The organism is Saccharopolyspora sp. ASAGF58 (assembly GCF_012277335.1).
Classification (GTDB): domain Bacteria; phylum Actinomycetota; class Actinomycetes; order Mycobacteriales; family Pseudonocardiaceae; genus Saccharopolyspora; species Saccharopolyspora hattusasensis.
This window is the reverse complement of the sequence record NZ_CP040605.1, coordinates 4,927,046-4,984,716: the sequence shown is the minus strand read 5'-3', so window position 1 is coordinate 4,984,716 and position 57,671 is coordinate 4,927,046. Positions and strand designations below refer to the sequence as shown.

Sequence of the window (57,671 nt, the reverse complement as noted above, 5' to 3'; positions counted from 1 at the left end):
CCGAGGGCGACGGCCGCGACGAGAACCGCCGCCGCGCCTACCACGGCCTGCCTGATGCCGTACGCCCTGGATTTCTCCGAACGAACCTGCCGGAAGGTGCGCTGCAACAGCAGGTCTGCGTCGGCCGGAGGTCCGTCCAGGAACAACTCCGGCGGAACCTCGCCCAGCACGGCACGCATCTGCTCCAAGTCCTCCAGTTCCCCACGGCAGTGTCCGCAGGACGCCAGGTGCTCGTCGAGCGCGCTGTGTTCCGGTTCGTCGAGTGCGCCCAACACGTAGGCACCCAGATCGACCTTGTGATCCTGGCTGCTCATCCGGCCACCTCTTTCCATACGAACGCTGCGCCGCCCAACGCTTCACGAAGTGCCCGCAAGGCGTAGTACGACCGTGATTTCACGGTTCCCGGCGGTATTGCCAGTTCAGCGGCCGCCTCAGCCACGCTGAGTCCTCGGAAGTAGATTCGCACCAACACGTCGCGGTGGTCTTCCGAAAGCCTATCCAGCGCCTCGGTGACGACCATCGAGTCGACCACGGAGTCGGCGTGGTCGCGCACCGCCGGCGGCGCTGTCGGCGTGGTCGCGACCTCCTGTGGACGAGCAGCCTTCGCGCGGCTGCGGTCGATGACGATGTTGCGCGCCACGGTCAGCAACCACCCGCGAACGGAACCCTTCCCGTTCACCAGAGCACCGGGATTTCGCCACGCTCGTACCAGCGTCTCCTGCACGACATCCTCGGCCGCCGCTCGATCACCGGTCAGTCGCGTCGAGTAAGCGAGCAGGGCACGACCGTGCTCCTCGAACAGCGACCGGATCAGCGCATCATCGCCAGCGGTTTTCCTCCGACGAGACAATAAGCTCGCCATCTACCACTCCTTCCGCCCTGCAGCACCGGTGGACGGGGCTCCGATCAGGGTATTGGTAGCCACACGTAATCCAGGCCGCAACGGTTCAACGGTCGCGGCACCCTGGTACCGGACTCCGTCGTGGTCGTCGTGCCGAACCTTCGCACGCTGGAGAGGCACGGGCTGGCGACAACCCGACCGCTAATGGGGAGGCGCGAATGAATCGCTGTGTAAGGACACGTACCCGACATCAGCGCGCACTGATACCACTCGATCAGCGACCTCGCGGCGAGCATCCTGACCTAGTCGCAGAGCCCTCATCACCGTCGTGACGCAGGCGATCGTCCTGGTGTTCGTGGCGAACATTCGCGGTCAACTATGCGGTTCACACACCCACCAGAGATGTCCGTTATAGAAGGCGAAGACCGTCGAACGTAAGCGGACATTGCACGCGCCGAAAACCGTATCCATGCGGGTCACGCTGCACGGTGGTACTCGTGGAGGAGGCCACCCAGCCGGTCGTGTCGACGCATGCCGACGGGCTCGATCTGCTCTGGATCCGTGACCGGCATCGGCAAAGGACATAGTGAGCGGACGTTCGCGATGGCCTGGTGCGGCCCAGACGCTGGGTGAGCATGCCGAACGGGACGGTGCGTTCCACCGCGCGGCGAGTGCGACTGCGGGCCTCACCGACGCCGGTGAGGTGTTTGGCATCGGCGAACACGACCCCCGATCGCCCACCGGGACGCGTACCGCTGAATGATCTCCACATCCGGCGTGGCAAGGTCGGTGGTGACCAGCGCCAGAGCGAGCCAGCGGGGTTCTCGACCCACGAGCACGCGGAGGGGTTGGGAGCGACACGCCACACCAGAGGCAGCGGCGTTCGTGCACCGTCACGGTGGCGATGTGGCCATAGCGCGTCACCGGGAGGCTCTGCGCTGACGTGGCCGCAGTGAGCTGATCGGGTGATGCCCGACCCCGATCGGCTCGATCACCGGCGCGGACGTCGGCGAACCTGACTGGGGCTCGATGTCCCGTGACCTCTGCCTCGCTGGTATCGCTGGCGCACGGCACGAACGACGCGCAGAAAACGATGGGCGTGATCACACTGACGTTGATCACAGCCGGCGCACTGCCCATGGATTCGCGTCCGCCGATGTGGGTGATTCTCATCGCCGGGCTGTCCCTAGCGGTGGGAACCTACTTCGGTGGGTAGCGAATCATCCACACCGTGGGCAAGCGCATCACCGAGATCGAGCCCCCGCAGGGTTTCGCCGGCGGAGGGCCGGCAGCACCGCCGCGCTGATCCTTTCCAGTTCGCATGTCGGTTTCCCGCTGTCCACCACGCACGTCGCCTCGGGCAGCGTCGTCGGAGCGGGCGTCGGCAAGAAACTGGCCGAGGTGCGCTGGGGGGTGGCCGGGCAGATGGTGGTTGCGTGGGTCCTGACCTTGCCCGCCGCGGCCGCGATCGGTGCAGTCGCCGGCGGGGTCGCCTCGCAAGGCGTCGGCGGCACGGTGCTCGTCGCCGTGGTCGCCCTCGCGCTCGCGGCGGGCGCCTATTGGGTGTCGCGACGAAATCCGATCAACGCGAAGAACGTCAACGAACTTCCCGTGAGCTGATGAGCTGAGAGCGGCAGGAGCAACGATGCACATCAGTTGGGGCGGACTCGGCAGCGTCTTCGTGGTCTCGCTGGCCGTTGGCGTCGTCGTGGTGCTGTTCAGCCTGGGCATCGTGGCCATGGAGAAACGCACGGCCGCGTTCGAGCGACACACGTCGTTGCTAGGACCCACCGTGACAGCGGCATGTGCTTGTCCTCTACGGTCTCTACCTCATCATCGCAGGCTGACCCGGCTGGTCGGCTCACAACAACTCGACGAGTTGCACCAGCACCCGGGTCTTGACCAAGATCGCTGCGCCTATCGCGATGAAGACCGAGAGCGCCCGCCATTTGCCCAGATGTGGCGCCCTCGCCGGGGAGACGCAGCGTGGCGGAGTTTTCAGGTGTTCAGGACCACACCAGGTCCCGCGGCTGGGCCGCCTGGCGTGCGGTGCTTCGGGAGAACCGGGCCACTACAGGTTGTGCGAGAGCAGCCGGCTCAGCGCCTCGTCGAAGCTCATCCACCGGTGTTCGTCACCGGGTGCGACCGCGTCGTAGGTGTCGTTCAAGAACTCCGCAAGCTGATCGGCATTCACTTCGAAGGCGGCCTGCCCTGACGGCGAGCTCAACTCGATCACGACCAACCCCGGATCGTCCAGTCGAGGGCGGATTCGCACGTCGCCTTCGCCTGCCTCGGCGACCAGCCCGTCGGCCAGCAGGTCGCGGGCGATCACCCAATCCACCTGACCGGCCTTGCCCACGTTGAGCTTCATGCAGATCTCGTACGGGTTGCGGCTGTCGTACCCCAGTTCCACGCCAACCGGCGCGATCACACCCGCCGGGGCTACCAGGTTGAAGACCATGGTGGCGAGCACCGTGCCGTGATCGTTTGCCATCATGTCCGCACTCCCAAGCATCGGCTTCCCATACCTTCGTAACGAAGCATGCCCAACGCGGGTTCATGTCTTCTTCACGATGTCTTCAGATCCCTGGCGGCAATCCACCCCCGGGCTCCCAACGAGGAACCTTGACCGGCCCCGCCCCTTCATAGATGACCGGCCCGGGCCCGGTCCAGCAGGCGATCGAGCGCTGCGCACTCGCCGCCCCGGCCACGCAAACCCGGCTCGCAGGCTGGTGGACATAGCCATGACCGATGGTCGAGACCGCGGCCACTCGACGCGCAACTACGAATGCAGGCGGCCCGCCGTGTAGTCCAGGCGCTCGACCTCGGCCGCTGCCTCCGGCGGCAGGCCCCCTTCGACGTAGCGCACGCCGTTCGTGCTGGGGCCGATGGGTATCGCGGTCTCGCTCACCGATGATCTCCTCGTTTGGTGTGGAGAGTCCGGCTATCACAGCGATCGAGCCACCGCAGCGCGTCCGTTCACCGACGCATCACGCGTTCTCGCGACGCGCCGGCGCATTCCTCATATTGATCGGGAACTTATAGGTGTGATCTTCGTTGTTCTGGCATGATCGCTGGTGTGCGGGACGCGCGGAGGTTGTCGCCTGAGAGACTGTTGGGTAACTGGGGCGACACTGAGCGTGGCGTGATGTTGATCACGGCCGGCGTGTCGAACGCGACCACGGTTCCCCTTGTTCGCATGAAAACGCCTGCGTCAGATGCCCCCTCCTTAGGGTTGACCCAGCACAGATGCCGCGCTTGGAGGAGATCCACGCCAATCTCGTGGACCGACTCGCCGAAGCGAAGGAGCAGGGCTGGCTGGGCGAAGTCGCCGCGATCGAGACCACCATGGCGGCCGCGGCTCAGAAACTCGATGCCATGCGCGCCGCACGGAGCGGGACTGTCCTGCTCGGCATGCCCGACGTCAGATCTTCCATTGGACGATCGAGCACCGGCTGACCGCCGCGAAGGGTGTCCCCGGCCGACACGCCCGGGGACACCGGCCACTGAAATACCGCCAGTCACAGTCCGTGAACATTGCGCGGACCAACGACGGAACCAGCGAGTCAAGATCATTTCGGTTAAGCAGGAGTGTTCATGGATGCAGGGCGTGTTGTAGGTTCTCTAGCCAGTTTGGCGCTGTTGGTCGACTGGTGTGATATGGACGCTGACCAGCAGGTTGGGTTGCAGCCAGCATCAACAGTGGATCTCGCGGCTGTGTCGGGTTCGGTCGAGTGGCGTAACAGTTGCGCGGTGTTCGATGGCCTGATCCCGCAGCGCCTGGTTTTCGAGGGTGAGTTCGTTGATGGCGGTGGCATAGAGGGCTAGGAGTTTCTCGAGGCCCTGGCAGTGCTTCCGCAGCTTGTCGTGTTCCTGCTGGAGTTGTGTGTGTGCGTCGACCGGGCGTGACTCGGGTGCGAGTTTCCCGGCTTCGCACGCGAGGTTCTGGAAGTGATCACGAAGGTCAGTGTGTTTCTGGGCGACGACCCAGTACTTGACCTCGGCCTCGATGGCGAGTTGGACGACCGACAATCGGCCAGTGGAGCGGCGAGGCATCCCGGCCAGGAGGCGATCAGCGGCCTCAAGCAACGCCTGGCGTTGTGAGTCGGTCTCGGTGCGCGGCCAGGTGCTGGTGGCAGGTCCCATGATCTGGTGTCACTTCCCGTACTTGTGACGGCGAATGATCTCCTCGATGCGGTCCAGCTCGTGCCAGTCACGCGCTTTCCTGAGCGAGGGGGCCAGCGGGTCGGCGACGATCTCCTTCAGCCGGTCGGCGCGGGTCTGGAGTTCGGTGATGTTGCTGTCGGTGAACGTCAGGTTCTGGCATTGCGGTCGGCAGTCGTCTTTGTCCGGGGTGCGGCGAATGCCGTTCTCGGCGCCGAAGAGCTGGCAGAGGGCCTTGTTGGGATCCAGAACGCAGGTCATCCCCCGGCCGGGGAAGATCTGAAGCAGCGGATTGTCCAACAGGTCGTGGGCCTGTTTGGCGGTGGTGACGACGCGGCCGGCGAACTTGGTATGTGCGGTGTGAATGCGGTGTCGGTAGGTGTCGGCGGCCGGACCGCTAACATGTTCCCCGGCGACCAGGCGCTCCTCGCGCTCCTCCAGCTGCTCCAGACGGAACAGCCAGTCCTCGAAGGCGTAGTCGTCGAGGAACCCGGATTCGTAGGTTCCCGCATATCCAAGAGTAATTCTCGTATACAAGTGTCCATATTGGATTGCGCCTGCGATCAGGCCGCGAGGCCGGCGGCAAATATGCCAGGCCAACGTCCTGCGGAACCGGGACAGCGAGATCCTGCCTTGCGGGTCGCCAGGGATGTGCTCGTCGTGCAGGCCGTGCTGGTGGCAATAGTCGTTGACCCAGGCGATCAACCATTCGATGGATTGGGCGGCGTAGGTGGTGTTCCAGCCTTTGAGCTGCTGCCGTCCTGACCGTCGTGGGCCGAGGTTCTGGCCGTGAGCGCGAAGTTGGGAGGGGAACAGGATCGGGTGCGGGTGCAGCCGTTCCATCACGGCAACCGCGCGGGCGACGACCTGAATGGTGGTCCACGGGTCGGACCGTGGCGCGCCCTCGGGGAGTTTCTCCCCGTTGCCGTCGACTGCTCCCTTCCACTGCTGTCCTGTGATTTCCCAGAGCTTGGTGGCCGGGTCGTAGGCGACGCAGCCGCGTTTGAGGTTGAGCATCTCCCCGGGTCTCATCCCGGACAAATACAAGATCACCACCGCAGCGGCGGCGGACAGTAGCCGTGCCAGCCGGGGCGCCTCGGTGTAGGAAATGGGCGTGTCGCGCCATGAGCGGCCGTGCAGTTGCGCGGTGATCGGGGTGTCCAGCCAGGCCGTCGGCGCGATGGGCAGACCTGAATTGACGATGAGGTCATAGACACGCTGGCCAGGCGTGAACGAGCGCGAGCCGCTGTCGAAGACTCGGGTGAGGTGGCTCCAGTTGACCTCCCGTGACCCGTCCGGTCGTTCCCAGCCGGGCAGCGCTGCCTCGCGCTGACGAAGCGTGGTCAGCCAGTCCTCGACGACGGGAGTCAGCCAGCCATGGCTGCCGGGCGAGTCGCGTTGGCCGGCGGGTGTTCGGCGTTGTGACCTGGAGCCGCGGCTCATCAACCGCTGGTATTCGGTGAACGCCGGGACGATGTCCTCGGCGAAGTCAAGGAACCGCAACGACCACATCAGCAACGGTTGCAGGGTGTCCGGATGGATGCGCGGGGTGGCGTTCTCCCGCTCGATCCGCCGGGTGCCGAGCAGGTCGACGGTGTCCTCGCCGCCCCAGAGTGGTTCTGGCGGCAGGCGCAGCGACTCGGGCAGCAGGCCGCGATAGGACCACAGCCGACGCACTTCGGTGAGGACGTCCTGTTTGTGGCCGATGGTGTTTTCGGCCTCGCGGAGGTCGTCAAGGAACTGGTCAAGGTGCGCGTGGGTGATGTGGTCGAAGCGGGGGATGCCACGGCTGGCCAGCCAGGTGAGGAACACCGTGAAGCGGCGCAGCATGCCACTGAATGAGACGAGGGCTGCTCGGTTGTTGTTGGCGCGGCGTAGTGGTGTGGGGGCCCGGTGGTTGACCAGGTGCCAGAAGTAGATCTTGGTCGCCTCCTTGAAGGCGGCAGGCCGAGGAGTGAAGTTCACGCTGGCCGATTTGTTGTGCGCCTCGAACACCCCCGGGGTGAGGTCCCAGATGTCGTCGCCGACAACCGACAAGGTCTTCGGATCCGTGCCGGGGACCAGCTTGCGGTGCAGCAGGACGGGCGTGGTGGCGGCAGGTTGGGTGCAGTCGCAGCCCGCGAGGACGCGGGCGGAAGGTCGTGGTGAGGTCATGACAGGTCCAGTTCTCGGTTGAGGAATCGCTCGACCGATTCGTGTTGATCAGCGGTGATGGCGCGGCGAGCATCGGCCACGGCTGTCTGGCCGGCGCGCTCCAGCAAATCGGCCAACTGCGCGTGGGGCAGGGCGAAACGCTGCGCCCATCGCAGCGGCGCCATGGCGTCCTGTTTGGCCAGTACCGCGTCGTGGACGGCGACCTGGACCGGCAGGTGGTGCGGCAGGGCTCGGGCGTTAGGACAGGACAGGCAGAGCATGAACGAGGCCCGACATGGTATGCCCGGTGGCGAGTGGGGGCTGTTGGTGTTGTCGCCGCAGGCGGCCATCACCGTGTCTAGTTCACCGGCCAGCATCCGCCGCAATGTCGCCGAATCCAGGCCGTGCCGCTCGGCGACCTCGGCGGCCTTATCAGGGGCAGCCCGGACTTGCTCGACCTCGGCCGGGCTCAGCACGCGCAATGCGGAACGGGTGTGGGCTTTGCGGGCTTCCTGCTCCAGGACGTCGGCGACAAGCTGTTGGTATTCGGTGAGGTTGCCGCGCTCGCCAAGCAGGTAGGTGTTGGCGAGCGTCCGCGTCGTGTGCGCTGTCGGTTTCTGGTGCAGTTCCAGGTAAGTGCGGCGAAGCCGCTCCAGCGTCACCGTCAGCTGCGCGGGCGAGTCCTCATCCTGCACGCTGTGCTGCTCATCGGGTTTTGGTGCAGGTGCCGTGGTGGAGGGGTCGGCAGGCAGGTCACGACCTTGGGCCCAGCGCTTGATGATGTCGCTGTGGAGCTTGGTCCGCAGCCCAGCACCGACGCCGCTGCCGCCGGTCCCGGCCCACCATGCGAACAGTCGGTCACTGTCCAGGCGTCGCCGGGCGGGGTCGGCGAGGTCGTGCAAGAGCAGGTAGATCCCGAACGCCGAGTGCAGATCATCCTCGCCGTCCTCGGCCAGCAGTTCCTCGTCGGCGGGTGTGGCGACCCAGTCGGGCAGGTCGGCCAGCACGACGTCCATGTGGCGGCGGGACTGGCGGCGGGGCTTGTCCAACTCCACGATCGCCGAGGCGATCGGGCCAGCGTAGCCGTCCGGGCGATGGTGTGCCGCCGGCGCATTGGCGATCGTGCTGGGGTTCTCCCCGGTCAACCCAGTCAACAGGACCGCGAACGCCGCCACGTCATCAGTGCCCAAGTGCAGGCAGGTGAGGTGGTCGGCCACCGTGCCCAACTGGCGTACCCAATCCAACGGATTGCGCCGCCCCGTGGTGTAGCGCGGGAGGTCGATGTGGCGATCGACGTAGTCCAGCAGGCTGCCCCATCGCCACTCCCGCCGGTCGCGCTTGGGATCAAGCTCGCCGGAACGCCACCGCCCCAGCAGGTCACGGCCAGCGCGGATCCGGGCGGCTGCCCGGCGAACGTCAAACCGCGCCGCGGTAAGGATTCGCCGGAACTCGTCCCGACTGTAGATGTTGGTTGTCGGCTTGGGTTTGGGGCGTCGGTGCGACTGAGTCATCTCTGCCGCGAACTCCGCCGAGATCCCCGGAATCTTCCGCAGAGACCTCTTCAGATCACCCAACTCTTTCAACACCCCAACGCGGTCAGATCGTTGCTGGAGCCAGCCCTGGACCTGGACCGACGTCAGGTCGGTGGCCGACTGCGGTGAGCGCATCAACCCCGAGAGGTACTCGGCGAAGCTGGACAAGTGCGACCAGGCGCGTTCCGCCGAACTCGCCGCGCGCAGTCCTGCCGCCGACCCAGTCCGGGCGGCGAAGGCCCGCGCGAACCCCTCCTGCAAAGCCCGGGTCACCGGCAGCGTGGTGAAGTCATAGTCCTTGGTTTCGCCCTTGCCATCCTCGGGCACGAACCGCACCAACACGCCTTGGTCGACGCGAAGACGCTGTCGAGGCTGGAACCCCGTCGGCGGCAGGGATGCCCGCCGGCCATGGCCACCGGCGCTCACCCGGCGTCCCGCAACGGGTCAGTGCGCACTCGCGGATGCTGGGCCAGGTAGGTGGCCAGGAATCCCGGCAAGTCCGCGCCCGCCGCATGCTGCAACAGCAGCTCGATGTCCAGCGCCCGGAACGGCTCCAGATAGTGCTCCTTGGTGGTCTGCGGGTTCCGATGCCCGACCATGGTGGCCACCAGGTCCCAGGTGTCGCCGAACTGCTCGCGGAAGTCCCTGCGCTCGGCCTCGCCCAGGTGCTCCAACTTGGCTTCATAGACCAACTTGCCGATCGAGTACCAGCGCAAACAGAAGCTGTGCCGCGCCATATGGGGTGTGACCCGCAACCCCGGGAAGCCCAGGCGGTCGACGCGGGCGTTGGCGGTGTCGAAAGTGTGCTGCCAGCCATGCGGGACCCGTGGCAGGCCGTCCTCGTTCAACCACACAGCCAACGGCTCCAAGCCCTGCGCGGTCCGGCAAAACAACCGGCGCCGCATGACCGGGCTGATCGCGTCGATCGCTGGCCGGGTCTGCCGCCCGTCCGGCTCTAACACCACCAAGTGCTCGCGCTGGACGTCCAACACCAGCCGCACCCGCCCGAGCCGTTCGTAGCGGCCCGCCCGCTGGGCGCGACGCACCGCCCGTGCCCGAGCACCCTCCAGATAGGACAGCACCTCCAGCAGAGTGCGTCGCGGGATCCAGTACTTGTGGCCGTATCCACGTTTGGCACAGGCGTTGGCCAGCCAGCGGGTGGAGAAGCCCCGGGAGGGGTCGTCCTCGGGCAGCTCGCAGACCAGGATGCTGGCCCACTCGGTTAACCGCAGCCCGGTGCCATACAAGCCTTCGGCGAAGGCGACGTCGCGCTGTTCGTTGCGGGCTCCGAAAGCGGGATCGGGGCGGCCGTCGACATCCAGGCCCCGCAGGCCGAGGTCGCGCCAGCGGCGCCACCCGGCCGGGTCCAGCCACTTGATGTCCTTCTGCCGCGGCCCGTGGGGCATCAGGTCGTAGTCGTCGGCCAGCGCGACAGGGTCCGCGACGCCGTACCGGGGTGCCGCCCACTTGTAGAAGCTGCGCAACGCAACCAGGTCACCTCGGAAGGTCGAGGGAGCCACTCGCTCGGCGTTGGCGGCCTCAGTGATGCGCCACTCCTTGAAATACTCGGCATCCTCTTCGGTCGCGGTGTCCCACTCCTGGCCCAGCACGGTCAGAAAGTTCAGCCACAGCCCGAGCGAGTACGAGTACTTCCTCCAGGTCAAGGGCGACTTGCTGCCCATCTTCCGCGAGGAGAAGAACGCGTTGATCCGCACATCCGGCCGACCCGACGGCGAGATCAGGAACGGTTGTCCTTGCTTCCGCCCGCGGTCCTTCAGATCTTGCACGACCGCCACCGCCGAGTCGGACGCTCCGTCCATGGCGTCGGGCCACCCGCAGTCCAGGTCGTAGCGGAAGACCGCCCACCGACCCGGCTCCAAGCCAGTTTTCATGATCCAGAAGGTAGGACCACGGCTTTCAACAACAACAGCCAACCGGATAGAGACTGTAGGCCCGGCCGCAGTCGCCCAGGGCCAATTTCCGCCGCTGGAAGTGGCCGAGGAACTCCTCCCACTCCGCGTCGGTGGGGGCCCGGTATTCTTCGCTGGGACGTAGCTGTCGACGGCGGGCGATGAACGCCCGGTGGCCGTTGATCACTTCTTCGGGATAGACGGCCTTGTAGCCCATGGTCGTGTTGATGTCACGGTGACCGACCACCAGTTGAGCGATGTGTGGCGGCATGCCGTTCATGACGGCGTCGGTGATGAAGATCCGGCGGAAATCGTGCGGGAGGAACCGCAGCAGCTGGCCGCTGGCATCGGTGAAACCGGTTTTGGCCAGTGCGTGGTTGAGCAGTCGGCGGATGGCCGGCGGGGCGATGGGGCGGCGTTCGCCGCCGTAGTGCCGCTGAAACAGCAGTGGCATCGGCGGGTTCCAGACCTTTTCATGGTAGTCGTAGGCGGCCACCGGCGGAACCGATCCTGCTGGCTGGCGGATGCGGCAGATGATCGCTGAGAGCACGTCGGCGAGTTCAGGGCTGATGACCAGCAGGCGTTCCGCGTCGGTCTTGGACGGGGCGATGTGCAGCAAGGGAATCAGCTCACCCGTGCTGGGCAAAGTGTATTGCACGAAGCTGTGGTGGGACAGCTCGCAGAGTTCCTCGATGCGCAAACCGGTGTGCCGCAGCACTTCGACCGCTGCCCAGGCCCAAAATGACTGGTGTTCTTCAAAACTGAGGTCCCGGCGGACATCGGATGCCGGGTCCTCAGCCCAGATTCTGGCAGCACCGTCCGGACGAGCGAGCATGCGCCGCCGCAGGGTCTGCCCGGCCGCGGTGAACACCTCGCCGGGCTCGGTGGCCTGGGCAGCCTGGAGGAGTTCGGCGGCGGCGCGACGTTCGGTGTTCACCGCGGTGACCAGTCCAGGCAGCACCGGCAGACGTTCGCGGGTGCGCTGGTCCATCCGCGATTTGCGCTGCCTGTGCGCTTTTTTGCGGGACATGTCCTCATCCCGGATCGGGCAGACGGCCGCCCACGGACTCCACCGGGCCGGGTCCTCCATGGCCCACTGGGCGATGTCGAGATAGAACGCCCGGACAGTGGCCAGCGTGCCCAGGCCGGATTCGCGGTTGAGGATGCGTTGTTTCCAGCTCGTGGCGACCTCCGGGGCAAGCCGCAGCGAGTCGATACCGGGATGGTGCTGTTCCAGATCGGCCCAGAACAGTTTGCCCAGCGTGCTGGCCAAACGCTGCAGGGTCACGTAGTCCACTGTGGATTGGCGTTCGCGGAGGTAATGGACCAGCAGGTCCTGGACCGGGCGGCAGGCTCCTGGTAAAGCCGCAACCACACGAACGCATCCGGACTGGCAGGCAGCTGCTGCAACGCCCGTGAACCTTTCCGCACCACAGTGATCAACTGCTGCCCCGGATCCGTATCACCCAGGGTCGACCCAAGCAGTTCACAGGCCCTGGCACCGGTCGAGACCCACAACGCCACCAACGCCCGGTCCCGATGCGACGACAACCGCACGAACAGCTCGTTGAACCACTCATCCGGGATACTGCGCGGCATCCGCTGCACCAGCCTCGGCCGATACTGCCCCGAACGTTCACGCCGATGCGGCTCCATCGGATTGTGATGGGCATGAGTGCGACCACCCCGTCCCCGCCGGGCCAGCGGAAACGGGTTGACCATCGGCCCGCTACCGGCATCCCGATGGAAATCGTAAAAACCCCGCAAGACGCTCTCACTATGTGCTTTCGTCGCCGCCGCATACTTCCGGCCCGGCGATGTCTTGCCGGTCACCGAGTTCGGTTTCCCTTGCACCACAACGGATTCCGCCACGACAGCATCCGCCGACCGACCGGACCGATGCCCGTGCGAACCCCCCGGTTTATCGACCAACTGGATCCAGCAACAGAAATCGCGGGCCTCAACCTGGGTCGCTTGATCCCAGGACACCCCCACCGCCCATAAGAACCGGAACCACCGCAGCAAAGCCATCGCATACGACCGCTGCGTGCTCACCGCCCGCCCACACGCCCGCAGATCCTTCAGGAACTCCGCAACCGGCACCAACACCGCACCATGCGGATCAAGCAGCCGCCACGGCTCCCACACATCGCCGGTCTCCATCAACGAGCCCACCGACGGCACGACCAACCCCGCCAGATCCCTCGGCTGTCCCTCGGACACGATCATGGCGCAGGACCGTAGCAACATACCCCCTGAACTGCAAAAACACCCCCACTAGTTCAGTCAATAGATGCTGCGCAACAGTTTCCGTTATGCCTCCCGTAAGGACTGGAGCGCGATCGCCAAGGACCTCAAGCCGGTCTACACCGCACCCAGCGAGCAGGCGGCGCTGGACCGGTTCGCCGAGTTCAGCGAGAAGTGGGAGTCCCGGTACCCGGCGATCGTGCGGCTGTGGACCAACGCGTGGGCGGAGTTCGTGCCGTTTTTGCAGTTCGACACCGAGATCCGCACGATCATCTGCACGACCAACGCCATCGTTATCTGGAGGTTTCGAGTTGATCAATGCTGTGAGCTGGGCTGCTGCGTCGAGGACGGTGTTGTCGACGCAGCAGCGTGAGATTCCTAGCTCGTGGTCAGCAGGGTCCGATCGTTACCGAAGAGCGATGGGGCTTGGCGGGAGTTGGTGGCGAATCGTCGGAGTTGCGCGAATGTGGTGATCGGCGGTGCTCACCGAGTGCGCGGGCGAGTTGCCGGCGAAGGCGCTGGTTTTCTTCGGCGAGTTCGCGGTTTCGTTTGAGGGCGATGTCCAGTCGTGCCAAAGCGGATTTCTCCGAGGTGCGCTGGCTTGCGGGAATCGGTGCTGCGGGAGCGCTCCGGGTTGCCTGCCGTAGGCGTTGGATCTCGGTCCGGATGTCGGGTTGGGCGTAGAGCCAGGACCGGGAAACATGGGCTGCTGTGGCCACCGACTGGAAGGTGATCGGCACGCCGGTGCGGTCGAGTTCGCGCAGTGCCTGGAGGGCCTTGGCTCGGGTCAGTTCGCGGCGTCGCTGGGCTGCGGCGATGATCCGGGCGGTGTTGTCAGGACGCATCGGCAGCAGCCCCCGGCTGGTTAGGGTCAAACCCGTCGCACACATGGAAGACACACGCGCGGAAGCTCCAGATAACCATCGAGAGCATCAACGCGCGCATCCGCCGCGCGGTGAACGCTCGCGGCCACTTCCCCAGCGAGCAGGCTGCCTTGAAGTGCGTCTATCTCGCAATCATGAGTCTTGATCCCACCGGGACGGGCCGCAAGCGCTGGTCCAACCGCTGGAAGAAGGCCCTCAACGCCTTCGAGATCACCTTCGACGGACGCCTGTCCGCCGGACGCCGATAAAACCGAAAACAACAGTTACACCGAAAACTTGACAGCCCCTGGATCTTTCGGGCAGCAGTGAAGCAGTTGTTGGTATGTTTCGGGTTAGGGTGTCGGCATGTAAATGGTTCGTGAAATGTTCCTGTCGTCGCGAACTTTGGGCAATGGCCGTCGGCTTTCGGGCAGTTGTGGCTGTTGTTCATGTTCGCGTCTCCTGTTGTGCCGTCATACTGGAACTATTGTCTCAGTTGGACAGTGGGATGGGAAGATGATCATCTTGGGTCGGAAGAATGACGGGTAATGGGGGCTTCACCTCGCGGCAGATCCGTTGGCTGCGCACACATCTAGAAGGTTGCTTGTTCGGCGCGGAACGAGCTCTCGATGGCGCGGTGGATGATTGGGTCATCACAAGGCTGTTCGTCGGCCATACTGGCGAGCGCAGCGACGCATTCAGGCTATGCCTGACGCGGGCATCGGCCAAGACTGTAATCGGCCATCTGCCGTACCGCAGTGGAGGCATCGTGATTCCGGCCACGGCCACGGCCGCCGCGCAGAGCTTTTCCACGCGAGCCGGGAGACGCAGGACGATAAGTGAGACGCCCGATGCTGTTCTTGCCAAGCGGCGGTTTGCCGTCCTTGTTGTGAGGTGTCCCGGCGCCATTGCATGAAAGATATGTGTGTTAAGGATCTTTCATTATTGGGGTAATCTTGATTCATAGGGGGGAGTCCCGCATGGCCAAGGAAGGAGAGGCACGGTTGGTGGCGGTTGCCGACGTGTTCCAGGCCGGTCTCTGTGGCGGTGTGGGCTTGGTCGATGGCGTTGGGGCAGAGGTTCGCCGGTTCGGTGGCTTTGACGTTAGTCGTTGCTGCTGGGAGCGTGCACTATCCGTTTTCGCCTTGGAAGCAGTGTTACCGCGCTCGTGGATCACGGTGCGGGCATCCAGTGGAGTGGGAGGCCTGATTCCGGTGTCTGCTGGTGCTGTTCTGGGTTGTGGCGGCACTGGGGCCGGGTGGTTGTGATGTTTTCGTCGATCATGGTGCCGGAGGAGGTGCGGCGGCTTTTCCAGGTGTTGACCGGTGAGGATATGACGGATGCGGATGAGGGTGCGTTGTTCGCGGTGGCGGAGATGTTGGAGTCGGGTGCGGCAGGGCTGGGTGAGGTGCGGGCGTTGGTGGCGGAGTTGGTGGGGAAGGTGCGGACGGAGTTTTCAGGGAAAGCGGCGGACCGGTTCGCGGACGGGTTGGGGATTTTTGATGGGTTGTTGTCCTCGGGCCAGGCGGGGTTACTGGATTTAGCGGCGTTCGTGCGGAAGACGTCGCAGCAGGTGCGGTATCTGAAGTTGGTGACGATTTATAGCTTGCAATTGCTGTGGATAGAGATGGCGTGGGCGATGCAGTTTGCGGGGGCAACCGCTGGTGCGTCGCTGTTGTGGCTGGCGGCGCGGATGGCGGTGACGCGGTTTTTGTTGACGACGTGGTGGGGGCAGTTGTTCATGCGGTTGGCGATGATGGCGGCTGGTGGTGTGGTCTTCAACGTGCTGCCGGACGTGCCGGCCCAGCTGCAGATGCTGGGTGAGAAATCGGCTGAGAAGTGGGATAGGACGCTGACCGAGCAGGCGGCGGGGATGGGGGCGTTCTCGGCGTTGGTGGCGCTGCCGTTGTCGGCGCTGGGCGGTCTGGTCAGCAACATGTTGACGAAGGTCCTGGTGAAGGGCCTGGGCGATGACGTGGACGCGGCGATTCTGGAGGCGGCGGCGAAGAAAGCGGTGGCCGAGCACGCGGAGTTGTATCCGGTGTCGGCGATGGCGAAGTTCGCGGACGCGGTGGGCAAGAGCCTGGATAACTATGCGGGGATGTCGGTGGGGACGATGTGGCTGGCGCGGTTCGGGCATAGCGTGGGGGACGCGGTGGCTGGCTCGTTGTCGGAGCTTTTCGGGGAAGCGTTTTATCAGTTGTTGCAGGGTGGGCCGTTGACCTGGAATCCGTATTCGTTGTCGGCGGGTGGGTTCGAGACGGTGTTCAGCGGTGTGGGCACTCTGGCGGGTTTGGCGTTGCGGGGCAAGCTGCACCCGGAAGGCCCGAGCCCATACCTCGAGGGCACCGGCCGGGGTGCGGACACCACCACCGACGGTGGCGGGTCCGACGAGAAAACCCCGCTACTGGGGATAGGGTCCAGGTCGCAGACAGGGGATTTCCCTGGTTCCCCGGGCAAGGACAGCACGTCCGACTTCTCGGATGGCTCGGATGTGCATTCTGTTATCTCGGGATCGGATACCGGGTCGGTGGATTCGGCTGCTGTGCCGGTGTCTTCTGGTGATGGGCTGGTGGTCTCCGGTGCCGGTCCGGCCTTTGGTGACATGGCGGGTAAGGACGGTCGGGGAGGCACGGACCGTAAAGGGGGTGCCGAGGGCAGCATGCCGGGCGGGAAGGCCGCTCGTGGTGTCCCGGTGGTGCCCGGTTCCGGGCAGGACCGGCCAGGCGCACCGCCGCCGGCACATTCCGATGAGGTAGCGGGTTCCGGGCAGGACCAGCCGGGCGCACCGCCGCCGGCGTACCGTCCGGTTGCCGGTGGCGATCCGGTGCCCGGGGTGCATGGTGTGGATGCGCCTGGGAACCGGCCGCTTGAGGTGCCTACCTTGCCGACAGCGGACTCACCGGCCGTGACCCCACATGCTTTTGGTGCCGCCGCGGATACCACGCTGCCGGAGACTGGCAGGTCCGTGTCTGTTGTGGACTCCGACGGTGGTGTTCCCGCAGGTGCTTTGTTGGCGAAGGGGATGACCGGCCGCCATGGGAATTCCGGTGTGGACTTCCTTGCCGGGCAAATGGTTTCGCATCGCCAGGATGTTGCTGTGGTGTCGCCGGATTCGGCGACACCGTCGGCGGAGGGGTCGCCGACGGCGCCGTACCTGCCACAGAACCCGGCGGCGGTATTGCCTTCGGGCCTGCCAGCGGACACGGTGCGGGTGCCGGTGCCCACGGATGTGGTTGCTCGTGGCGGGCTGGCGGAGTTCGTGCAGGGCGGTGTCAAGGATTCCAGGGGTGGTCCTGTGGTGCTGGTGTCCCAGGGCAATCCGAATGCGGGTGCGGTGGTGTCCCCTGGTCAGGGTTCGGCTCTGGCACAGGGTATGGGGCGGAACGTTGTCGCGATGACCTCGGAACAGGGTGGGCGCGAGCCGCAGTGGACGGTATTCGGTCCGGACGGATCGGCTAGGCCGGTGGCCGGGGACGCACAGCTCGCGGCGACCACCACACGCGGTGTCGGGGCGGACACGACGCGGGGCGAGCGCACTGAAAGCCCGGGCCGCACCAGTCGGTCTGAGGAGCGAGTATCAGCGTCCAGTGTGGTGGATGACACCAAGAGTATTGATTGCGATGCGGGGACGTTCGGGCGCCCGAGTCCGGTGTCCGAGGAGCGGTTTGACTGGTGGCGGGGCGAAAGCGGCTCTGTCAGCGGTGAAGGTGCTCGGTCGTTGGACGGTGGTTGGGATGCGAGGACGTTCGGGAGCCCGAGTCCGGAACCAGGCGCCGAGCCGAGCCCTGGCACATCCGCTGCCAATGCGCATGTGTTGGATGAGGTGACCGATGACGCCGAGAGCGATTTCGCGAAGTTCGAGGAGAGCCTGACGCGGCTTCGGCGCTTGGGCGAAGACGGGCCGTCCCGGAGCCCAGTGCGTGCCGTGGAGTCCGTTGTGGACGATGATGCTGTCTCCGCTGGTGAGAACGGTCCGCGACGCAGTCAGACCTGGCCTGGTGTGGGGAGGAACCAGGATGACTCCGCTGACAATGGGGCCCGGTCGCTCTGGGTTTCGTCCGGTTCGGATACTGATAGCGGCAGTTTGGTGGATTCCGCTGATCGAACGGGGCAGAGTGATCGAACGGTCCTGACCGACCCGACCGAACCGTCGGAGCGGACGGATGGGGTCGCAGCGCCCGGTGATTCCTCCCATGACAGCAAACCGCCGGATGAGACGGCCGGTGTTCGGGAGCGGGTTGACGGTGTCGATGCCCGTCAGGACGGTTCCCGATTGCGGATTCCCCGTGATCTCCGCCGGAGCGATTGGCTGGGCACGGCGCCGCAGATCGTCCAGACGGTGGGTGCGGATCGGGTGGTCGAGGCCGTGCGGGGTTTGGTGCCTGAGGGTACCGAGCCGGTCGGCATCGACGCGGTGGAGCATGCCGTGCTCAACGAGATCCGCAGCTTGCGTCGTGGGGGCAGGAAGTTCAAGGTCGGTGGTGTGCGGGTGCTGGTGCAGGCCAAGTTCGATTGGCGAGGCAGCGAAGCGGTGGAGGGAAACGCTACCGAGCAGTCGGCCACCTGGACAGCCGATCATAAGGCGGGGGCGTCGAATGCGTTCAGTCATCGGCCGCGTTACCGGCAGATTTTCTTCATGCCCGCCGTGCCGGGCCTTTTCGCTTTGGGTGCTATGGAGCTGCCGACTGGTTTGGCTTCCCACCGCGCCACGAGCCACACCGACACGCACGGTCAGTCGGTGCGTATCGCGTTGCCGGAGCGTGCAACGCCGGGCGGTGACAGTGAATACGCCGGGGCGAGGCCGGTGTTCGTGCCGGTGACGTTCCGGGTGTCGCGGGTTGATGCGGACGGGCACAGCACTGGTCCTGTCACGATCGTCGGTGGGCGTGATCGTCCTGACGCCGGCCCGGTGGGCACCACGTTGAGCGTGCCCGAGGGTTTGCAGCCCATGACGCGTGCACGCGTTGTGCCGATGCCGGGTGAGTTGCCTGTTTCGGTGTTGGAGGGGGCGACGGTCCGGGGGTCGACACGCGGTTGGTATCGGGGCAAGCCCTTGCCGGCGAAGACGACGAGATCCGGGGAGCCGCCGGGGATCTATGATCAGGTGGCCGCCCAGCTTGGGTCGCTGGATGAGGACTCGCGGGAAGCCCTGCAGGAGTTTGTGAGCCAGGGCAATGTCGAGCGGCTGCTGCCGGAGATGCGGGTGAGCGAGCACGCGGCCGCCGCCGGCCGGGGCTGGGTGACGTTGGAGACGCCGCTGCGCTCGGGCAACTGGTTCAGGCGTTTGTTCTCCAGCCGTTCCCAGGGTGTGCAGATGCGGGCCGTGGCCAAGCGGGTCGGCTACCTGGAGACGATGGACAACGCGCGGTGGGAGTCGGCTTCCGCCGGGGGCGCTGACGCGGTGAACGTGCATGGTTCGGGGCGTGCGGGTGAGGGCTCGGGGGCCTCCGGGCCCGGTGTGGACGTCGGGATGGTCACCGCGGCGGCGGGGCCTTTTGCCGCGGCCGGTGCCGGCCGTAGCCGTGACCAGGAGTTCACGACCTCGGCGAAGGCCGACGACACCGCGTCCCGCACGGTCCAGATCGTGCGCTACCACACTGTGTACGACTTGCAGGTCCGGTTGCCGGGTCGGTCCTCCCCGATCACGTTCCATGACGCCATCGATGGCGTGCACTGGACGCCGTCGGAGTCCGCGCGGGAAGCCGGTTTGCTGGGCGAGGACGGCCAGCCAGACCCGAATGGCGTGGCCGGTATCACTCGCATGGCGCTGGCATCCAGTGGTGCGGGGGCGAAGCTGGCCAGGATCCTTCGGGACTCGGCGCATAAGGTTCCGGGGCATCACCGGTGGGCGTGGCGGGACACCGATCTCGTGATCGATTTCGGTGATCCCAAGCTGGTCAAGGGAATCCCGGGCAAGGCCCAGGAGCAGCTGGCGCGGGGCAATGAGATCGACGGTGCGCTGGCGGGCACCCATTTGTCGTCCCCGCGGGTGGTCGAGGACATGCTCACCGATCAGGCCGCGTCGATCGAGATGGTCGAGCACGGTCGGGGACACGACTATCACGTGTCACTGAAGGTGACCGCGGAGGTGGCCGAGGTCCGGGATCTGGGTGCGGTCGGCGAGACCGATACGGGGGTGCGGATCTCCGAATCGGAGTCGGCCAAGCACAGCAGGGGCGTGACGTGGCGGGCCGGGGTCGGTTTTGTGGCCCGCGTCTACACGCTGTTGGCCGGCAATTTCTCCCTGGTCACCAGCTACCACAAGTTCGGTTTCGAACGGGGCACGTCCTCGCACGTGGGGGAGGACATTTCATTGTCCTTCGGCGGTGATCGGGGGATGCAGCCGACCGCGACCGGTGGAATGGGTGCGCAACCCCGCAAGCGGCTGGCCTACCGGGTGCGGTACACGGTGTCGGGGACGCACTGGCAGGAATGGAACCAACTGGTCAAGGGCGTGACGATCGGCAGGCCGGGGATGTACACGCCGACGGTTGAGAAGTTGCCGATTGTGGATGCCTCGGCCCTGGAGGAGGGCCGGGGTGCTGGTGTGGTGGAGACCGACATCGTCGTGGAACTGCCTGCGTGGCAGGCCGACCAGTTCAAAGCCCAGTTGGAGCAGTTGCGTTCCGCTGCCGTCACACCCGTTGAGCACACCGTGGTGTCCTATGACGAGGAGACGATGCGGCAGGGCCTGTCCCGGGTTTTCGATGGTATGCCGGTGGTGTCCTTGCATGGTCTGAAACATCTTCGGGAATCGGCGTATCGGCAGCTCCGGGCTCTTTCCGGGCATTCGGTGTGGGAACTGGGCGGTAATGGGAACCTGATCGATCGCGGGATCTCGCTTCACGCGGTGCGGGCGACCGCGCGTGCTTTCAGTAAGAAGTTCCGGGTGGATGGGCTGTCGGTGGAGAAACGCCGCCAGGATCAGCATGGTGTGGTCGAGTTTTCGTTCATGATGAAAAACCCCGTGCCGGTGCTGGATGGTGACGGTAATCCGGTCAAGATCTGGGAGCAGCCGACTCGGTCGGTGACCGGAGGACGCACCACCGGCAGCAGCAAGTCCGGCACCTTCTCCTGGATGAACTCCATCGAGCCCGCGATGGCCGCGGTGGATGATCACACCGGCGTCATATCCGGTGTGCTCATGCAAGAGTTGTCCCCGGGGTCGGGTAGCTACCGGCGGGAACGGGGACATACGACCGACAGCGGCCGCACCCGGTCGGAGACGGGCAAACCGCGGGAACTCCACCTGGTCACGGTGGACCTCGAGGCCACCGTCGGCGCCGAGGTCAAGACCGTCGGCAAGATCGACAAAATCGGGTTGTTCAAGGGCAAGCCGCCCGCCCGCTCCGCTGAGCGGTTCACGCTGCCTGAATCGGCGACGGTGTTGGTGGACGACCGTCAGCTGCAGGAGATCAAGACCAGGCAGGCCGAGCTTCAGGCGCAGCGAGCACACGAAGCCGGCAAGGAACCGGTGGTGACGTCCACCGGATTGCTGGAGGCGCCTAAGGATGTGGCGAAGGTTCCCGCCGGATTGCTGGAGGCGCCTAAGGATGTGGCGAAGGTTCCCGCCGGGCACACGCTGGCCACCCCGTCCTGGAGCCGGGGGGTCACCGAACCGGTGGATCTAAGTGACCGGATTCCGTTGCTGCGCGAGCAGATTTCCCAGCGACTGGGTCGTGAGGCGGCCGAGGGGCTGCTGCCGGTTTTCCCGCAGGACACCCCTCTAGGCAACGACCGCACGGCCGGGCATTTCCTGTCCAACGTGCAGGCCAAGCTCGGCGATCTCGACAACGGGGGGGCGGGCACCCAATTGCGGTGGGAAGGCCGCTGGCGGGGCCACACCTACGAACTGCACGTGGGGGCCGAACTTCTGGGTGAGCCGGAGGCCGACGGGATCAAGCACGGCGGGCTTGCGACGGCCAGCGTGGCGTCCATCACCGCAAGCAAGATCCGCAGTGCCAGCAGGGTCCTCCTCGAAGTCATGACGGGCGCGATCCCGGGTGTCCTGCTGCGCGGGACAGATTCCCCGGGGACAGCCGGGCCGGCGGGCAGCGAATCGATCCCGCAGCACGGGCCGGGATTCGGCAGGCTGGGCCTGGGAATCCTCCACGTCGCTGAATGGCTGAAGCAGGTCCGTAGCCGCACGCAGACCCCGACAACGAGTTACACGAGTTCCGAGACGGTCTCCGGTGCGCTGGCTTCGCACCGCGCCGAGGTGATCTTCGACGTTCGCATCGAGCGCCACGGGGAACGGATCGCCGAAGCCCCGGACGTTCGCACCGTCGGGGTGAGCACGGCGGTCGAGGACACCCTGCCCGAGGATTTGGCCCAGCGGTCCCGTGCGGCCGAGATCACCGATCTGACGGCATCGCAGGCGACGGACGAGGCCATCCAGCGCTGGAAGACCGACCACGACGCCGAGGTTCTGCCCGGTGCCAAGGAGTTCCGGGCGGTGGAGTTCCGCGGGCGTGTCGAGGACCTGATCGCCGCCGCCGAGCATGCGATCACCTCCGCGGGGGGCTCGGTGACCGCGGAGGCGCGCCGGAGCTTGCGGGCGTGGTTCACCCCGCACCGCTTGGAGGCGCTGCTCTGCCCGTTGACAGATCCGGAACACATCCCTGTGCCGGTCGAGCTGCCGCCCGGGCTGGGCGTGAACCTCGACCTGTATCTCAAGATTCCGGATCGGGGCGCGCTCTCCTCGACCAGCGGGCGAATCATGCTGGATGGCTCGGCGACCAACCGTTCGCCCGACGAGCACCAAGCCGGCTCGGCCAGCGGGCATGCCGTTCTCGCCACACCGTTGTTCGCCAGCGGCGTGTTGCATCCCGAGGGTGCGAAGACCTACGAGGAAGGCCGCCACGAGTTCGGCCAGGTGGGTGACTGGAACATTCCGCTCATTTCCCGTGGCGGGCACGAATCCAAAACCGAAACCGAACACCACACAAAATCAGAGACGGCCCGCGAAACGATTTCCCAGGAGAGCCTTGACTCTCCGTTGAAGGACATCACCAGCACCTGGCTGCACGGCGCGGAGTTCCGCATGCTCGCCACCCCCGCTGAGCACAGCTTCGGCAAACGGCGAGCCGGCGTCAGCGCCACGTTCGAGGCCGGTTATGTGATCCGCCGCAGCGACCGCAGCGGCGAGCTTCCGGCCGGGTTGGTGGCCGCGACGAAGGAATTCGCCAAGCGGGACCAGGAATGGACCTCCGCGAGCGACCAGCAACGCGCCGCACGTGTCCACCTGTCCCAGGCCACGCAAGTCCGACAGCGGGCCGATCGTGAGGAGCTGCCGGAAGCCCAGGCCCACATGCAGACAACGCAGCAGGCCTGGGACGAGGCGGACACACGTACACGGCACGCCGAACACAAATGGTGGCAGGCCAAGCGCGACTACGAGACCCAACTCGCCCATGCCCGCACCGACCCCGGGCTGGCGGGTGCCCCAGCCGACGCGAACCTGACCATCCGCGAGGATTCCCGGACGCGGGTGCACAACCGTTACGCCTTGTTCCCGGTGGCGCGCAAGGCCGTCGATGCAACAAGGGAGGGACGCCGGCCCCGCGCCCGCTACGTCGTGCGCGGCAATCTCGACAGAAAGGCCAATGGCGCATCGCAAGCCGGTCAAGACTTCTTTATCGTCGCGCAGGGCCTGGAAAGCATGCTTGACCTTGCACAGCATGACCGCCCCCGCGAATCCCGTTTCGGGGTCAATGACGCCGGACTGATCGCGCCACCGCAGTTTTTGCACGCCGAAGGGCCGACGCGGGTGGACATCTGGATCGAGCCGGGCCCGCTCGTGCGCGATCCTGCGGAATCCGCGGTCAGTCCGGACGGCCTTGGGTGGACCCGCGAGGACCTGCGGCGCGAGGCGGAACAGTCGAAGCCGGTCTTCAGCACGCTCAGTGCGCTCGCACAGGAATCGTTGCGGTGGCAGGCCGAGAAGGTCCTGGCGGATCCTTGTGTCCGTGTCCACACCATCTGATGACCAGTCTGGCTCCTCGACGCCACCGGGTGCCGATCCGGCACCGCGGCCTTCGCGGCGGGTGTTCAGCCCGGAGTACAAACTGGCGATCGTCGCCGAGTACGAGAACGCCCCGAACGGGGAGAAAGGCGCGATCCTGCGGCGGGAAGGCCTGTATTCCTCCCATGTCATCGAATGGACACGAGCCCGTGACGCCGGTGTCCTCACCGCCCGGTCCGCCGATGCCGGGACGCCACCGAAACGCCCGAAGAAAACCGCCGAGCAACTCGAACTGGAGAAACTACGCCGCGAAAACGAGAAACTGAAGTCCGACCTGTCGAAAACCCGGATCGCGTTGGACATCATGGGAAAAGCGCGCGCGCTTCTGGAAGGACTCTCCGGGAGCGCGGAGAACGACGAGCCGCCGAAGACATCATGACGACCGCGTTCACCGAACTCCGCGCCGCGGCGATTTCGGTGCGGAAATCCTGCGAGCTCACCGGGATCTCCCGGGCCACCCATTACCGGCGGGTCAATCCGCAAGGCCCCATGCACGGCCCGTGGCGGCCTCGCACCCCGCCGCCGGCGGCGCTGACCGATACCGAACGGGCTGCCGTGCTGGACCTGTTGACCAGCCCCCGCTACGCGGACCTGGCGATCCCACAGGTCTGGGCCCGTGAGCTGGACGAAGGCCGCTACCACTGCTCGGTGGCCACGATGTACCGGGTCGCCCGCGACGCCGGCCAGGTCCGCGAACGCCGCCGCCAGGCCACCCACCCGCCCCGGACACGCCCGGAACTGGCCGCGCACGGCCCAAGCGAGGTGTGACATCACCGCACTGAAAGGACCAGTAAAAGGAATCTGGTACAAGTGCTACGTCGTCATGGACATTTTCTCCCGCTACGTGACCGGGTGGCTGGTCGCCGCAGCTGAAGACGCGATTGTGGCCAAGGATTTCCTCGCCGAGGCCATCGCCCGAAACGGGGCCGAACCGCACACGATTCACGCCGACCGCGGCGGGGCGATGGTGTCCAAACCGGTCTCCGAACTCCTGGTGGACCTCGGTGTCCTGCGGTCTCATTCCCGCCCCCGCACCTCCAACGACAACCCCTACTCCGAAGCCCAGTTCAAAACAATGAAGTACATGCCCGATTTCCGGCTCTTCGCAGCTTGCCGGAAGTCGTAGTCGGGACGACACAGCCAGTGATCGCCCTATCGCCTGATCCCGAAGGGTCTCGGCCCAGTCTGCGCACGTCAGAGCGCTGTCCGGCACAAGTTCCCGGCAAGACCGGTGTCTGGTCGCATCCGGAGGGTATGCGAGCAGTTACAGTTTCCGGCCAACTGCGGAGAGCCCGAAGGCCGGACGGTCATTTATCGGGTCGGACTTGTACCGTGCCAAAATCCGGCGCACGGGGCTGACGTGGGGTTTTTGCTGATCGGTATCAGGCGGCTCGTCGGTACTGCCACAACGCGACGACCCGGTCCCCGTCCCGACGCCCGCCGCGCCCAGGCCCGCGCGCCTGGGCGACCTGGTCCCGCAGCTCACCCCGGGTCAGCGTCCGCTCCAGGCCGTCCTCGCGGACGAAACACCACGGCACGATCGGCGTCCTCGCCCCAGCCAGGGTGTGTCGGCGTAGTTCAGGGACCCGCCCGGGAACCACTCCGCGCCCGGCATCGCCCGCGAGCCCAGCACCGCGGGCGGCTCCGACCGCCACCGCACCCCAAAGAACTCCGCGACCGCCGACCAGAAACCCTCCAGGTCGGCCACTGACCAGGCGTGCAGCGCCGCGTAGTCCGTGTCCGACGGCAGCTCGACGCCCCGGTGCTCGCCCACCCACCGGGCGAACTCGGCGATCGCGCTGGCCTGCGCCCGCTCGGGCGAAGGCGTCCAGAGGACCTCGGTGTTGCTCAGGGCTTCCACGGGGCTCACGACGGGTCGGCCGTCTCGGGGGCACCCATGTCGACGTCCCGGGTCTCCGGCCCGAGGAACGCCCCCAGGCTTACGAGCAGTCCGCCGATCCCCATTAGGATGGCCGACGCGTAGGTGGGGCTGAAGAGAGCGCCGAGCCCAACGAGGTAGTAGGCGTAGAAGGCCGGGATGATCAGCGCGAGGCTGTAACCGATGCCGTAGCCGGTGGACCGCAATGAGGCCGGGAAGCGTTCGGTCGTATAGGCGGCGATCGGGCCGAAGGTGAGGATGCCGACGGCGAAGGCCACGGTCAGCAGCAGGACCGCGAGTCCGAAGCTCGGATCTGTGGCGCCGGCGAGCATGGCGGTAGCCCCGCCACCCACGACGGCGACGAGAAGCCCGACGCCGATGTAGAACGGTCTGCGCCCTATGCGCTGGCTTAGCAGGCCCGCCAGGGGGTAGGTGACAGTGCTGACTCCGGAGGCGACGATCAGAGCGATCGTCAGTTGTGTGGCAGTGAGTCCGGCAACCTTCGACGTCAGGCCAGGGAGGACCGAGGCGGAGATGTTCAGGGCGATCCACATTCCGGTCATGAGCACGAACACCTGCGCCAGGCTGCGTCGATTGGTCCCAGTGAACAGCTGGCGCAGTGGCGACACCCGCTTGGCCCCCGGCTCCGCGTTCTCCCACGCCTCCGACTCCGGCACCTGACGAATGAAGTAAACGAGGAAGGCAGCCGCGAGCGCTGCCCCGATGACGAAGGGGATTCGCCAACCCCAGACGGCGTACGGGGAGTCCGGTGCGCCCGCCGGGAAGATCTGCAGCAATAGCAGGGTCAGCGCCGAGATCAGGCAGAGCGCACCCGGTGACGTCATGGTGATCAGGCCGCTGGCAAGGCCTCGCCGCAGCCTCGGTGTCCATTCCATGGCAAGCGGGATCGCCGCGGTGTACTCCCCGCCCAGGAAGATCCCATCCACCAGGCGCAACAGGATCAGGAGGCTGATGCCCCAGAGCCCGACGCTTGCGTAGCCCGGCAACAGACCGATGAGCAAAGTCGTGACCGCGATACCGGCGATCGCGATGATCGTCGCCTTCCGTCGGCCGGTGCGGTCTGCGATCACCCCGAAGATCGCGGCACCGACCGGACGGCCGATAAGCGTGGCCGTGAAGACGAAGGCGGCGATGATCACCCCTGTGCCGGCATCGAGGTCTTTGGGCACGAAGTAGCTCATGGCCGGCGCTAGGACAATCACTGGTAGGTAGATGTCGAACTGGTCGACGAAGTAGCCGACGATACCACCGATTAGGGCACGTCGGCGGTTCATCGCGTCGATGGCGTTAGACGCCGGCGAGTCCTGTTGAGGGGTGTGAGCGGTCTCGGTCATGGTCTCTCCGAAGTGGACCAGGCGTTTCCGTCTGGCGGCAACGCTGCGCGCGGAAGGTGAATGACGCCGTCGCACGACGGCGATGGAGACTACGAGGAGAGCGAGATCAGAGCAGGGCTGTGAAGCCCCGGGGGAAGTGGTGCTCACCGCCGAGCTCCTTGCTGAGCTCGTACGCGGCGCTCGCGAGGTCTCGCCAGGCTGGGCCGGAGGTGTGCACGGGCAGGGTCCGTGCCGTGCCGATGATCGCCATGGTGGCGCAGATCCCCGACTCGTCGAAGATCGGCGCTCCAACGGCGGTGATATCGGAGTCGAGGATGTGTGTGGAGGCGAGGCCCGTCTCGCGAGCCTGGTCGACGCTCTCGGCGAGTCGGCGTCGTTCGGCTCCGGCGACGGACGACACGAGGCGGTCGGCGCGCAGTTGATCGGCCATGAAGGCCAGGAACACCTTGCACTGCGCGGAGTCCACCGGAAGTTGATGCCCGATTCTCACGGACACGACGACAGGGTTGCTGTTGTCCTCCTCTACCCGCGCGACGACAGGACCGCTGGCACCCCACAGGCTCAACGCCGAGGACAGCCGGGTCCTGCGGGCCAGTGCGACGAGATGTGGTGGGGCGAGATCTACGACGGCTCGCCTACCGAGGGCGAATGCTCCGAGCTGGACCAGCAGCCCGCCCGGGACGAACGCTGAACCGTCGCGGCTACGCTCCAACAGGCCTGCCGATACCAGCGAGGCGAAGTAGCGGTGGGTTGTGCTGCGGTTCAGACCCAACTCCGCCGCAGCGTCGACCACCGTCAGCAGCGGACGGTCCGGCCGGAACAGCCCGAGGATCTGGCTGGCGCGGGTCACCGCCTGGATGTCTCCCTGCGAGGTGTCCGCCCGCCGCCCTGACGACTCTGTCATCTCTGTCCTTCGTCATGCGAACTCATTGTTCACCATACGGTAGAGCCTGCATCGTGGTTCGGCAAGGCGTGAGCAATCGATTCGCACCAGCTAAGCGTCTTGCCTAAAGGCCCGTTCCATGCCACGCTCCAGCTGTTCACAAAACGAACATGCTCTTGCACGATGTGAACATCGTCGAGGACGACGTCACGGTTTCGCCACCTTCGCGCCTTCTCCTCCGACGTATCGACCGTCGTGCTCAGCCCCAGGACTGAGGAGACCGAACATGGCCTACGGACCCGACGATCCGCGCAGCCGACTCGCCGCCGCTCCGGCACGAGCGGCAGAGCCGAACGCGCCCGCGCAGTATGTCGACTTCACCGTCGCGAAGCCGGACGAGATCAGCGACGGGGGAAGCCGTACGTGGTGGGTGCGGGGACAGAACTTCGCGCTCGCGTACACCCACGCGCGGGCAGGGGAGACATTGGAGCGGGTCAAGCAGCCGGACGAGTACGTCGTCCTGTTCCCCCACGACACGGCGTTGGCCAAGCTCACCGTGAGCCAGGAAGAGGCCTCCGTCCAGGGCGCCGCGATGGTGGTCGTCCCGCCTGGGGACAGTCGCGTCGAAGTCAGTTCGGACACCGCGGTCGTGCGCTTGTTCTCCGCCGCCTCGCCGGAACTGTTGGCCCGCTGCCGCAACCACGCCGACTACGCCGAGCCGCACACCAACGTGGCCCCGTTCGCGCCCTGGCCCGATCCGGTCGACAGGCACGCGCTGCGCGTGTACCCCGCCGCCGAGCACCCCTACGTTAAGGGCCGGTTCGGCCGTCTGTTCCGCTGCAGCACCTTCATGGTCAACCTGTTCGACCCGGACTTCGGTCCCCGCGATCCCGCGAAGCTCTCCCCGCACCACCACGACGACTTCGAGCAGTGCTCGCTCGCCGTCGATGGGCAGTACGTGCACCACATCCGCAATCCCTGGACCCCCGACATGGCCGACTGGCGCGACGACGAGCACGTCCACGTCGCCAGCCCGTCGGTCGCGATCATCCCGCCGCCGTCCGTGCATACCAGCCAGTCGGTGAGCCAGGTCCGCAACCAACTGATCGACATCTTCTGCCCGCCACGCCACGACTTCTCCGCGACCCCAGGCTGGGTGATCAACGCAGCCGAGTACCCCGTCCCGGAGCAGTCGTGACCACCTCGTTCCACGAGTTGCTCATTTCGCTCGACCGGACCGCGTTCGGCACATGGGTCAAGCTGCCCACCGTCGACGTCGTCGAGCTGCTCGCCCACGCCGGGTTCGACTTCCTCGTCATCGACATGGAGCACTCACCACTCGACGTGCTCACCGTCCACCAGCTGCTCGGTACAGCCCGCGGCTGCGGCCTCCCGACCCTGGTCCGCGTACCGGACCGGACTCCCTCGACGATCTCCCGGGTCCTCGACTCCGGATCCGCAGGGGTGCTCGTCCCGCACGTCGACACCGTGGCAGACGCCCGCGCTGTCGTCTCCGCCGGACGGTTCACACCCCACGGCACCCGCGGCTACGGCCCGACCGTCCGCGCCGGTGTCTGGGGCGCCGACGTTCCCAGCTACCGCGCCTCGGGCGAGGAGATCGCCGTGATCCCCCAGCTGGAGAGCCGCGAGGCGATCGAGGCCGTCCGCGAGATCGGAGCGGTCCACGGGCTCGCCGCGCTCTTCGTCGGGCCCGCCGACCTCGCCGTGGCCACCGGACTCGACGCCGGATCGCCAGAGTTCACCGCCTTGCTCGACGACGTCGCGAGCGCCGCTGAAGAACTGAGGCTCCCGCTCGGTACCGCCGTCGCCTCGGCCGCCGCGGCCCGCGAACTCCCCCGGCAGCACGACTTCGTGCTGATCGCCAACGACGCGTCGCTGCTCGGCCAGGCCGCACGCACCGTCGTGGCCGAGGCCCGCGGTCGCTGACTCCCCCCGAACACCCTTCACCGCCGGCCACCGGCGAGATCGGACAGGAACGACCATGACCACGAACGCGATCGACCAGGTCCTCGACGGGCTCATCGACATGCACTGCCACTCCGGGCCCTCCCCGATGCCACGCGAATTCGACCACGCGAGCGGCGCGCGGGACGGCTGGGAGCGGCTCCGGATGCGCGCACTGGTCGCCAAGTGCCACCACCACAACACCCAGATGGACGTGCTCGCCCAGCGCCCGCTGCTGGCGGACATCCCGACCGAGGTGATCGGCGCCGTCGCGCTGAACTCGACCGTCGGCGGGCTGAACCTCGCGCAGGTCCAACTCTGCCTCGGGCTCGGCGGCAAAGTCGTCTACCTGCCGACCGTGTCCTCCGGGCGGCATATCGACTGTCACGCCGAGAACCTCGGCTTCCCCACCCCAACCGTGAAACTCACCGCCGAGCGGATCGAGGTGGTCCGGGACAGGGAGGTCGTGCCGGAGCTCGGGCCGATCTTCGATTTGATCGCCGAGCACGACGCCGTCCTCAACGGCGGCCACCTCCACCCGGACGACATCAGCGCCTGCTTCGCCGCCGCACGGGAGCGGGGTGTCCGCAACTTCGTGGTCTCCCATCCCGACTTCGTCATCGGGGCGGACCCGCGGCAGTGCTCCAGCTACATCGAGGGCGGCGCGCTGATCGAGCACGAGCTGCACATGTACGACCCGGGGGCGAAGATGCGCTGGCCCGTCGAGCAGCTGATGGAGTGGATTTCCGCGCTCGGCCCGGAGAACACCCTGATCGGCTCCGACCTCGGCCAAGCCGGCTTCCCCCGTCCGGTCGACGCCTTCCGCCGCGTCGCCGAAGCCCTGCTCGACCTCGGTCTGCCCGAGAAGGACCTCCGTCGCATCGTCCACGACAACCCCCGCGACCTGCTGTCCCTCACCGACTAGCCCTCGACTAGCCCCTAGCGCGACAGCGAGCCGAATCGCCGGCCGTGGCATCGGGCGGTGCCGGGCGACCGGCACCGCCCGATGTCACGGCCGCGGTGCCGGACGGCCAGGTTGTTCGCCATGCTCAGTCTGGGCGGCCCGAGTCGGCACGAGCACTTTTCGCCGAAACACGCAGACGACGGTGCCGTCCTGCTTGTACCCGCGAGTTTCGACGTGGACCACCCCGCGGTCGTCCTTGGAGCGAGACGGGGTCACCGCCAGCACCTCTGTCTCGCCGTAGAGGGTGTCGCCGTGGAAAGTCGGGGCGATGTGCCGCAGTGATTCCACTTCGAGGTTCGCGATGGCCTTGCCGGACACGTCGGCGACCGACATTCCGAGCAGCAGCGAGTAGACGTAGTTGCCCACGACGATGTTCTGCTTGAACTGCGTGGTGTTCTCGGCGTAGTGCGTGTCGAGGTGGGCGGGATGGTGGTTCATCGTGAGGAGGCAGAAGAGGTGATCGTCGTACTCAGTGACCGTCTTACCGGGCCAGTGCTTGTAGACCGCCCCGATCTCGAACTCCTCCAGGCAGCGTCCGAACTGCATTAGGCACCCGCCTCGGGTCGCTGCCACACGTCCTGGCGTGTCATCCCTGCCACGCGTCCTTGACCGGCGATCACAAGAGCCATCTTCCGGGATGCCTCGTCGATCATCTCGTCTCCGAGCATGACCGCACCCCGGGCGCCGCCCGCCTCGGAGGTGGACCAGGCGTAGGCGTCGAGAATGTTCTCGGCGTGGTCGTAGTCCTCCTGGCGAGGGCTGAAGACCGCGTTCGCCGCGTCCACCTGGCCAGGGTGCAGCACCCATTTGCCGTCGTAGCCGAGGGCGGCGGAGCGGCCTGCGACCTTGCGGAAACCTGCTTTGTCGCGGATCTGGACGTAGGGGCCGTCGATGGCCTGCAGCCCGTTCGCCCGTGCGGCCATCAGGATGCGCGCGAGGGGGTAGTGGAAGGCGTCGCCGATGTCATAGCCCAGTGGTTGGTCACCGACGACGAACCCGCGCATGTTCGTGCTGGCCATGAAGTCCGCGGGTCCGAAGATGATGGTCTCCAGCCGGGGTGAGGCCTCGGCGATCGCGTCGACGTTCTGCAGGCCGCGCGCGTCCTCGATCTGGGCTTCGATTCCGATCCGGCCGGACTCAAGCCCTGTAGCGGCCTCGATCTGTGTGAGCAGCACGTCGAGCCAGACGACGTGGGCGGCGGTCTGAACCTTGGGCAGCATGATGCAGTCCAGGTCAGCGCCGGCACCTTCGACGACCTCGATGACGTCGCGGTACGCCCACTGGGTGGACAGGTCGTTGACCCGCACGACACGAGTCTTACCCTCCCAGCCGCCCTCGGTGAACGCGGCGGTGATGTTCTTGCGGGCGCCCGGCTTCTCCAGCGGGGCGCAGGCGTCCTCCAGGTCGAGGAACACCTGATCGACGGCCAACCCCCGGGCCTTGTCAATCATCTTCGGGCTCGAACCCGGGACGGCGAGGCAGGATCGGCGGGGACGGTAGGTTTCAGGCACGGTCGGCCCTCCCCAGCAGTGCGTCGGAGATGATCCTCATCTGGATCTCGGAGGTACCTTCGAAGATCTTGGTCAGTCGGGCGTCGCGCCAGTAGCGCTCAGCGGGGAAGTCGGTGGTATAGCCGGCGCCGCCGTGGATCTGCAGGCCCTCGCTGGTGACCCGCTCGGCCATCTCGGAGGCCACGAGCTTGACCATCGAGGCCTGCACGGGGCTGGGGCGACCGGCGTCGACCTCGGTGCAGACTTGGTACATCAACGCTCGGGCGGCCTCGACCTGCGCCGCCATGTCCGCGATCTTGAACCGCAGGCTCTGGTTGACGCCGATGGGGCGGCCGAACTGGACCCGCTCGCCGACGTAGCTGATGGAGTCCTCTAGAGCGCCTCGGGCGAGCCCGATTGCACGGGCGGCCGTGTGGATGCGGGCGGTGTCGAGGTCCCCCATGGCGATCCGGAAGCCCTTGCCCTGCTCACCGACGATCTCGCTCACGTAGGCGTCGTCGAAGGCGAGCTCCCAGGTCTTCCAGCCGTGGTAGCCGATCTTGCGGACCGGTGTGCCCGTGACGCCCTCGGGGAGAGTGCCCCGCTCCTTGGGCATGAGGAAGCAGGTCACGCCGCGGGAACGGTGGGCGGTGTCGACGGGCTGGGTGCGCGCGAAGACCTGCAGGTAATCCGAACCGTCGGCGAAGGTGCACCACATCTTCTGGCCGTTGATGCGCCAGCCGTCGCCATCCGGTGTCGCCCGGCAGCTCAGATTGGCGACATCGGATCCCGCTTCGGCCTCGGAGAGCGCGAACGCGCTGAGGAACTCCCCACGCGCCATGGCCGGCAGGTAGCGCTTCCGCTGCTCGGCGTCGAAGCCAGCGGTGAACTGTTGGCCTCGGGCGATCAGGCTGGCCACGCTCATCCAGGCGCGCGCCAGCTCCTCGACGATGATTGCGTACTCGCTCAGCCCGAGTCCGAGCCCGCCGTACTTCTCCGGGATGAGAATCCCGAAGAAGCCAAGCTCGGCCATCTTCGCCCGCAGCTCCATCGGGATCTCGCCGTGGACCGGGTCGAGCTCGTTCGCGACGGGCAGTACCTCCGTCATCGCGAAGTCGCGGGCCATCGCTTGGATCGCGAGTCTGTCCTCGGTGAGGAAGGGAGCCGGGCGGCCGTCGGCCTGCTCCGGTGCTGTCATGACCACTCCAATCTGCGCCGTCGAACGGCGTGATGTGTCGCTGTGCGGTGAGGCGGTGTCTTTCAGGCAGGTTCAGTCCTGCAGGTGCACCCCGAGCCCGGTGCGGCCGGGAGCGAGGTGGTCGTGCAGGACCAGGTCGTTGTCGTACTCCCCGCCGTTCTGGGTGCGGAACGGGATCGGCGCCGTGGTCGGGATCGCCAGGACTCGCTCACGGAGTTCCTTGGCAGCGGTCTCGAACTCCTCTGTGGGCAGGCGGTTGGCGCCGGGGACGACGACCGGTGGCAGGACGTCGTAACCCACGTACCAGAGCGTGCCGTGCTGGAGCGGGAAGAGCAGCTCGCCGATCTCGCCGTTCACCCCGCGCGGCCCGAGGGCTGGACCCCGCCCGCCTGCAGTGGTCACGACTAGGGCGCGCTTGCCCGCGAGGTTCCCGTCGCCGTAGCGCAGCGTCCGGCCCGGGTGTCGGGGGTCCTCGATGCCGTAGGCGAAGCCCTTCAGGAACACGCGGTCGAACCAGCCCTTGAGAATCGCGGGCATGCCGTACCACCAGAGCGGGAACTGGACGACGAGTGCGTCGGCCGCCTCGACCTTGGCCTGCTCGGCGAGCACGTCCGCACTCAGCGTGCCCGCGGTGAGGGCGGTGGCCGACACCGGCCCGACCCGGAATCTCTCGGCCAGGTCATGGCCGTAGTCCGCGGCCGTGACGACCGGATTCCACCCCATCGCGTGCAGGTCGGACATGACGACCTCGTGCCCGGCCTGTTCCAGTGTGGTTACCGCGCCGTCCCGGAGAGCGCCGTTGAGGGATCGGGGTTCGGGGTGCGCGAAGAGCCAGAGGACCTTCATGCGACACGCTCGAAGATCGCCGCAAGTCCCTGGCCACCGCCCATGCACATCGTCTCCAGGCCGTAGCGGCTCCCTCGGCGGCGCATCTCGTGGGCCAGCGTGGTGAGGATGCGGCACCCGGTGGCACCCGCTGGGTGCCCCAGGGAGATCCCGGAGCCGTTGACGTTGAGCCGTTCGTAGTCGGCCTCGTTGAAGTCCCACTCCCGTAGGCAGGCGATGACTTGAGCGGCGAACGCCTCGTTGATCTCGATCAGGTCGATGTCCGCCAGCGTCAGCCCGGCCCTATCGAGGGCCTTGGCCACCGCCGGTACGGGCCCGATGCCCATCGTGCGCGGTGGCACACCCGCTAGCGCGGAGGTGACGATGCGCAGGTACGGCGTCAGTCCGAGCTCGGCGGCGCGGTCGGCGGTGGTGACTACGCAGACCGAGGCGCCGTCGCTCTGCCCGCACGCGTTGCCCGCGGTCACGGTCGCGTCCGGATCCTGTGACAGCCGGACCGGACGGAGCCGGGCCAGGTCGGCCATGGTGAGGCCGGGGCGGGGGTGCTCGTCGAGGGTCACCACCGTCTCGGGGGTCCGCCGGGTCGCGGGCACCGTGACCGGCACGATCTCGTCGGTGAACCGTCCCGCTTTGGTCGCGGCGACGGCCTTCTCCTGGGACGCCAGCGCGAATTCGTCCTGCTCGGTCCGGCCGATGCCGTACTCGGCACGGAGGTTCTCGGCGGTCTCGAGCATCCCGCCGGGCACCGGGTAGTTCTCTCCACCCGCGGTGGTGCGGCCGCGGCCGATTCGGTTGACGAGGGTGAGCTCGTCGCTGCGGATCCCCTTCTTCAGTCCGAGCGCGTAGTACTCGGCCTGGCTCATCGCCTCGACACCGCCGGCCACGATCAGATCCGCCCAGCCCTGGCCGACGGTCAGCGCGGCCTGCAGGACCGCCTGGAGTCCGGAGCCGCAGCGGCGGTCGAGCTGCATGCCGCCGACTCCGACGCCGAGGCCGGCGTTGAGCGCGGCGACGCGGCCGATGGCCGGTGCCTCGCTGGTGGGGTAGCAGTAGCCGAGCACGACGTCGTCGACGTCGCCCTCCCCCAGGCCGGTGCGAGTGATCAGTCCGTTCAGCGCCTGGGTGGCGAGGTCGGCGGCGGTGAGGTCGGAGAAGACCCCGCCGTCCACACCGACAGGGGTGCGCACCGGATCGCAGATGACGACATCGGACAACTGTCTCACCGGGTGACCTCCTGAGGACCGGCCAGCAGCTGCTGAGCGAGCTCGCGCAGCGCCGCGGCCTTGATCTTGGAACCGTTTGTGCCGACGGTGGTCGGCATCTGCTCGATGACGTGGACGGTGTCGGGGACCTTGAACTTGGCCAAGGCGGCGGCGCACCAGGCGCGCAGCTCGTCGGGATCGGGAGTGGCCCCCGCGACGGGTTCGACGAAAGCGATCGCGCGGGTGTCACCGTCCACGGTCACGCCGACGACCTTCGTCCGGGCCACGGTCGGGTGCTCGGCGAGCCGGATCTCGATCTCGGCTGCTTCGACGAGGAAGCCGCGGAGGCGGATCGAGTCACCCATCCGGCCCGCGTAGTCGAACCCACCGTCCGGGCGCACTGTGCCGAGGTCACCAGACCGGAACCAGCCGTCCTCGGTGAACGACCGGGCCCGGATGGCGCCGTCGTCGTCGCCGAGATAGGCGTCGACGACGTTGTAGCCGCGGAACTGCAGCTCACCGGGCTCGCCGTCCGGGGGTGGCCCGCCGGTGACCGGGTCGACGACCCGCACCTCGATGTCCTCCGACACCGGGCGGCCGCCGCCCCGCCACCGCGCGGGGGCGGCATCGTGCTCGCGCCAGAAGGAGGTCAGCGCGAACAGCTCGCTGGAGCCGTAGATCCCCAGGGTAGGGGTGTCGGTCTCCTCCTCGGCCCATTCCGCCACCTTGATGGACTTGCCGTAGAAGTCGCCGATGAGCATCCGCCGCCAGCTCGAGAGGTTGCCGCCGCGGGCGCGCACGCTATCCATCAGGCGACCGGCGACGTCGTCGGCGCTGGCCAGGTGGGTCACCCCGAACTCGGCCATGTGTCGCACGACCAGGTCGTCGTCGAAGGTCGGTTCCAGCAGCGCCGCCCCGCCCGCGGCGATCGCCGTGATTGCCGGGACGAACCCGAACACCCCGGAGAGCGGGAGCACGACCAGGCTCACCGAGGAAGCGTCCCAGCCGCCTGCGACGGCGACGTTGCGGGCGTGCCTGGCGACAGCGCTCCCCAGGTGCGCCGCGAGCTTGGGCCTCCCCGTGGACCCGGAGGTAGTGAACGCGACCGCGAGGGCGTCCGATCCGCCGTACAGCACCTCGAGGTCAGCGGCGGTGCTCGCCGGGCGCGAGGGTATCCAGGCTCCGGCACCGACGTCGTAGGTTGCCGCGACGTCCGGGGCGGCGGGCGCGCGCGTGGGACCGGTCACCACCGCGAGCTCCGGCACCGGGGCGTCCACCTCGGCGACGGCAGCGTGCAGCCGCGAACGTAGGTCCAGGCCGAGGAACTCATGGGCGATCGCCACGACTTTCGGGCGGGCACGGTCGAGCACGTGCGCGACGTCGGCGACGCCGTATCGGGTGTTGATCCCGATGACGTGGGCGCCGAGCGCAGCCGCGGCGAACTGAAGGACGAGCGCCTCAGACCAGTTCGGAAGCCACACCCCTACGCAGCTGCCCTCCTCCACGCCGTGGCTCCGGAGATCGTCGCGCATGGCGAGGACGCGCGAGCTCAGCTCGGCCCTCGTGACGCGGATGGGGTCGGAACCGCCGTCGATCACGGCCACGCTCGACGGGGCGGTGGTGACGGTGTCCGCCAGCAGCTCGGCGAGTGTCGGTCCGGTGCTCATGCCGCGCTCCTGCCCCGGCTGCCGTCGAGGTCGGACAGCCAGCCATGCAGGGTGTCGGCGAAGCCTTCGAGCTCCTCCATCGGGTAGTGCCCGATGCCTTCGAGCAGCGTGTAGCGGGAGTCGGGGATCAGGTCGGCCGCCCGCTGGACGTCCCGCGGGTCGAGCCACAGGTCGTCGTCGCCCACGACGAGGTGAGTGGGACAGGCCACGCCGTCGAGCTTGGCGAGCACGTCGTAGGTCGCCCACCCGATGAGGTCGCTGTTGGAGATCTCGGGGTCCTCGCGGCGGTGCATCCGGGCGATGAGTTCCGCCCGCTCCGCGGGCACTCGTCTGCCGACGACGGCCAGGGTGCCGAAGTACGTCCGGTCCGACCGGCTCGGTGCCGCCGAGTCGACCAGTTCCCGTTCGAGGCCGCGCACGGTGAGCGTGGTGGAGTCGGTCCCGCCGTGGGCCGCCATCGCGATGGCGCCGGCCAGCCGCTCGCCGCGGCGCACCGCGAGTTGCAGCGTGATCGCTCCTCCGATGGAGCAGCCGACCACGAAGGGACGCTCCATCTCCAGCTGGTCCATCAGTTCCTCGCACCACTGCGCGTACACGCCGAGGTCTCGCACCGGCCCGCCGATGGCAGGCTCGGAGCGGCCGTGTCCGGGCAGGTCCGGGACCACGACCCGGTACCCGAACGCGGCCAGTCGCGGCTGGACGTATCGCCACTGGACGCCGCTCTGGCCTGCGGTGTGCAGGCACAACAGCGGCTGCCCGCTGCCCTCCTCGAGGACGAACGAGCGCGTCCCGCCCACCTCGATGTAGTCGGCCCTCATCGGTTGTCCTCCGTCCCCTCGGCACCGGCGAACGCCCGTGCCTCGTCGACCACCGCGACGATCGCCGCAGTCAGCCGCAGGTACTCATAGGCGCTGCCCTCCACGCCGAACTCGTCGCGCATGGTCCGCTTGGTGAAGTCGTTGACCGGCCCGGTCAGCAAGTGAGCCCACACGACGTCCGAGGCGGACACGACGAACGTCGGCCCGTCCGGCGTCCTGGTCCCGGCCTCGAGCACCCGTCCGCGGTAAACGCGGAACAACAGCAGATCCGCACCGAAGCGCAGGCCGATCGTCCCGTCCCAGGTACCGGTGGCCCGGGTGAAAGCGGCCGAGTCCCCGAGCCTGGTCGCGAGCGCACGTGCCCAGGCCGCAGACGGGAAGGCCCGGCCGAGCCGTGCCTCACGGTCATCGACGACCTGCCGGGCGGCGACCAGAGCGGCCGTCCGCCCCACCTGCACGACCTCTCCGTCCTGGTTGCGAACCACGACGTGCCGCCCGACGATCCCGTTGCGCAGCGCCGACGTCCGACGAGTGCGGGTCACCGTCATCTCGTAGGTGACCGCGTCTCCCACATAGATCGGCGACACGAAGTCCCACTGCGTGTCGAATGCCGCCTCCACGTGATCCGAGAGCCCCCGCTCGTGGTGCCACCCGAAGAATCCCGCGAGACCGAGCGGACCGTGCACCAGCGGACGCCCGTCGGCCGAGTGGCCGCGCTCGGTGTGCAGAGCGGCCCGGTCCCCGCTGACCTCGGCGAAGGCGGCGACGACCTCGGCCGAGAACGTCCGCGGCGGGCCGGTGAAGACCTGCCCCACCTCGAAGTCCTCAAAGAACGGGGACGTCGCCGCCTCACGCGGAGCCCGCGACACCGCCACCTCCGCCGGGCTCTCGGCGATGCTGCTACTCATTGACCGTCCTCTCTGACGAACCAGCCACGACAGGCGAGATTCCAGTGGCCCACGCCACACGAACGAACGTTCTTACGTTCCTCACGGAATCACCTGACCTCGCGGCTGTCAAGGCCATCAGGTCCATCTCGCCGTGCGTTACGGTGTACGACATGAACACTCGTTCCACGGCTCTCGTAGCCGACACCGGCCGTAGGAATGAGGCCGCGATCCTGAACGCCGCGATCCAGGCCTTCGGCACGAAGGGCTTCAACGGTGCCTCGATGCGCGACGTCGCCAAAGGCGCCGACACCAGCCTGTCGAACCTGTACAACTACTTCCCGTCGAAGTCGAAACTGCTGGCCGCAGCCCTGCGTCACGCCAACCTCGAACTGCAGAACCGCGTCCTCGACGCGATCGACCTCGCCGGCGACGACGCACCCTCGCGACTGCGCGAAGCGGTGCGCGCCCACGTGGGGTTCGTCGTGGATCACCAGGTGGCGACCCTGGTGGCGACCAACGAGGTCCGCTACCTCGACCCGGAGGACCGAGCCGCCCTGGTGACCGACCGCGATGCGACGCAGGCCGCGTTCGAACGCATCGTCGCCCAAGGTGCCGCAGAGGGCTCCTTCCGCACGCCGTACGCGACCGACGCCGCCCGCGCCATCCTCAGCACCGTGGCCGCGATCGCCTCCTGGTACCGAGCGGACGGGCCTCTTAGTCGAGGACAGCTGTCCGAGCAGTACGCGCGCTACGCCCTAGCCCTCCTCGAGGCCCCGCTCGCCCACTGAGCCGCCAGGCGCCGCGGAGGGGACCTCTGAAACTCGGCCCTTGTCCTGCAGGAGCGGAGTCGCTAGCTTCTACGAACGATCGTTCGTACCTGTGCCCGGCGACGGCAGCGCTGCCGGCACCACATGACCGCATCGAAGCGGCCTGGAGGTGGACTCGGATGGACCAGCACGTTCCCCCGAAGAAGATGGGCAGGCTCGCTTCCGCAGCGGTCTTCGCAACCGCGCTCGAGTGGTTCGACTTCCTCATCTACGCCACGGCCGCCGCGTTGGTCTTCGGCCACCAGTTCTTCCCGTCGGTGAGCCCGGTGGCAGGCACGCTGGCCTCGTTCGCGACCTTCGCGGTCGGCTTCGTCGCCCGCCCCCTCGGCGGCATCATCGCCGGCCACGTCGGCGACCGCGTCGGGCGCAAGCCTCCGCTGGTCGCGGCGATGCTGCTCATGGGGCTCGCGACCTTCGCCATCGGTGTTCTGCCCGGCTACGACACGATCGGTATCTGGGCACCGATCCTGCTCGTGGTCGCCCGCCTGGTACAGGGCCTCGGGGTCGGCGCTCAGTGGGGCGGAGCAGCGCTCCTGCTGACCGAGCACGCACCCGTCGAGCGGCGTGGCTTCTACGGCAGCCTAGTTCAGACCGGCGCAATCTTCGGGGCGGTCGCGGGCAACCTGTTCTTCGTCCTGTTGACCACTGCCCTGAGCGCGGAGCAGTTCACCAGCTGGGGCTGGCGGATCCCGTTCTTGTCCGGGCTGATCCTGGTTCTGATCGGCAGCTACGTGCAACTCAAGATCGAGGACACCCCCGTGTTCCGCGAGCTGCAGCAGCAGTCCGCACAGTCCAAGCGCGAGGCCGGTCTGCGCAAGGCGCCTTTGAGCGAGGCCATCCGCCACTACTGGCGGGAGATCCTGCAGGCTGCAGGCGCGTTCTTCGTCGTCAACGCCACCTTCTACATCCTGATCAGCGGCATGCTCAGCTACGCCACCACCGAGGTTGGCATGTCCCGCACCTCGATCCTCTGGTGCGTTATGATCACCGGTCTCACCCAGGTCGTCACCATGCCCTTTTTCGGCGCGCTCACCGACCGGATGGGGAGCCGAAAGAAGCTCTACCTGATCGGCACCGTACTAATGGCGGTGTTCGCCTTCCCGATGTTCTGGCTCGTCGACACCGGCTCCGTTCCGCTGGTGTTCCTCGCTCTGCTCATCGGGTTCACTATCCACGCCACGATGTACGGCCCCCAGGCCACGCTCTACGCCGAGATGTTCCCCGCCGACGTGCGTTACTCGGGCGCCTCGCTCGGCTACCAGTTCGCCTCCGTCTTCGCAGGCGGTCTCGCTCCGTTCATGATGACCGCGCTGCTCGCAGCCTCCGGAAGCTCCTGGTCGGTTGCCTTGTACATCGTCGGAACCGCGATCGTGACGTTCGTGGCAGTCGTGACGATCAAGGAGCGCTTCCGCCGCGATCTCTACCAGACCTCCGGGGCGGAGGACGCCCGCTCGGTAGCGATCATCGACTGAGTCGCACGACGAGTCCGAGCGGCTGCGGGTCTTGAGCGGACCCGCAGCCGCCGTGTTCGGTCTGCCAGACGTGAGGCCGGTGGGAGTTGTAGAACATTCCGATGTTGAAACTGTGCGCTTCGCGTCGCAAACGGCTGCAGGTTCGTTGCTTGATCCCTACCGCAGGGCGTGTGCAAGGTTGATCTGAGGTTGCGGCGGGTTTCTGACCAGGCGGGACGTAAGACGAGGGCGCGGTTTCCGGTGGGAGATCATCGGGTTGTCTAAGCCTCGATCCACCGTTGGGTTTGGGTATCATGGGCGGTCTTGACCAGCTGGGCGCCGTTTTGGACGAGGGCGGGTTCGGCCACTGCTACCCACAGCTGCCGCGGAGCAGTCCGGTCCGGCGCGAGACGGTGACGCCCAGGCGCCGGTGGCCAACCTCCGCTACCAGCAAACGAAAATCGAAGGTGCTCCCGACACCATCCTGGTGCACGCTGAGGTCGTTGCGATCGTCCAGGAGCAGCAGCAGTGGGCGCAGCGGTACTTCGCAGAACACGGCGCGCCCGGCAAGACACCGAAGTACCTGTTCCTGGCGGCGCACATGAACCGCAACGGCGACCGGCGCCCTACACCGCTCGCGCCCTGCGGAGCTTGCTGACCGAGCTGGCCAAGCGGCTCGACGTTCACGACAGCACCGGTGCGCTGATCGACTTCAACCGCACCCACCGGTTCCAGCATACGGTGGCCACCAGCCTGCTCAACAGCGGAGTTCCAATACACGTGGTGCAGCGGTATTTGGGGCACCTGACGCCGACCATGAGCATGACCTACGCGCAGACGTTGCAGTCCACCGCCGAGGCAGAGTTCCTGCGCTACCGCAAGATCACCGCCGACGCCCGAGACCTCGAGGTCGACCCGAGGGATCTCTACGACATGCTCGAGCTGGATAAGCGCACCGACCGGGCCTTGCCCAACGGCTGGTGCCTACTGCCACCCCGCCAGGCGTGTTCCAAAGGGAACGCGTGCCTGACCTGTGACAAGTTCGCGACAGACGCCAGCTTCCTCCCGGAGTTGACCGCACAACGGGCCCGGACCGACAAGGTCATGGAGGAACGCCGCGCGGCGTTCCGCGCCCGCACCGGACAGGAACTAGGCGAGGACAACGTCTGGCTGGCCGGGCGACGCCAGGAACACGATGCGCTCGGCCGCATCATTCTCAAGCTCGAACAGACCCGGCTGGCCGACGGCACCATCCACGCCCTGCGCGGCGCCGGCGTCGCGGCCCGCACCGACGCGATCATCGACGAGCAAGACGCGCGGTGACCGACATGCGGGGCAACCCCGACAACCTCCGGCAGGCCGCCGCTCGCAAGAGCGCCGCCGCGCAGGCCCGCGCCGAGCAGGGCCTGCGTGAGCTGATCCGCCGCAATGAGCCGATCACCTTCCGCAGCCTGGCCCACACCGCCGGTGTCTCCCTCGATTTCCTCTACCGCCACCACGAGATCCGCCAACAGTCCATTGTGGATATCAGCCTCGTCCAGCCGTTCCAGCAACTCACCCGCACCGTAGGCCGCATCCCCATACACCGCCGCCCGATCTTCAACCTCAACCTCATCCTTAGCTTCGGCTTCGGCTTCGGCTTCGGCTTCGGCTTCGGCTTCGGCTTCGGCTTCGGCTTCGGCTTCGGCTTCGGCTTCGGCTTCGGCTTCGGAGGGCATGATGTCGGCGAGCAGGGCCTCGGCGGCCTCGGCGTCACCGCTGTTTCCGGCCGTGACCTCGGTGGCGGTGATGATCTCGGCATCGGGCTCGATCGCGACATGCCCTTTGTAACCGTCGAAACCGCGAGCACTGGTCTTGTGCCCATGACGGGCCTCGGGATCCACGGTGGAAATGATCCGGTCCGGGGCGACCCGGGCGATGCGGAACACCCCGTCGCCATCGTCGGCCAAGTCCTGGCCCAGCACGGTGGCCAGCAGCCGCACGGCCTTGTCCACGCCCTCACCCAGCTCATGGTCGTCCAGCAGGGCCAGCAGCGCGAACCCGTCCCGAGCCCGGGAGTCGATCAATTCCTCCCGGGCGTTGTGATCGTCCCAGTCGATCTGTGGTTTCGCCGTGCTGGCGTAGTCATCCCCAGAGGTGATCACCGCCCGCAGCCGGGCGGCCTGTTCGGCATCGGCGGCAGCCAGCAGACCCCGGATCGCCGAACGGATCAACGTGATGGTGTCCATTGTGGCCACCGCGTCATACAACGGGGTCGAGTCCAGCACACGCTTGCGGCCCACCAGCCCGGCCTGCCGGGCCACGTCCAGGACTGCCTCGAAGATCCGGTCCGGCCGTGCAGAGCGGGCCAGCCTGGCCCGCATGTCCACCAGTACGATGTGCACGAACCCGGGATAGTCGAAATGCAGGCCACCAGCGGCGTATTTCCAGCGGGCGTCGAAAGCGAACCGGTCGACCGCCTCCCGGTCCGACAAGCCCTCGATGCGTTGCAGCACCATCACCACCGCCACGATCATCGGCGGCACCGACCGGCGACCCACATCGGTGAACAGGTCAGCGAACATCTCATCCGGGAACAACGCGAAGCACTCCCGATGCAGCACCCCGTAGATCGAATCCGACGGGACGCGGTCCTGGCAGTAGTCCACCGTCGACCGCAGCAGGTCGGTCTGGCGAGGCGCACGTCCCAACGTCACCCGACCATCCTGCCAAAACGATCACCTCAACCGGGCGAGACACACCGATCCTTAGCAACCAAAAACACCAGCCACCTAGGCGAACTCTGATCGCTGGCACGCGCCAACTCTTGGGGAGTTTACGGACGCCTGAATCGAGTCTCGGAGAGCCTTGTCAGCGTCTCGCCAGCAGCGGGACCATCGGCTTCCTTTCCTGGCTAGGAGTTCACTCGCCAGACTGCGCAGCGGACCATGAGCTCGCGGTTGTTGCCCTCGGTGAAGAACACCATCGCGGCACGCGCAGCGAGGTTTCGGCGTACGTAGCGCCGAAGTCGTGTCGACCGATCCAGAAGTGCTCGCGTCCTTCCACCGCCAGTGACCCGCCACGGAGCGCGTCGTTACCGGATCAGCCTGCTCAGGCTGCCCTTTCCTCCCTGAGTCGTGGTAGGGCCTGGGCCGAGCGCGCTGCCATGGGCAGCCGGGTTCCGAGGTCGGGGACGTCCTCGATGGCCAGTACCTACGGCCCGCCGGCACCCGTGCAGATCTCCGCTTTCCTGACATCCCCCTCACCGCCGTTCACCACGACTGCGGGCCGCCAGAACCGCCGAGAGTGCTACCGCCACCACGACCACGGCGCCGGTGAAGGTCGGCTCGACCCAGTCATCGACGCCGGCTAGTGTCAAGCCGTTGACAGCAACCGCAACAAAGAAGACGCCGACCATCGATCCGGCGACGGTGAACCTCCCCGGCTTGATCGTGGTCGCCCCCAGGAAGACTGCTGCCAACGCCGGCAGCATGAATCCTTCGCCGATCCCGGTCGAAGCCGATCCGGTACGGCAAACCAATAGCACCGCGGCAACCCCAGCGAGAGCACCAGCGATCACAAAACTGAACGCCACCATCCGCGAGACCGGAACGCCGACCAGTTTGGCCGCCTTCTCGTTCGAACCGATGAAGGAAAGATGCCTACCAGCAACGGTGTACCGCAACAGCACCGTCACCGCCAGGACGCAGATCAGCAGCAACCATGCTGGTTTCGGGATGCCCAGGAACGTGGTCGCCCCGAAGTCCGTCATGGAGTCAGGCAGGCCGAGGATGATGTCGTACCCCGAGAACAGCGCACTCAATCCGCTGAGAAGCGTCGATGTGCCCAGCGTGATCACCAGCGAGTTGGCTTGGAAGAGCGACACCAGCAGACCGTTCACGAGACCGATGAATGCCCCAGTGCTGATCCCGATGATGACGCCAACGATCGTCGGAACCTCCCAGTAAGCGACGGCGTGAGCAGTCGCGATCGCCGACACTGTGACATTTGCCCCCAAGGACAGATCGAAGCGGAACGCCACCAAGGGGACCAAGGCGGCCAGCGCGACGATGCCGACAACAGACTCGTTGGCCACGATCGTCTGAACATTCGTCCAACTTGAGAACGATTCGGACGTCTGCGGAGAGATAGCGAAGTAGAGCGTCAGGCCCACCAAGCCAGCGACGAGTGCGTACTTGGCCAGAAAGTCGACGGCCGCTGCCTTGGCGCCAGACACCTGCCAAGATGGAGTTTCGACCGCCGATGACACGCCTGCTGCCTCGTGGGCGGGGACTTCGGTTCGTTGGTTCATCGGAGGTCCGCTTTCTCGTTCATCTCGTAAACCAGGCTGATGAGTTCGCTGCGTGTAAGTGATTCGGTGGGCCTGCTGAAGGAAATTTTGCCTTCGTGAAGGCCCACAATCCGGGTGCAGTGCCCCAGGAGCTCCTCGATGTCTGAACTGACAACAACAACTGCGGCGCCCGATTCGGCAGCGGCGCCAATGAAGCGATAGATATCTGCGCGAGCCCCGATATCCACACCCTGAGAGGGCTCGTCTAGGAGCAGCACTCGCGGCAACGACGACAACCAGCGCGCCATGACGACCTTCTGCTGATTACCTCCTGAGAGGACAGAGATCGGCGCATCCAAACCGGGCGACTTGACGCCGTACTCGGCATGCTCCCGCGCTGCGGCCCGGGTCGCCTTCCGTGGTCGGAACACCCCCAATTGGGTGTGCCGATGCAGCGCATTGGCTACGACATTGTCCGATACCGACATTTCCGGGAACAGGCTCAGACGAAGGCGATCCTCAGGCACGTAAGCGACGCCGTTGGCCAGCATCGTACGAAGCCCAGCGCCCGACAGTTCACGACCCGCAACCCTCACCGAGCCGCCAAGGTGCGGGTGCAAACCCACGATCGTTTCCAATAGGCTGGTCCGGCCACTTGAGACCAGCCCGGCGACGCCGACGACCTCACCAGCCCCGACCTGCAGGTCCACTCCGCGGAGCGGCCCCCCGAGAAGCCCGGACACCGAGAGTACTTCTCGATGCTCAACGGGCGACCGCCCTCCCCGAACGCTCGCGCTATCGACCTGTCGGCCGACGATCGCCTCTACGAGCTTGGGTCGGGCCAGATCTGCCGACGGGCTATCGAGCACCTTCACGCCGTCGCGCAGCACCGTGACCGCATCGCAGACTTCGAGTACCTCGTCCAGTCGGTGTGAGACGAATACGATGCTCTGCCCGCGGCCGGCGTACCCACGCAAGCGTTCCAAAAGCTCACTCACTTCGCCATGCGGAAGACGAGCCGTCGGCTCGTCGAGGAACAAGACCCCGTCCGCGACCCCGCCGGACGGCACCTCAAAGTCGGAGAGGGCGCGCGCGATGGCAACCAGCGTCTGCTCTGCAGGCCGCAACTCACGCAGGTCCCGAGATTCGTCGATATCCAGCTCGAACCGGTCGAGGATGGACCTGGCCCGCTGACGCAGCGACTGCCGACCGACGAAGCCTGCCGGGCTGTCCCCCGGTGCGAGAACCGGCAGCAGGTTGTCTGCTACCGACAGGTCCTCAAAGAGGCCAAGGTCCTGATGAACGAACCGAAGCCCCAACTGCCGGGAGACCGACGGCGTGATCTGGTCTGTCGGCTCGCTCCGGATCGGGGTGGCCACATGTCCACCCCGATCCGGCCGGACGACTCCTGCAAGCACCTTGATCAAGGTGGACTTGCCGGACCCATTCCCTCCGGCGAGGGCGTGAACGCTCCCTCGGGCAACGTCTAAGTCCACCTCAGCCAGCGCGCGTGATGTGCCGTAGGTCTTCGAGACAGACCCGACCCGCAGTATGTAGTCGTTCGATCGCACTGCTACTTTCCCTGCCAAATCCTGATGTAGTTCTGCTGGTAGGCGTCAGCACCTTGGTTGCCGTCGTACTCCTCGACGTCCGGGACGCTGGCAGAGTCCATCGACTTGATGCCGATACCCGAGTCGACGACGTCCTCGCCGGCAAACAGCCGGTTCAAGGAGTCGGCAGCAGCCCAGCCCAGCCAGGTCATCGGTCGACCGACCGCGAAGTTCTGTACACCCGAGCGCAGCAGTTCGAGTGACGAAGGGCTACCTTCGTGGCCGGCAAGCAGGAGGTCAGAACGACCCGACTTCCGAGCCTGCTCGACAGCAGCTCCCACACCAACCGGGATGTTGGCATCCAAGGGCGACATGACCACATTGGCCTTCGGGAACTTCGAGAGCCCAGCCGCAGTCTTACCCTGCAGCTTGCCGCTGAAGATGTCACCAGAGGTGTATGGGATCGACTCAACCGTGCACGTCGAGCACTCGGCCATCCGAGCCCGGAACGACTCGCCGACGTGGCGCGTCACAGCCAGGTCATCCTGCTTCAGCTCCACCACAAAGGCTTCACCGTTGGTCTTTGCAATAACCCAGTCGGCAATCGCCGGTCCGACCACCGTGCTTAGGAACTCACCATAGGTGTCGAGGTTCTTGCCCCACGGGAGATGACCGTCGAACATCCGCTCGCCGCCACCTGCGAACTTGTCGTCGCAATCGAGGGCGTTGGCGCCGAACACGACGATGCCTGCCGCATGGGCTTCCGAAATGGCTCCTTTGGTCGCAGCACAATCCACCGAGAACAGCATGATCGCGTCAGCCTTGTCCGCGATGGCTGCTCGAATCTGCTGGTTGTAGACGTTTGGGTCGAGCTTGCCATCAACCACCTTCACATCCCAGCCCAGGTGCTTGCCTGCTGCCGCGGCACCATTGGCGGGCAGCGCGCATCCAGAACCTTGGAGTGAGCACGCAATCGCCCAGACCTTCTTGCCAGGTACCGCCTTCGGCCCAGACTTGGGCATCTCACGGTCCGTGCCGGCGAAGTTGGCCTCGATGTTCTTCTTGGCCTGCTCGACAACGGCTGCAACGTCAGCATCGGTGCCACCAGCCCCGGAAGGATCGCTCTCACCGCACGCTGTCACGAGGACCATCGCCGCCGCAGCGGCGATGGCCAATCTTAAACACCTCATACCTGTGCCTACTTTCCCTTTTCACGATTCACAGAAAGACCACTACGACGTAGAAGTACTGCCCCCAGATGACCTCGATTCGTGGTCGGGAATCACCGATTCCGACCTCGCGAGGCGGGCAAGGCGCTCGTCAAGAATCTGGCCCGCTTCGTGAGTCGCATGACTGATCTGGTGCGACATGAAATGGAATGTGTGGAACTGCGCCTCCCCGCGGAGGTCCGCCAGGTACTGCAGACTCTCCTTGGACAGCTCCAACGCCTGACGAGGCGCACGCCGGAGCCGCTCGGTGAGCCATGCCAACTTCGAGTCAAGGTGAGCGTCCGGGACTACCCATGTCACCAGACCTGCTTGCCGGGCTTGCTCGGCCGACAGTCTCTCGTCCAACCAGAACACCCGTTTGGCCCAGCTCTCGCCAACCTTCGATGCGAAGTTGGGAACCTCTGCCTCGTTGACCCCCATGTGCATCAGGATCGGGGACCCGAATATCGCGGATTCTCCCGCAACGACAAAGTCAGTCGCCGCGGCAAACATGAGTCCGGCAGCCAGACAGTGGCCCTGGATTCGGCACACGGTCGGTATCGGCAAGTGGCGGAGCTTCTCAACCGGGTCGACGAACCAACGCTTCTCCTGTGCCTTCCGCGTCTCCACCTTGGAAAAGTTGCTAAAGTAGGTCTCGTCCTCGCCCATCATCCGAAGGTCGTGGCCCGAGCAGAAGCTCCGCCCCGCGCCCGCGATCACCAACACCCTGACAGAGCGGTCGGCTACCACCTCGTCGATCGCGGCATCGAACTCGCGCAGCATCTCGAGATTCTGCGCGTTGTGAACATCAGGACGATTGAAGGTGATTGTCCTGACCCCGTCACGATCATCGACCAGGATCGGACCACTGTCCCGTCTAGTTGACCGCCCGACGGGACCTGTTGCCGCTGCCCCGCCGTCCACGTCCGGCGCCTTGGATGCTGGCGCAGTCGACAATTGGCTTGCCAGCTCACGCAGTATGGCCACATCAGGTTTGCCACCGGACGTCCTGGGAACCTCACGGACCACCTCAATCCACTTGGGGTGTTTGAAGCGAGCCAACGTCCGACGGAGGCGACCTCGAATGTCCTCGACCAGATCGGGGTCGGCATGGAACTCTGGCTCCGGCTCTACGAAGGCCACGACGGACTCGCCGAACTCGGGGTCTGAGCGCCCGACGACCACAGCGTCAGCCACTTTGCGATGGCCGACCAGCGCGTTCTCGACCTCCTGGGGGTAGATGTTCACACCGCCAGAGATGATCACGAAGGACTGACGATCGGCGAGATAGAGGTACCCGTCGGAGTCCAATCGCCCAACATCCCCAACGGTGACCCACGCCGGATTGTCTGGGTGACGGGAACGAGCGGTCTTCTCCGAGTCACCGAAGTACTCGAAAGGGCGCGCGGGCTTGAAATAAATCGTTCCGACCCGGCCAGCCGCAAGTGCGGCACCACTATCGTCGCAGATCCGCACCAGTTCCGGATCAGGTCGCCCTACCGATCCTGGTCGCTCGGACCATTCCTTCGGGTCAAGGAATGCCCGACCGATGGCTTCCGAGGCGCCGTAGAAGTCCCACAGGATCGGGCCCCACCACGACACCATCGCACGCTTGGTTGCATCCGGGCAGGGTGCAGCCGAGTGAACGGCCACCCGCAACGACGAAAGATCGTAGGCGTGCCGAACTTCTGAGGGCAGCTGCAGCATCCGGACGAACATCGTCGGGACCCACTGGCTGTAAGTCACCCGATACTGCTCGATCGCCTTGAGCGCTCCCTCGGCGTCGAACTTCTCCTGTACCACCACCGTGCCGCCCAGCACGTGCGTCGCGACACAGAACCGCAGCGGGCTCGCGTGATACAGCGGCGCCGGACTGAGATAGACATCGCCATCCTCGAAGCCGAACTCAGTCTTATACACCGAGGCCAACGAGAACGTACGCTCGTCGATGGCTGCGTCCGGATCGATCGGCCGCCAGATGCCCTTGGGAGTTCCGGTCGTGCCCGACGAGTAGAGCAGCTCGTTCCCAAGCGGCTCCCGGTCAGGGCGCTCATCCGATACTTCGGCAAGGGCTTCCCGCATGTTCCGGTACCCATCGAGCAGACCCGTCCCTACTGCCAGCCTGAGTTTCAGGTGGTCGATCTCGTCGAACCTCGACGCTGTACCTTCGAAGTCCGTGCCGACGATTACGCCGCTCGCATTGCAATCGCCCACGATGTAGGCGGCCTCATTCGGTGTCAGTTGAGTACTAAGGGTCGTGACGCGGTGGCCGGCTCGGAGGATGCCCCAGTACGCCACGAAGTACTCCAGGCAGTTCCCCAAGAGGATCGCGATCGGACTACCGTCGGGGAGGTTGGCTCCCCGGAGCACATTCGCCAACCGAGCCGAGCCGTCGGCGAGTTCACGATAGGTCATGGCTGCACCTGACGCAGCCATCACGACGGCGACCCGGTCAGGTCGCGCAACGAACGGGTGTGCTGGTCTCTCAGCCATGGATCGGTTGCACCGCGCTCTGCCAGTCGAACTCGCCGCCAGCAACCTTGCCGCCAACTTCCTTAGCGGCGTTGTTGCGCATCGCGCCAAAGACATCCTCGTAGGACATCCCCTCACGCGGACTGATCTCCTCCATCTTGGACAACGTCTCCAACGGCGGAATCCCCTCGAAGGAGACACCGAGGTGGTCGGCCCACTTCTGAGTGCTGTTTCGGAAGAGGCGGGTGTGAATTGGCGCTGGGAGCGCGTTCAACGGATCCCGCATGCCTTCCTCGAGCGATACGAACTCGACGCCGGCCGCGACCAGAGCCTCGAGCATTGGGCGCACCGAGTCGGACGTAACGGCCGTACCGTGAAAAACCGAGATGAAGATCGGGTCGCGGCCGAACATCTCACGCGAAACAGCCGCGTGGCGCCGGAGCTGGTCAACCGCCGTTTCCGCGTACGTCCGCACCAGCCAAGCGGCCGCGTCAGAGTCCGCGCTCTCGACCGTTCGCCAGTACGGCGCGACGAACTGAGCGTCATAGAACCAGTAGCTGACCGGCGCCGGGATGTAGTTTTCCTCGGCCAGGAAGTGGTGAATGTCGGCAACCTTGTCAGCCTCGGCGCCCCACATGTCCATCGGATACCGGAAGTACTTCACCGGAGCAGCCTCGATGAAACTGCCGATGTAGTCCTCGGAGAGTTTGATGTCGTCAGTGAATGCACTGGCCGGGACCCAATCGGGACTGGCGTGATTGTGCGTATGGTTTCCGACGTGGTGCCCGGCAGCACACCACGCTTCGACTTGCTCGCGCAGACTCGGATCCGCCTCCATTGGACCCGTGCTGAAAAACGCGTAGCAGCCAGTGATCCCAAAATCAGCGAATGCCGAGGTCAACGACGACACCACGCGCTCAGCGCTGTACCCGGTCGGAAACGGCACCAGTTTCCACTGCAGGAAGTCGTCCACCGTAATGGCCACCTTCACCGGGCCGTTCGGAGAAATCGGTTCGCTCACAAGTTGCCTTCCTGTAGTGACGTGCTCTGCGTCACACAACATGTTGCTCGCTGGAGCCGCACCGGATCAACCTGCTCCGGCACCACAATCCGGTGGGGTGTCCCAACACATGCCACTGAGTAGAGGCCGGCGAACCCGCCAGGCGAGGCTGGAATCGCTGCTAGTGTCGTAAGTCGTTAATTCGTGTGCAGGAGCGGGCGATGGATACGAGGACGTGGTCCGCGTCTTGATCCACACGTAGGGACGGGGGTCCCGTTCCGGCCTTGATCCAGGCCGGATGTCGGTGTTGAGGGCTCGGACTCTGATGTGCGCATCGCGCTTGCGCTTCTCGGTGGTGAGCGCGGAGAACCAGCCCTTGTTGGCCCGCAACAGCTAGCCGGTCAGGAGGCGTCAGCCGCCTGGTCGAGGCGAACCAGGGGCGCAAGCCGAAGCGCGAGCCAGAGCGGAAGGTCTCCGACTTCGGTCGGCCGACCGCGGACCTTCTCGAACTTCTTGAGCCGTTGCGTCACCGTATTCGGATGCAAGTGGAGCTCGCGGGCAGTCCGCGTCGGGCTGGCACCGGTTTCCAAGAACACCTGGACTGTCTGTATCAGCTCGAGACCGGCCGGTCCCTTGTAGAGCAGAGCGCCGAGCTGCCGACGAACCAACTGTCGCGCTGCCTGGTGGTCCTGAAGCGCTAGCGTCTCGGCCTCGACATCAGGAAAGCACAGCGGCGATGCGGATGGATTGGCTTCCATCAGACGCGCGGCACTGAGTGCCTCCTCCCGAACACGTCGGAACCCGACGGCGCCAAACTGCTCACTGCTGAGTGCGACCCTGGCTCCCTCGGGTGGACGCGAGGGCAGGCGTGACCCGAATGCGGTCCAGGACCCCTCGCGCACCGTGACCCACACCAGCGCCGAGCGGGCACCCAGGGCCATCCCAAGGAACGGACCACCCAGCATGCTCGCAACGTGGGAGACCGAAGCGTCCAATCGGCCGGCCGGAAGGTCCGGGTCGGTAGCGACGACAAAGGCAACGTGGGCATAGCCGGCGATCGAGTATCCGAGGAGTTCCTCAGCGTGCGCGACGTCAATGTCTCCGGCAATGAAATTGTCCAACGTTTCCCGGACCTGGGCACCCTCGCGGTAGGCCAAATGAGCCGTTCTCGTGGAGTAGATCTCGACGACCTGAGCAGTGATGTCCTGGACGTAGTCGGAGATCCAGCTCATCGCGACCTCGAGCAACTCCAGCCGAAAGTCCTCGGACAGCGCCTCGTGGGACTTCGCCCGGACCGCTTCGAGGAACGTCTTCCAGATCTCGACCTTGCAGATCTCGTAAGCCATCAGCAGCGACTCCAGCGGTGCACCGCTGTCCGCCTGAGCGATGACGAGCACGCGAGCCGGCTTCGGCATCGCCCACATCCGAGGGCGAGCCGCCAAACCAAAGCTCCGGAACGACGGCAGATGTGACATGACAGATGCCCTCAGTAGAGCCCGATCGACGTCGTCTGGCACCATCGTGGGAACGCGTTCCGCAAGCAGACCGACCAGACGTTCGAAGACAACATCGCCCTGAGCTTCTATCCACTCGCGATAGAAACTCAACCGATCTGTCGTCCCCGCCACTCTTGCAGTCTAGATCTAGATGATTGATTCCGTGAAGATCATGTGAAGGGGGCCGGTGTGACGGCCTGGGAGGAGGGTGTTCAAGATCAAACTGTGACGAAAGAACTGAACACCCTCCTGACCGCACTCTACGTGCTGCCTACCTCACTGACCATGTCGTCCCGGCTCGGACCGGACGGGGACGGCGCCCGCTGTTCACCGACAGTGAGTTGCTGACGCTGGCGGTGGCTCAGGTTCTGCTGCGTTACAACGGTGAGCGTCGCTGGATGCGGCACGTGCATAGCAACCCCGAGCTGCTGGCGATGTTCCCGCACGTGCCTCGCCAGCCCGGATACAACAAGCGTTTGAGGAACGCGCAGCCCTTGCTGTGCAAGGCAATCATCACCCTGGCCGCGTGCTGCCCGTCCTGGTTCGACGACCTGTGGATCACCGACGCCACCCCGGTGCCATGCGGCATGTCCCGGGAGACGGTGAAACGCTCGGACCTGGCCGGTCACGCCAACTATGGTTACTGCGCGTCACACTCCAGGTGGTACTGGGGCCTGAAGCTCTACCTCGTGTGTACCGGGGACGGGATGCCGGTCATGTGGTGCCTGGCCGACCCCAAGATCGGCGAACGCGAGGTGCTGGCCGCGTTACTCGACAACAACCACTACCTGATCCGCAACGGCCAGATTCTGTTGGCCGACAAGGGTTTCTCCGGCAAGGAGTTCAAGAAACTCACCGAGTCGAAGCAACTGCGGCTACTGCGCCCGGACCGCAAGGACGAAACCTACGCATGCGGCAACCTCGGCGGTGTGCGCCAGTGGATCGAGTCGGTCAACCAGACCCTCAAAAGCCAACTCGGCCTCGAACAGCACGGCGGACGCACCCCGGCAGGCGTGTTCACCCGCGTCGCCCAGCGCTTGCTGGCCATGGCCGCAGGCATCTGGCACAACTGGGAAACCGGCGCGACCAGCAAACGCTCACTCATCGCGTTCGACCACTAACACCAACTTCACGGAATCAATCATCCTCTATTTAGGCGTTTGCCTTCAACGGCTGACGATCAGAGCGTCCCACCGCTGCTGGTGAATCAGGTCGTCCAGCACGCGTCGAACGACGTCGAGAACAGCCGAGCAAGCCCGCGTCGCGCGTTCCGGTCGGGTCCCGGCCAGCCCGATGGTGCGGCGGATCTCCGGGCCCTCGATCGGCGCACCGTCGCAGACGCCGATTCGCACCGATTGCGCAGCAACGCCCGCCGGCAGGACAGTCCACGTGTCGCCGACGACCAATGCCTTCTGTAGTTCGAGAGAGTTTGTCTCCGCACGGATCTTCAGCGCCGCACCTGTCGTGGCGGCCACATCATCGATCAAGTGCCGCAGACCGTGCTCCACTGTTGGAACTGCCAACGGTTGACCGGCCACGCGGTCCCAGGTGACGGAATCCTGGCCGGAGAGACCAGCTCCCAACGGCGCCAGCGCCCAGAGCCGCCCGCTGAAGAGCGAGATCATTGGCGGACGCTCGCCGCGTCCCATCTTCATGGAGTACAACAGCGAAATGTCGAGCTCGCCTTGGGCCGACCAGTCAGCAAGGCTGCCGGAGTACGCACTCACGAGTTTGAGCTCAACCGCAGGAGCTTCGGAGGCGACGCGCTCGACCAGGGGCGGCCCCACCAACGCGCACATACTGTCCAGCAGCCCGACTGTCACCGAGCCCTCGATCCTGGAGGCTGACGACTCCATCTCCGCCTGCGCCTTCTCGATCTCGGCAAGTGCCCGACGGGCGTGGGCGAGCAGGACGTGACCGTCATCGGTCAGCACCATTCCGGCCGCGGTCCGTGAGAAGAGGGCCACGCCCGCTTCCCGTTCCAGTGCGAGGATCTGTCGGGTGACTGCCGACTGCGCCAGTCGCAGATGTCGAGCTGTAAACATTCAGTTGGATTGCCGTGAGTGGTCTGCGTGATGGCATGGCGTGATCGCCCGATGGGTTTGGTGCCGGTCGGGGTTGGCGCGGGTCAGGCTGGGGTGGGGTCCGGTGGCGTCTGTCCGCGGATGGCCTCGCGGAGGGCTTCGATCATGTTGCGGCCGTGCTTGCTGGCGGTGGAGAGGTATCCGCGGATTCGGTAGCGGTCTTTGGTGCGTTTCTCGCTGGTCAGCCGCCCGGAGATGTTCTGTTGCACCTTGGCGGGCTGTAGGTCGCGTTCGGCTTGGTTGGAGGTGGGTGGAACCTTCAGGTCGTGGGCGAAGCGCAGCACGTCGGGCTCGCGGTCGCGCAGGACTTCCAGCAGTAGCCGGGCCTTGCGCTCACCGGGCCGGTTTCCGTGGCTGGTGGTGTCGGACAGCCCGACCCGAACACCGTCACGGAACCGCTTGATCAGCTCGTTTTTGATCGTCTGCTCGATCGCGTCCCGGCCGGTGGCGCGGGCGAGGTGGGCTTCGTGGATCAGCCCGCGCAGTGCGTCGGCGATCTGGGTGGGCCAGTGCGCATCGGGATAGACCTCGCCGGCACCATCGAGATCACGACCCAGGTGAGCGCAACACAGTTGGTGGGTCAGCTCGCCCAGTTCGGCGGAGTTGTAGTTTTGGTAGCGGTCGTGCACGATCACCGAGCCGGCAAGATCCTGGATCACGAACGCCTTGAACGTGGCGAGGTCCCGGTCACCGAGCAGGTAGTGGGTGAACAGTTCGGTGCAGGCGACCAGCAGGTACTTCTCGGCTTTCTTCTTGCCCGGTTTGGGTGTGCGCGGCCCCACTCGCAGCGGGGTTTCGTCGCAGCAGACAGCGTAGGCCAGGGTGATCAGCGTGCGGATCCGCGTGTCGACCTCGGTCAACACGCCCGCAGCGCGGGTAAGCATGCCGTGCACGAAACCCACGCTGGGCGCGGAGCCGGTCAGCGATGCCAACAGCTCGACGCAGCGGTGCACGGGAATGAAGTGCACGACCATGAGATACACAGCGAAAGCCTGCAGGTTAGGGCCGTAGCCCACCGGCCCGGGACGGGCGCCTTCCGGGCGCGCAGCGGTGTGCACCCTGCCGCAGCCACAGCGCACCGCATGCTGGTCGTACTGGGTGATCTTCACCGACACCGGGGGGATCTCGTGCTGCTGGTAGCGATCCACCACCCCCAAATCCCGTGCCCCGGCCAGGTCAGTGCCGCACTCGCATACGCCCCGGGGAAACCGATCCTTGTGATCTCCCGGGGAATCGGTCCAGGCCAGGTTCGCCCCCGGAGTCCCGGGCTGCTTGCCCTTCCGCTTCGACGCGCCGCCGCGTTTCGCCTCCGCCGGAGGCGGTGTCCTGCCCGGGCCTTAGTCTTTGGACGGAGCAGATGACGAATTCTTGCTATTCCGGGACAGCACATGCTCCAGCTTCGCCAGTCTCTCGCCCAGCGTCTCGTTGACCTCCGCCAACCCGGCCATCTGCGTGGCCATCACTGTGATCTGCCGGTCTCGCACCGCGATCTGCTCGCCTAGCGCCGTGATCCGCGCGCCCTGCTCACCCACGAGCTCGAGCAACTCGTCACAGGTCATCTCCTCGGGCACAGGCACCCCAGCATCACAGCAGTTCCGAACCAGAAGATCAGCCAGCGACACGCCGACACAGAAACCACACAGCCCCAGCAGTCACAGACCGCTACGCCAGCACCGCTGGCACTACACACAGTGCACCGGCTGAATGTTCACGTCGATTCGTGTCAACCTTTTACCGTTCCGGGAACCTCCGGAACGAACGTGCTTTGCAGCATATTTGGCGGAAATATTGCCCTTCAACGGGGAAAGGGAGTGCAGTCATGCCCAGCATTCGCATCGGAGCAGGGTCGACGCGCGGGTCGACGCAGCCAGGATCCGGTTGGCAGGAACACGGAAACGGTGTCACGCTGCTCGTCGACACCACCAGCGCGAAATTCACACAAACGCCCACTTACACGATCTCGTTGAGCGGCCCCGGCGGGAACATGTGGATCGCCGGCGGCGGCGCCGCTTCGGTCTACGAGCCGACCGCAACCAGTTTCAAGGTCTACATCCTTGCGGTCGGACGGTCAGAAGCTCAGCGTCTCCAACGTGATCAACAACTGGAAGTGGTACATCAACTGGATTGGTGTCCAGGAGTGAAATAAGCCCGAAATGTGTGGGGTGTCGCGCTGGTCGCCACAACTCGTCCGGCAACTGATCGCGCAACCGCGCGGAATTCGCCACCGGCTGGGGCGGACTTGTCGTGACGATCGCTGGGCGAGGGTGTTGTCGCCCCGGAGGTGGCGCCGATTTCTCGCGAAATCGACACCATCTCGGCCGGCAGGCGTCCGCTGGTTCAGCAGCAGCGGGAGCCCCGCCGGGGTAGCGTCCTGGCGGTCCACGTGGCGGCGCCAGAACTCCCGCTCCCACGCCGGTGACGAAGGGAAGACCGGCAGTC

45 protein-coding genes and 7 pseudogenes (1 of these 52 cut by a window edge) are annotated in these 57,671 nt (G+C 66.0%); 19 read left to right on the top strand and 33 right to left on the bottom strand.

Annotation, left to right across the window (positions count from 1 at the left end):
* Positions 1-314 carry the 5' portion of an anti-sigma factor gene (locus FDZ84_RS23860; RefSeq protein ID WP_168587712.1) on the bottom strand. It extends 391 nt beyond the left edge of the window, so the window shows 314 of its 705 coding nt (coding positions 1-314); it begins with the start codon at positions 312-314; its stop codon lies beyond the left edge, outside the window.
* Positions 311-862, bottom strand: coding sequence for a sigma-70 family RNA polymerase sigma factor (locus tag FDZ84_RS23855; protein ID WP_168587711.1), 552 nt, complete (start codon positions 860-862; stop codon positions 311-313). Before FDZ84_RS23855 ends, FDZ84_RS23860 begins: the two co-directional genes overlap by 4 nt.
* A gap of 1,015 nt (positions 863-1,877) precedes the next feature.
* Between FDZ84_RS23855 and FDZ84_RS23850 the strand changes: the two are divergent.
* Positions 1,878-2,461, top strand: a pseudogene (locus FDZ84_RS23850) (anion permease); the annotation flags it as partial.
* Between the two features lie 451 nt (positions 2,462-2,912).
* Here FDZ84_RS23850 and FDZ84_RS23840 read toward each other — a convergent pair.
* Positions 2,913-3,338: an SsgA family sporulation/cell division regulator gene (locus FDZ84_RS23840; RefSeq protein ID WP_210435074.1), complete on the bottom strand. Its 426-nt coding sequence runs from the start codon at positions 3,336-3,338 to the stop codon at positions 2,913-2,915.
* 285 nt (positions 3,339-3,623) lie between these two features.
* Entirely contained in the window at positions 3,624-3,752 is a 129-nt protein-coding gene (locus FDZ84_RS40075; RefSeq protein ID WP_256413555.1) for a hypothetical protein, read from the bottom strand.
* A gap of 347 nt (positions 3,753-4,099) precedes the next feature.
* On the opposite strand from FDZ84_RS40075, the gene FDZ84_RS23835 reads away from it, so the two are divergent.
* The gene (locus FDZ84_RS23835; RefSeq protein WP_210435073.1) at positions 4,100-4,300 is read left to right on the top strand and encodes a hypothetical protein; all 201 of its coding nucleotides are present in this window, start codon (positions 4,100-4,102) and stop codon (positions 4,298-4,300) included.
* A 237-nt stretch (positions 4,301-4,537) separates the two neighbouring features.
* Here FDZ84_RS23835 and FDZ84_RS23830 read toward each other — a convergent pair whose 3' ends face one another.
* The 7 genes and pseudogenes from FDZ84_RS23830 to FDZ84_RS40900 form a co-directional block, all read right to left on the bottom strand.
* On the bottom strand, positions 4,538-4,987 hold the full coding sequence (locus FDZ84_RS23830; RefSeq protein ID WP_168587710.1) for a hypothetical protein: 450 nt from the start codon (positions 4,985-4,987) through the stop codon (positions 4,538-4,540).
* Positions 4,988-4,996: 9 nt separating this feature from the next.
* Entirely contained in the window at positions 4,997-7,159 is a 2,163-nt protein-coding gene (locus FDZ84_RS37925; RefSeq protein ID WP_210435072.1) for a hypothetical protein, read from the bottom strand.
* On the bottom strand, positions 7,156-9,006 hold the full coding sequence (locus FDZ84_RS23820) for a hypothetical protein (protein WP_168587709.1): 1,851 nt from the start codon (positions 9,004-9,006) through the stop codon (positions 7,156-7,158). Before FDZ84_RS23820 ends, FDZ84_RS37925 begins: the two co-directional genes overlap by 4 nt.
* Before the next feature lie 86 nt (positions 9,007-9,092).
* Entirely contained in the window at positions 9,093-10,562 is a 1,470-nt protein-coding gene (locus FDZ84_RS23815; RefSeq protein ID WP_168587708.1) for a site-specific integrase, read from the bottom strand.
* A 25-nt stretch (positions 10,563-10,587) separates the two neighbouring features.
* A complete protein-coding gene (locus FDZ84_RS23810; protein WP_246868375.1) occupies positions 10,588-11,868 on the bottom strand; it encodes a site-specific integrase in 1,281 nt (426 codons plus the stop codon).
* A complete protein-coding gene (locus FDZ84_RS37920; protein ID WP_210435823.1) occupies positions 11,865-12,179 on the bottom strand; it encodes a hypothetical protein in 315 nt (104 codons plus the stop codon). Before FDZ84_RS37920 ends, FDZ84_RS23810 begins: the two co-directional genes overlap by 4 nt.
* A 396-nt stretch (positions 12,180-12,575) precedes the next feature.
* Positions 12,576-12,743 (bottom strand): annotated as a pseudogene (locus FDZ84_RS40900) (integrase); the annotation flags it as partial.
* Positions 12,744-12,873: 130 nt separating this feature from the next.
* On the opposite strand from FDZ84_RS40900, the pseudogene FDZ84_RS23800 reads away from it, so the two are divergent.
* Positions 12,874-13,119: pseudogene (locus FDZ84_RS23800) on the top strand (transposase); the annotation flags it as partial.
* 97 nt (positions 13,120-13,216) lie between these two features.
* Here FDZ84_RS23800 and FDZ84_RS23795 read toward each other — a convergent pair.
* Positions 13,217-13,672, bottom strand: coding sequence for a DUF6262 family protein (locus FDZ84_RS23795; RefSeq protein WP_168587706.1), 456 nt, complete (start codon positions 13,670-13,672; stop codon positions 13,217-13,219).
* A gap of 77 nt (positions 13,673-13,749) precedes the next feature.
* On the opposite strand from FDZ84_RS23795, the pseudogene FDZ84_RS23790 reads away from it, so the two are divergent.
* The 6 genes and pseudogenes from FDZ84_RS23790 to FDZ84_RS23775 all read left to right on the top strand — a co-directional run.
* A pseudogene (locus tag FDZ84_RS23790) lies at positions 13,750-13,959 on the top strand (transposase); the annotation flags it as partial.
* Between the two features lie 335 nt (positions 13,960-14,294).
* A complete protein-coding gene (locus FDZ84_RS37915; RefSeq protein ID WP_210435070.1) occupies positions 14,295-14,606 on the top strand; it encodes a hypothetical protein in 312 nt (103 codons plus the stop codon).
* Positions 14,607-14,957: 351 nt separating this feature from the next.
* Positions 14,958-23,678, top strand: a complete 8,721-nt coding sequence (locus FDZ84_RS23785; RefSeq protein ID WP_168584120.1) for a hypothetical protein — start codon at positions 14,958-14,960, stop codon at positions 23,676-23,678.
* Positions 23,662-24,096: a transposase gene (locus FDZ84_RS23780; protein ID WP_168587705.1), complete on the top strand. Its 435-nt coding sequence runs from the start codon at positions 23,662-23,664 to the stop codon at positions 24,094-24,096. The genes FDZ84_RS23785 and FDZ84_RS23780 overlap by 17 nt, the downstream gene beginning before the upstream one ends.
* A complete protein-coding gene (locus tag FDZ84_RS39200) occupies positions 24,093-24,485 on the top strand; it encodes a hypothetical protein (protein WP_246868374.1) in 393 nt (130 codons plus the stop codon). The genes FDZ84_RS23780 and FDZ84_RS39200 overlap by 4 nt, the downstream gene beginning before the upstream one ends.
* 1 nt (position 24,486) lies before the next feature.
* Positions 24,487-24,843, top strand: a complete 357-nt coding sequence (locus FDZ84_RS23775) for a DDE-type integrase/transposase/recombinase (protein ID WP_246869216.1) — start codon at positions 24,487-24,489, stop codon at positions 24,841-24,843.
* Positions 24,844-25,209: 366 nt separating this feature from the next.
* On the opposite strand, the gene FDZ84_RS23770 is transcribed toward FDZ84_RS23775, so the two are convergent.
* The 3 genes from FDZ84_RS23770 to FDZ84_RS23760 all read right to left on the bottom strand — a co-directional run bounded on the left by FDZ84_RS23770 (position 25,210) and on the right by FDZ84_RS23760 (position 27,855).
* Complete coding sequence (locus FDZ84_RS23770; RefSeq protein ID WP_168587703.1) at positions 25,210-25,587, bottom strand: acetyl-coenzyme A synthetase N-terminal domain-containing protein; 378 nt, start codon at positions 25,585-25,587, stop codon at positions 25,210-25,212.
* Positions 25,584-26,951 (bottom strand): MFS transporter, encoded by a 1,368-nt coding sequence (locus tag FDZ84_RS23765; protein WP_246868373.1) that lies wholly within the window; start codon positions 26,949-26,951, stop codon positions 25,584-25,586. The genes FDZ84_RS23770 and FDZ84_RS23765 overlap by 4 nt, the downstream gene beginning before the upstream one ends.
* A gap of 106 nt (positions 26,952-27,057) precedes the next feature.
* Positions 27,058-27,855: an IclR family transcriptional regulator gene (locus tag FDZ84_RS23760; protein ID WP_168587702.1), complete on the bottom strand. Its 798-nt coding sequence runs from the start codon at positions 27,853-27,855 to the stop codon at positions 27,058-27,060.
* A 265-nt stretch (positions 27,856-28,120) separates the two neighbouring features.
* Between FDZ84_RS23760 and FDZ84_RS23755 the strand changes: the two genes are divergently transcribed.
* From FDZ84_RS23755 to FDZ84_RS23745, 3 genes are read left to right on the top strand one after another with little or no spacing between them, the layout of a single operon-like run.
* Positions 28,121-29,032 (top strand): hypothetical protein, encoded by a 912-nt coding sequence (locus FDZ84_RS23755; RefSeq protein ID WP_168587701.1) that lies wholly within the window; start codon positions 28,121-28,123, stop codon positions 29,030-29,032.
* Positions 29,029-29,781 carry an HpcH/HpaI aldolase/citrate lyase family protein gene (locus FDZ84_RS23750; RefSeq protein ID WP_168587700.1) on the top strand — a complete coding sequence of 251 codons (753 nt, stop codon included), beginning with the start codon at positions 29,029-29,031 and terminating at the stop codon, positions 29,779-29,781. The genes FDZ84_RS23755 and FDZ84_RS23750 overlap by 4 nt, the downstream gene beginning before the upstream one ends.
* A 55-nt stretch (positions 29,782-29,836) precedes the next feature.
* Positions 29,837-30,724, top strand: coding sequence for a DUF6282 family protein (locus tag FDZ84_RS23745; protein WP_168587699.1), 888 nt, complete (start codon positions 29,837-29,839; stop codon positions 30,722-30,724).
* 84 nt (positions 30,725-30,808) lie between these two features.
* Here FDZ84_RS23745 and FDZ84_RS23740 read toward each other — a convergent pair whose 3' ends face one another.
* The 8 genes from FDZ84_RS23740 to FDZ84_RS23705 all read right to left on the bottom strand — a co-directional run bounded on the left by FDZ84_RS23740 (position 30,809) and on the right by FDZ84_RS23705 (position 38,892).
* Complete coding sequence (locus FDZ84_RS23740) at positions 30,809-31,309, bottom strand: MaoC family dehydratase (RefSeq protein WP_168587698.1); 501 nt, start codon at positions 31,307-31,309, stop codon at positions 30,809-30,811.
* Positions 31,309-32,274 (bottom strand): CoA ester lyase, encoded by a 966-nt coding sequence (locus FDZ84_RS23735; RefSeq protein ID WP_168587697.1) that lies wholly within the window; start codon positions 32,272-32,274, stop codon positions 31,309-31,311. The genes FDZ84_RS23740 and FDZ84_RS23735 overlap by 1 nt, the downstream gene beginning before the upstream one ends.
* Positions 32,267-33,451 (bottom strand): acyl-CoA dehydrogenase family protein, encoded by a 1,185-nt coding sequence (locus FDZ84_RS23730; RefSeq protein ID WP_168587696.1) that lies wholly within the window; start codon positions 33,449-33,451, stop codon positions 32,267-32,269. The genes FDZ84_RS23735 and FDZ84_RS23730 overlap by 8 nt, the downstream gene beginning before the upstream one ends.
* Positions 33,452-33,523: 72 nt before the next feature.
* Entirely contained in the window at positions 33,524-34,297 is a 774-nt protein-coding gene (locus FDZ84_RS23725) for an NAD(P)H-dependent oxidoreductase (RefSeq protein ID WP_168587695.1), read from the bottom strand.
* Positions 34,294-35,511, bottom strand: a complete 1,218-nt coding sequence (locus tag FDZ84_RS23720) for an acetyl-CoA C-acetyltransferase (protein WP_168590300.1) — start codon at positions 35,509-35,511, stop codon at positions 34,294-34,296. Before FDZ84_RS23720 ends, FDZ84_RS23725 begins: the two co-directional genes overlap by 4 nt.
* 5 nt (positions 35,512-35,516) lie before the next feature.
* The gene (locus FDZ84_RS23715) at positions 35,517-37,166 is read right to left on the bottom strand and encodes an AMP-binding protein (protein ID WP_168587694.1); all 1,650 of its coding nucleotides are present in this window, start codon (positions 37,164-37,166) and stop codon (positions 35,517-35,519) included.
* Positions 37,163-37,984 (bottom strand): alpha/beta fold hydrolase, encoded by an 822-nt coding sequence (locus FDZ84_RS23710; RefSeq protein WP_168587693.1) that lies wholly within the window; start codon positions 37,982-37,984, stop codon positions 37,163-37,165. The genes FDZ84_RS23715 and FDZ84_RS23710 overlap by 4 nt, the downstream gene beginning before the upstream one ends.
* A complete protein-coding gene (locus FDZ84_RS23705; protein WP_168587692.1) occupies positions 37,981-38,892 on the bottom strand; it encodes a MaoC/PaaZ C-terminal domain-containing protein in 912 nt (303 codons plus the stop codon). The genes FDZ84_RS23710 and FDZ84_RS23705 overlap by 4 nt, the downstream gene beginning before the upstream one ends.
* A gap of 152 nt (positions 38,893-39,044) precedes the next feature.
* On the opposite strand from FDZ84_RS23705, the gene FDZ84_RS23700 reads away from it, so the two are divergent.
* The 5 genes and pseudogenes from FDZ84_RS23700 to FDZ84_RS40890 form a co-directional block, all read left to right on the top strand.
* Complete coding sequence (locus tag FDZ84_RS23700) at positions 39,045-39,662, top strand: TetR/AcrR family transcriptional regulator (RefSeq protein WP_168587691.1); 618 nt, start codon at positions 39,045-39,047, stop codon at positions 39,660-39,662.
* A gap of 158 nt (positions 39,663-39,820) precedes the next feature.
* Positions 39,821-41,173, top strand: coding sequence for an MFS transporter (locus FDZ84_RS23695; protein ID WP_168587690.1), 1,353 nt, complete (start codon positions 39,821-39,823; stop codon positions 41,171-41,173).
* Positions 41,174-41,582: 409 nt separating this feature from the next.
* On the top strand, positions 41,583-41,810 hold the full coding sequence (locus FDZ84_RS39195) for a hypothetical protein (protein WP_246868371.1): 228 nt from the start codon (positions 41,583-41,585) through the stop codon (positions 41,808-41,810).
* A complete protein-coding gene (locus tag FDZ84_RS40895) occupies positions 41,804-42,475 on the top strand; it encodes a tyrosine-type recombinase/integrase (protein WP_371812663.1) in 672 nt (223 codons plus the stop codon). The genes FDZ84_RS39195 and FDZ84_RS40895 overlap by 7 nt, the downstream gene beginning before the upstream one ends.
* A gap of 5 nt (positions 42,476-42,480) precedes the next feature.
* Positions 42,481-42,606 (top strand): annotated as a pseudogene (locus tag FDZ84_RS40890) (hypothetical protein); the annotation flags it as partial.
* Positions 42,607-43,476: 870 nt separating this feature from the next.
* Here FDZ84_RS40890 and FDZ84_RS40885 read toward each other — a convergent pair.
* The 7 genes and pseudogenes from FDZ84_RS40885 to FDZ84_RS23655 all read right to left on the bottom strand — a co-directional run.
* A pseudogene (locus tag FDZ84_RS40885) lies at positions 43,477-43,716 on the bottom strand (transposase); the annotation flags it as partial.
* Positions 43,717-44,393: 677 nt separating this feature from the next.
* Positions 44,394-45,443: an ABC transporter permease gene (locus tag FDZ84_RS23680; protein ID WP_168587688.1), complete on the bottom strand. Its 1,050-nt coding sequence runs from the start codon at positions 45,441-45,443 to the stop codon at positions 44,394-44,396.
* Complete coding sequence (locus FDZ84_RS23675) at positions 45,440-46,918, bottom strand: sugar ABC transporter ATP-binding protein (RefSeq protein WP_246869215.1); 1,479 nt, start codon at positions 46,916-46,918, stop codon at positions 45,440-45,442. The genes FDZ84_RS23680 and FDZ84_RS23675 overlap by 4 nt, the downstream gene beginning before the upstream one ends.
* Before the next feature lie 77 nt (positions 46,919-46,995).
* Positions 46,996-48,147, bottom strand: coding sequence for a substrate-binding domain-containing protein (locus FDZ84_RS23670; RefSeq protein ID WP_168587686.1), 1,152 nt, complete (start codon positions 48,145-48,147; stop codon positions 46,996-46,998).
* A gap of 57 nt (positions 48,148-48,204) precedes the next feature.
* Positions 48,205-50,673, bottom strand: a complete 2,469-nt coding sequence (locus FDZ84_RS23665) for an AMP-binding protein (RefSeq protein ID WP_168587685.1) — start codon at positions 50,671-50,673, stop codon at positions 48,205-48,207.
* Positions 50,666-51,673, bottom strand: coding sequence for a polysaccharide deacetylase family protein (locus FDZ84_RS23660; protein ID WP_168587684.1), 1,008 nt, complete (start codon positions 51,671-51,673; stop codon positions 50,666-50,668). The genes FDZ84_RS23665 and FDZ84_RS23660 overlap by 8 nt, the downstream gene beginning before the upstream one ends.
* Before the next feature lie 380 nt (positions 51,674-52,053).
* Positions 52,054-53,280: a CdaR family transcriptional regulator gene (locus tag FDZ84_RS23655; protein ID WP_168587683.1), complete on the bottom strand. Its 1,227-nt coding sequence runs from the start codon at positions 53,278-53,280 to the stop codon at positions 52,054-52,056.
* A 93-nt stretch (positions 53,281-53,373) separates the two neighbouring features.
* Between FDZ84_RS23655 and FDZ84_RS23650 the strand changes: the two are divergent.
* A pseudogene (locus tag FDZ84_RS23650) lies at positions 53,374-54,269 on the top strand (IS982 family transposase).
* Positions 54,270-54,314: 45 nt separating this feature from the next.
* On the opposite strand, the gene FDZ84_RS23645 reads toward FDZ84_RS23650, so the two are convergent.
* The 3 genes from FDZ84_RS23645 to FDZ84_RS23635 all read right to left on the bottom strand — a co-directional run bounded on the left by FDZ84_RS23645 (position 54,315) and on the right by FDZ84_RS23635 (position 56,791).
* The gene (locus FDZ84_RS23645) at positions 54,315-55,193 is read right to left on the bottom strand and encodes a LysR substrate-binding domain-containing protein (protein ID WP_168587682.1); all 879 of its coding nucleotides are present in this window, start codon (positions 55,191-55,193) and stop codon (positions 54,315-54,317) included.
* Between the two features lie 83 nt (positions 55,194-55,276).
* Positions 55,277-56,479, bottom strand: a complete 1,203-nt coding sequence (locus FDZ84_RS23640) for an IS66 family transposase (protein WP_168590299.1) — start codon at positions 56,477-56,479, stop codon at positions 55,277-55,279.
* 90 nt (positions 56,480-56,569) lie between these two features.
* Positions 56,570-56,791: a DUF6444 domain-containing protein gene (locus FDZ84_RS23635; RefSeq protein WP_168587681.1), complete on the bottom strand. Its 222-nt coding sequence runs from the start codon at positions 56,789-56,791 to the stop codon at positions 56,570-56,572.
* Between the two features lie 260 nt (positions 56,792-57,051).
* On the opposite strand from FDZ84_RS23635, the gene FDZ84_RS23630 reads away from it, so the two are divergent.
* A complete protein-coding gene (locus FDZ84_RS23630) occupies positions 57,052-57,378 on the top strand; it encodes a hypothetical protein (RefSeq protein ID WP_168587680.1) in 327 nt (108 codons plus the stop codon).
* Positions 57,379-57,671: the final 293 nt, after the last annotated feature.

What these genes read in the sequence shown, in the direction of transcription:
- FDZ84_RS23830 (WP_168587710.1), bottom strand. Translation starts at nt 4,987, where the DNA reads ATGGGACCTGCCACCAGCACCTGGCCGCGCACCGAGACCGACTCACAA.
- FDZ84_RS23760 (WP_168587702.1), bottom strand. Translation starts at nt 27,855, where the DNA reads ATGACAGAGTCGTCAGGGCGGCGGGCGGACACCTCGCAGGGAGACATC.
- FDZ84_RS23745 (WP_168587699.1), top strand. Translation starts at nt 29,837, where the DNA reads ATGACCACGAACGCGATCGACCAGGTCCTCGACGGGCTCATCGACATG.
- FDZ84_RS23840 (WP_210435074.1), bottom strand. Translation starts at nt 3,338, where the DNA reads ATGATGGCAAACGATCACGGCACGGTGCTCGCCACCATGGTCTTCAAC.
- FDZ84_RS39200 (WP_246868374.1), top strand. Translation starts at nt 24,093, where the DNA reads ATGACGACCGCGTTCACCGAACTCCGCGCCGCGGCGATTTCGGTGCGG.
- FDZ84_RS23710 (WP_168587693.1), bottom strand. Translation starts at nt 37,984, where the DNA reads ATGAGGGCCGACTACATCGAGGTGGGCGGGACGCGCTCGTTCGTCCTC.
- FDZ84_RS23795 (WP_168587706.1), bottom strand. Translation starts at nt 13,672, where the DNA reads ATGCGTCCTGACAACACCGCCCGGATCATCGCCGCAGCCCAGCGACGC.
- FDZ84_RS23715 (WP_168587694.1), bottom strand. Translation starts at nt 37,166, where the DNA reads ATGAGCACCGGACCGACACTCGCCGAGCTGCTGGCGGACACCGTCACC.
- FDZ84_RS23700 (WP_168587691.1), top strand. Translation starts at nt 39,045, where the DNA reads ATGAACACTCGTTCCACGGCTCTCGTAGCCGACACCGGCCGTAGGAAT.
- FDZ84_RS23740 (WP_168587698.1), bottom strand. Translation starts at nt 31,309, where the DNA reads ATGCAGTTCGGACGCTGCCTGGAGGAGTTCGAGATCGGGGCGGTCTAC.
- FDZ84_RS23765 (WP_246868373.1), bottom strand. Translation starts at nt 26,951, where the DNA reads ATGACCGAGACCGCTCACACCCCTCAACAGGACTCGCCGGCGTCTAAC.
- FDZ84_RS23695 (WP_168587690.1), top strand. Translation starts at nt 39,821, where the DNA reads ATGGACCAGCACGTTCCCCCGAAGAAGATGGGCAGGCTCGCTTCCGCA.
- FDZ84_RS37925 (WP_210435072.1), bottom strand. Translation starts at nt 7,159, where the DNA reads ATGACCTCACCACGACCTTCCGCCCGCGTCCTCGCGGGCTGCGACTGC.
- FDZ84_RS23705 (WP_168587692.1), bottom strand. Translation starts at nt 38,892, where the DNA reads ATGAGTAGCAGCATCGCCGAGAGCCCGGCGGAGGTGGCGGTGTCGCGG.
- FDZ84_RS23645 (WP_168587682.1), bottom strand. Translation starts at nt 55,193, where the DNA reads ATGTTTACAGCTCGACATCTGCGACTGGCGCAGTCGGCAGTCACCCGA.
- FDZ84_RS23725 (WP_168587695.1), bottom strand. Translation starts at nt 34,297, where the DNA reads ATGAAGGTCCTCTGGCTCTTCGCGCACCCCGAACCCCGATCCCTCAAC.
- FDZ84_RS37920 (WP_210435823.1), bottom strand. Translation starts at nt 12,179, where the DNA reads ATGCCGCGCAGTATCCCGGATGAGTGGTTCAACGAGCTGTTCGTGCGG.
- FDZ84_RS23755 (WP_168587701.1), top strand. Translation starts at nt 28,121, where the DNA reads ATGGCCTACGGACCCGACGATCCGCGCAGCCGACTCGCCGCCGCTCCG.
- FDZ84_RS23635 (WP_168587681.1), bottom strand. Translation starts at nt 56,791, where the DNA reads ATGACCTGTGACGAGTTGCTCGAGCTCGTGGGTGAGCAGGGCGCGCGG.
- FDZ84_RS23815 (WP_168587708.1), bottom strand. Translation starts at nt 10,562, where the DNA reads ATGAAAACTGGCTTGGAGCCGGGTCGGTGGGCGGTCTTCCGCTACGAC.
- FDZ84_RS23680 (WP_168587688.1), bottom strand. Translation starts at nt 45,443, where the DNA reads ATGAACCAACGAACCGAAGTCCCCGCCCACGAGGCAGCAGGCGTGTCA.
- FDZ84_RS23785 (WP_168584120.1), top strand. Translation starts at nt 14,958, where the DNA reads ATGTTTTCGTCGATCATGGTGCCGGAGGAGGTGCGGCGGCTTTTCCAG.
- FDZ84_RS23630 (WP_168587680.1), top strand. Translation starts at nt 57,052, where the DNA reads ATGCCCAGCATTCGCATCGGAGCAGGGTCGACGCGCGGGTCGACGCAG.
- FDZ84_RS23855 (WP_168587711.1), bottom strand. Translation starts at nt 862, where the DNA reads ATGGCGAGCTTATTGTCTCGTCGGAGGAAAACCGCTGGCGATGATGCG.
- FDZ84_RS23730 (WP_168587696.1), bottom strand. Translation starts at nt 33,451, where the DNA reads ATGACAGCACCGGAGCAGGCCGACGGCCGCCCGGCTCCCTTCCTCACC.
- FDZ84_RS23665 (WP_168587685.1), bottom strand. Translation starts at nt 50,673, where the DNA reads ATGGCTGAGAGACCAGCACACCCGTTCGTTGCGCGACCTGACCGGGTC.